At 39.3% G+C, this 57,671-nt stretch carries 49 protein-coding genes (2 of these 49 only partly in view); 23 read left to right on the top strand and 26 right to left on the bottom strand.

Annotated elements, in window-relative coordinates; all coding sequences use genetic code 11:
- Positions 1-1,671, bottom strand: partial view of a hypothetical protein gene (locus ACST15_RS09155; RefSeq protein ID WP_459454347.1) — the 5' portion only. The gene continues 114 nt to the left of window position 1, outside the view; only the first 1,671 of its 1,785 coding nucleotides appear in the window; its start codon is at positions 1,669-1,671; its stop codon lies off the left edge, out of view.
- Positions 1,672-1,778: 107 nt separating this feature from the next.
- Between ACST15_RS09155 and ACST15_RS09150 the strand changes: the two genes are divergently transcribed.
- A complete protein-coding gene (locus tag ACST15_RS09150; RefSeq protein WP_459454346.1) occupies positions 1,779-3,533 on the top strand; it encodes a phospho-sugar mutase in 1,755 nt (584 codons plus the stop codon).
- Between the two features lie 237 nt (positions 3,534-3,770).
- On the opposite strand, the gene ACST15_RS09145 is transcribed toward ACST15_RS09150, so the two are convergent.
- The 4 genes from ACST15_RS09145 to ACST15_RS09130 all read right to left on the bottom strand — a co-directional run bounded on the left by ACST15_RS09145 (position 3,771) and on the right by ACST15_RS09130 (position 10,332).
- The gene (locus tag ACST15_RS09145; protein WP_459454345.1) at positions 3,771-5,363 is read right to left on the bottom strand and encodes a peptide chain release factor 3; all 1,593 of its coding nucleotides are present in this window, start codon (positions 5,361-5,363) and stop codon (positions 3,771-3,773) included.
- A gap of 86 nt (positions 5,364-5,449) precedes the next feature.
- A complete protein-coding gene (locus ACST15_RS09140) occupies positions 5,450-6,928 on the bottom strand; it encodes an APC family permease (protein ID WP_459454344.1) in 1,479 nt (492 codons plus the stop codon).
- A gap of 65 nt (positions 6,929-6,993) precedes the next feature.
- Positions 6,994-9,918, bottom strand: a complete 2,925-nt coding sequence (secDF, locus tag ACST15_RS09135; RefSeq protein WP_459454343.1) for a protein translocase subunit SecDF — start codon at positions 9,916-9,918, stop codon at positions 6,994-6,996.
- Positions 9,919-9,978: 60 nt separating this feature from the next.
- Positions 9,979-10,332: a hypothetical protein gene (locus tag ACST15_RS09130; RefSeq protein ID WP_459454342.1), complete on the bottom strand. Its 354-nt coding sequence runs from the start codon at positions 10,330-10,332 to the stop codon at positions 9,979-9,981.
- 115 nt (positions 10,333-10,447) lie between these two features.
- On the opposite strand from ACST15_RS09130, the gene nadC reads away from it, so the two are divergent.
- Positions 10,448-11,287: a carboxylating nicotinate-nucleotide diphosphorylase gene (gene nadC, locus ACST15_RS09125; RefSeq protein WP_459454358.1), complete on the top strand. Its 840-nt coding sequence runs from the start codon at positions 10,448-10,450 to the stop codon at positions 11,285-11,287.
- Positions 11,284-12,270, top strand: a complete 987-nt coding sequence (gene nadA, locus ACST15_RS09120; RefSeq protein WP_459454341.1) for a quinolinate synthase NadA — start codon at positions 11,284-11,286, stop codon at positions 12,268-12,270. The genes nadC and nadA overlap by 4 nt, the downstream gene beginning before the upstream one ends.
- A gap of 211 nt (positions 12,271-12,481) precedes the next feature.
- Here nadA and ACST15_RS09115 read toward each other — a convergent pair whose 3' ends face one another.
- The gene (locus ACST15_RS09115) at positions 12,482-12,955 is read right to left on the bottom strand and encodes a RidA family protein (RefSeq protein ID WP_459454340.1); all 474 of its coding nucleotides are present in this window, start codon (positions 12,953-12,955) and stop codon (positions 12,482-12,484) included.
- A complete protein-coding gene (locus tag ACST15_RS09110; protein ID WP_459454339.1) occupies positions 12,948-15,587 on the bottom strand; it encodes an MGH1-like glycoside hydrolase domain-containing protein in 2,640 nt (879 codons plus the stop codon). The genes ACST15_RS09115 and ACST15_RS09110 overlap by 8 nt, the downstream gene beginning before the upstream one ends.
- Positions 15,588-15,815: 228 nt before the next feature.
- Here ACST15_RS09110 and ACST15_RS09105 point away from each other — a divergent pair, with 228 nt between their 5' ends.
- From ACST15_RS09105 to ACST15_RS09085, 5 genes are all read left to right on the top strand, one after another.
- Positions 15,816-16,787, top strand: coding sequence for a GSCFA domain-containing protein (locus ACST15_RS09105; RefSeq protein ID WP_459454338.1), 972 nt, complete (start codon positions 15,816-15,818; stop codon positions 16,785-16,787).
- A 63-nt stretch (positions 16,788-16,850) separates the two neighbouring features.
- Positions 16,851-17,933, top strand: coding sequence for an Mrp/NBP35 family ATP-binding protein (locus tag ACST15_RS09100; RefSeq protein ID WP_459454337.1), 1,083 nt, complete (start codon positions 16,851-16,853; stop codon positions 17,931-17,933).
- 2 nt (positions 17,934-17,935) lie between these two features.
- Positions 17,936-18,190 carry a NifU family protein gene (locus ACST15_RS09095; protein WP_459454336.1) on the top strand — a complete coding sequence of 85 codons (255 nt, stop codon included), beginning with the start codon at positions 17,936-17,938 and terminating at the stop codon, positions 18,188-18,190.
- Between the two features lie 5 nt (positions 18,191-18,195).
- On the top strand, positions 18,196-19,914 hold the full coding sequence (locus ACST15_RS09090) for a D-alanine--D-alanine ligase family protein (protein WP_459454335.1): 1,719 nt from the start codon (positions 18,196-18,198) through the stop codon (positions 19,912-19,914).
- Positions 19,915-19,918: 4 nt separating this feature from the next.
- On the top strand, positions 19,919-20,437 hold the full coding sequence (locus tag ACST15_RS09085; RefSeq protein ID WP_459454334.1) for a YfiT family bacillithiol transferase: 519 nt from the start codon (positions 19,919-19,921) through the stop codon (positions 20,435-20,437).
- A gap of 12 nt (positions 20,438-20,449) precedes the next feature.
- Here the strand turns inward: ACST15_RS09085 and ACST15_RS09080 are convergent, their stop codons facing one another.
- From ACST15_RS09080 to ACST15_RS09060, 5 genes are all read right to left on the bottom strand, one after another.
- A complete protein-coding gene (locus tag ACST15_RS09080) occupies positions 20,450-21,391 on the bottom strand; it encodes an SPFH domain-containing protein (protein ID WP_459454333.1) in 942 nt (313 codons plus the stop codon).
- Between the two features lie 141 nt (positions 21,392-21,532).
- Positions 21,533-22,681, bottom strand: coding sequence for a serine hydrolase domain-containing protein (locus tag ACST15_RS09075; protein WP_459454332.1), 1,149 nt, complete (start codon positions 22,679-22,681; stop codon positions 21,533-21,535).
- Between the two features lie 52 nt (positions 22,682-22,733).
- Positions 22,734-22,865: a hypothetical protein gene (locus ACST15_RS09070; RefSeq protein ID WP_459454331.1), complete on the bottom strand. Its 132-nt coding sequence runs from the start codon at positions 22,863-22,865 to the stop codon at positions 22,734-22,736.
- A complete protein-coding gene (locus ACST15_RS09065; RefSeq protein WP_459454330.1) occupies positions 22,865-23,341 on the bottom strand; it encodes a SixA phosphatase family protein in 477 nt (158 codons plus the stop codon). Before ACST15_RS09065 ends, ACST15_RS09070 begins: the two co-directional genes overlap by 1 nt.
- Positions 23,338-23,961 carry a gamma carbonic anhydrase family protein gene (locus ACST15_RS09060; RefSeq protein WP_459454329.1) on the bottom strand — a complete coding sequence of 208 codons (624 nt, stop codon included), beginning with the start codon at positions 23,959-23,961 and terminating at the stop codon, positions 23,338-23,340. Before ACST15_RS09060 ends, ACST15_RS09065 begins: the two co-directional genes overlap by 4 nt.
- A 108-nt stretch (positions 23,962-24,069) precedes the next feature.
- Between ACST15_RS09060 and ACST15_RS09055 the strand changes: the two genes are divergently transcribed.
- Both ACST15_RS09055 and udk read left to right on the top strand, forming a co-directional pair.
- On the top strand, positions 24,070-24,606 hold the full coding sequence (locus ACST15_RS09055; RefSeq protein ID WP_459454328.1) for a class I SAM-dependent methyltransferase: 537 nt from the start codon (positions 24,070-24,072) through the stop codon (positions 24,604-24,606).
- A gap of 66 nt (positions 24,607-24,672) precedes the next feature.
- A complete protein-coding gene (gene udk / locus ACST15_RS09050; RefSeq protein WP_459454327.1) occupies positions 24,673-25,302 on the top strand; it encodes a uridine kinase in 630 nt (209 codons plus the stop codon).
- Here the strand turns inward: udk and nadB are convergent.
- Positions 25,288-26,871, bottom strand: a complete 1,584-nt coding sequence (gene nadB / locus ACST15_RS09045; RefSeq protein ID WP_459454326.1) for an L-aspartate oxidase — start codon at positions 26,869-26,871, stop codon at positions 25,288-25,290. The genes udk and nadB overlap by 15 nt on opposite strands.
- A 111-nt stretch (positions 26,872-26,982) precedes the next feature.
- On the opposite strand from nadB, the gene ACST15_RS09040 reads away from it, so the two are divergent.
- Positions 26,983-27,924 carry a hypothetical protein gene (locus tag ACST15_RS09040; protein WP_459454325.1) on the top strand — a complete coding sequence of 314 codons (942 nt, stop codon included), beginning with the start codon at positions 26,983-26,985 and terminating at the stop codon, positions 27,922-27,924.
- 173 nt (positions 27,925-28,097) lie between these two features.
- On the opposite strand, the gene ACST15_RS09035 is transcribed toward ACST15_RS09040, so the two are convergent.
- Positions 28,098-32,561, bottom strand: a complete 4,464-nt coding sequence (locus ACST15_RS09035) for a translocation/assembly module TamB domain-containing protein (protein WP_459454324.1) — start codon at positions 32,559-32,561, stop codon at positions 28,098-28,100.
- A 69-nt stretch (positions 32,562-32,630) separates the two neighbouring features.
- Between ACST15_RS09035 and tsaD the strand changes: the two genes are divergently transcribed.
- A complete protein-coding gene (gene tsaD, locus ACST15_RS09030; protein WP_459454323.1) occupies positions 32,631-33,629 on the top strand; it encodes a tRNA (adenosine(37)-N6)-threonylcarbamoyltransferase complex transferase subunit TsaD in 999 nt (332 codons plus the stop codon).
- Positions 33,630-33,693: 64 nt separating this feature from the next.
- Here the strand turns inward: tsaD and ACST15_RS09025 are convergent, their stop codons facing one another.
- From ACST15_RS09025 to ACST15_RS09000, 6 genes are read right to left on the bottom strand one after another with little or no spacing between them, the layout of a single operon-like run.
- Complete coding sequence (locus ACST15_RS09025; RefSeq protein ID WP_459454322.1) at positions 33,694-34,341, bottom strand: hypothetical protein; 648 nt, start codon at positions 34,339-34,341, stop codon at positions 33,694-33,696.
- A gap of 7 nt (positions 34,342-34,348) precedes the next feature.
- Positions 34,349-35,629 (bottom strand): adenylosuccinate synthase, encoded by a 1,281-nt coding sequence (locus ACST15_RS09020; RefSeq protein ID WP_459454321.1) that lies wholly within the window; start codon positions 35,627-35,629, stop codon positions 34,349-34,351.
- 21 nt (positions 35,630-35,650) lie between these two features.
- A complete protein-coding gene (locus tag ACST15_RS09015) occupies positions 35,651-36,136 on the bottom strand; it encodes a Fur family transcriptional regulator (protein ID WP_109322291.1) in 486 nt (161 codons plus the stop codon).
- Between the two features lie 49 nt (positions 36,137-36,185).
- Positions 36,186-38,435 (bottom strand): RelA/SpoT family protein, encoded by a 2,250-nt coding sequence (locus ACST15_RS09010; protein WP_459454320.1) that lies wholly within the window; start codon positions 38,433-38,435, stop codon positions 36,186-36,188.
- Positions 38,436-38,438: 3 nt separating this feature from the next.
- Positions 38,439-38,918: a 2-C-methyl-D-erythritol 2,4-cyclodiphosphate synthase gene (gene ispF / locus ACST15_RS09005; RefSeq protein ID WP_459454319.1), complete on the bottom strand. Its 480-nt coding sequence runs from the start codon at positions 38,916-38,918 to the stop codon at positions 38,439-38,441.
- Positions 38,918-40,162 (bottom strand): M16 family metallopeptidase, encoded by a 1,245-nt coding sequence (locus tag ACST15_RS09000; RefSeq protein WP_459454318.1) that lies wholly within the window; start codon positions 40,160-40,162, stop codon positions 38,918-38,920. The genes ispF and ACST15_RS09000 overlap by 1 nt, the downstream gene beginning before the upstream one ends.
- 93 nt (positions 40,163-40,255) lie before the next feature.
- On the opposite strand from ACST15_RS09000, the gene ACST15_RS08995 reads away from it, so the two are divergent.
- Both ACST15_RS08995 and ACST15_RS08990 read left to right on the top strand, forming a co-directional pair.
- On the top strand, positions 40,256-41,368 hold the full coding sequence (locus ACST15_RS08995) for a tetratricopeptide repeat protein (protein WP_459454317.1): 1,113 nt from the start codon (positions 40,256-40,258) through the stop codon (positions 41,366-41,368).
- A 2-nt stretch (positions 41,369-41,370) separates the two neighbouring features.
- Positions 41,371-42,072 carry a class I SAM-dependent methyltransferase gene (locus ACST15_RS08990; protein WP_459454316.1) on the top strand — a complete coding sequence of 234 codons (702 nt, stop codon included), beginning with the start codon at positions 41,371-41,373 and terminating at the stop codon, positions 42,070-42,072.
- A 198-nt stretch (positions 42,073-42,270) separates the two neighbouring features.
- Here the strand turns inward: ACST15_RS08990 and ACST15_RS08985 are convergent, their stop codons facing one another.
- A complete protein-coding gene (locus ACST15_RS08985; RefSeq protein ID WP_459454315.1) occupies positions 42,271-43,200 on the bottom strand; it encodes an NAD-dependent epimerase/dehydratase family protein in 930 nt (309 codons plus the stop codon).
- Positions 43,201-43,309: 109 nt separating this feature from the next.
- Between ACST15_RS08985 and ACST15_RS08980 the strand changes: the two genes are divergently transcribed.
- The 8 genes from ACST15_RS08980 (at position 43,310) to ACST15_RS08945 (ending at position 53,156) form a co-directional block, all read left to right on the top strand.
- Entirely contained in the window at positions 43,310-44,413 is a 1,104-nt protein-coding gene (locus ACST15_RS08980) for a glycosyltransferase family 4 protein (RefSeq protein WP_459454314.1), read from the top strand.
- Between the two features lie 61 nt (positions 44,414-44,474).
- Positions 44,475-45,971, top strand: coding sequence for a lipopolysaccharide biosynthesis protein (locus tag ACST15_RS08975; RefSeq protein WP_459454313.1), 1,497 nt, complete (start codon positions 44,475-44,477; stop codon positions 45,969-45,971).
- Complete coding sequence (locus tag ACST15_RS08970; RefSeq protein WP_459454312.1) at positions 45,968-47,191, top strand: glycosyltransferase family 4 protein; 1,224 nt, start codon at positions 45,968-45,970, stop codon at positions 47,189-47,191. The genes ACST15_RS08975 and ACST15_RS08970 overlap by 4 nt, the downstream gene beginning before the upstream one ends.
- Before the next feature lie 31 nt (positions 47,192-47,222).
- Positions 47,223-48,326, top strand: coding sequence for a non-hydrolyzing UDP-N-acetylglucosamine 2-epimerase (gene wecB, locus ACST15_RS08965; protein ID WP_459454311.1), 1,104 nt, complete (start codon positions 47,223-47,225; stop codon positions 48,324-48,326).
- The gene (locus ACST15_RS08960; protein ID WP_459454310.1) at positions 48,323-49,594 is read left to right on the top strand and encodes a glycosyltransferase; all 1,272 of its coding nucleotides are present in this window, start codon (positions 48,323-48,325) and stop codon (positions 49,592-49,594) included. Before wecB ends, ACST15_RS08960 begins: the two co-directional genes overlap by 4 nt.
- Position 49,595: 1 nt before the next feature.
- Positions 49,596-50,360, top strand: coding sequence for a glycosyltransferase family 2 protein (locus ACST15_RS08955; RefSeq protein WP_459454309.1), 765 nt, complete (start codon positions 49,596-49,598; stop codon positions 50,358-50,360).
- A 22-nt stretch (positions 50,361-50,382) separates the two neighbouring features.
- A complete protein-coding gene (locus ACST15_RS08950; RefSeq protein WP_459454308.1) occupies positions 50,383-51,147 on the top strand; it encodes a hypothetical protein in 765 nt (254 codons plus the stop codon).
- Positions 51,147-53,156 carry a TonB-dependent receptor gene (locus ACST15_RS08945; protein WP_459454307.1) on the top strand — a complete coding sequence of 670 codons (2,010 nt, stop codon included), beginning with the start codon at positions 51,147-51,149 and terminating at the stop codon, positions 53,154-53,156. The genes ACST15_RS08950 and ACST15_RS08945 overlap by 1 nt, the downstream gene beginning before the upstream one ends.
- Here ACST15_RS08945 and ACST15_RS08940 read toward each other — a convergent pair whose 3' ends face one another.
- Together ACST15_RS08940 and ACST15_RS08935 are read right to left on the bottom strand one after the other, a co-directional pair.
- A complete protein-coding gene (locus ACST15_RS08940; RefSeq protein WP_459454306.1) occupies positions 53,157-53,903 on the bottom strand; it encodes a LytR/AlgR family response regulator transcription factor in 747 nt (248 codons plus the stop codon). It lies immediately after the preceding gene.
- Positions 53,904-53,907: 4 nt separating this feature from the next.
- Entirely contained in the window at positions 53,908-54,969 is a 1,062-nt protein-coding gene (locus tag ACST15_RS08935; RefSeq protein ID WP_459454305.1) for a sensor histidine kinase, read from the bottom strand.
- Positions 54,970-55,201: 232 nt separating this feature from the next.
- On the opposite strand from ACST15_RS08935, the gene ACST15_RS08930 reads away from it, so the two are divergent.
- Complete coding sequence (locus ACST15_RS08930) at positions 55,202-55,876, top strand: hypothetical protein (protein ID WP_459454304.1); 675 nt, start codon at positions 55,202-55,204, stop codon at positions 55,874-55,876.
- A 65-nt stretch (positions 55,877-55,941) separates the two neighbouring features.
- Here the strand turns inward: ACST15_RS08930 and ACST15_RS08925 are convergent, their stop codons facing one another.
- The 3 genes in view from ACST15_RS08925 to nuoH are tightly spaced (at most 8 nt apart) and all read right to left on the bottom strand, a layout consistent with a single transcriptional unit that may run on beyond the window.
- Complete coding sequence (locus ACST15_RS08925) at positions 55,942-56,457, bottom strand: NADH-quinone oxidoreductase subunit J family protein (protein WP_459454303.1); 516 nt, start codon at positions 56,455-56,457, stop codon at positions 55,942-55,944.
- 8 nt (positions 56,458-56,465) lie between these two features.
- Positions 56,466-56,984, bottom strand: coding sequence for a NuoI/complex I 23 kDa subunit family protein (locus tag ACST15_RS08920; RefSeq protein ID WP_459454302.1), 519 nt, complete (start codon positions 56,982-56,984; stop codon positions 56,466-56,468).
- 4 nt (positions 56,985-56,988) lie between these two features.
- Positions 56,989-57,671, bottom strand: partial view of an NADH-quinone oxidoreductase subunit NuoH gene (nuoH, locus tag ACST15_RS08915; RefSeq protein WP_459454301.1) — the 3' portion only. Its footprint extends 442 nt past the window's final position; 683 of the gene's 1,125 nt are visible here — the last part of the coding sequence; the start codon falls outside the window, past its right edge; the stop codon is at positions 56,989-56,991.

Raw genomic sequence — 57,671 nt, 5'->3', positions numbered from 1 at the left:
AAATCCAGCTGCTTTTCTGACATAAATAGCATCATGATTCTTAATTTGTCGGGCACGATCTAATTCCATAAAATACAAACTGAATACCCAATGTTCTTTTTGTGCATTTTCAAAAACAACATACATGCCATCTGAGCCATGGGACATTTTTACTCGCGTCTTTTCGCCGAAATAACGTAATCCATTCTTTTCTAATGTAAACTGCAATAAATCACTCCCTTTAGGTGCCTTTGTTAGGCTAGGTATGTCGGCTTGAAAGTCCTTTTCCAACTTAGCTTCTCGTGTATCCAAAGCAAAAAATCCTTTTTTGAAAGTCAAAGAAACTACATCATTGGCATATTGTACAGATGCCGGTAATTCTGCTGTAAAGTCGACAATTGGACCTCCTAACTGAGCAAGTTCTTGTAGATTTGGCGCTCCCAAATCAGCCTTTCTGCCTAAAGAATCTTTGAAATAATAATGCTCTCGATGCTGAATACTATGCTTAATGATGGCCGCTGATTCGGCACTGGTAAAATTCACCACGGCTAATAAATTATTCCAATAAGACATGCCAAAATACAACATGGAAAAGGTGACAAAAGCCCCAGCTTTCCAAGATTTAATGTTGGGAAATACATGCCAAATCATCAAGCATAAACTCATTAAAAACAAGGTACTATTGATTGCATATCTACTCTCAAACACAAATTCAATGGGTAAATTAGCTCGGCCAATGGAGTAAATAAAGGCCGTAGCCAGGATAAACAATTGAATGGACAGGATAAAATCCAATGAAGATTTTTGACGAATTAATTGATAGATATGTCGGAATACAAACAAAACCCATGCTCCAAAAACAAGCATACCCACGACTAAACTTAACTGAACTCGAAGCTCTGATGAAGTTGAAAAAAACACCCCGATAAAAGAGCCTAAATACACAAAGAATGTTTGCGTGATGGCTCCAAACAAATGTAAATTATCCGTCAAATGTCCCCGTTGATATGGATGCTGATATCCCCACATGTACAAACTAAAAAAGGCTATTCCGCCTATTATCCAAAATAACCAATAGGAAGGAGAATAATTTTTTAATATGGGAAATGCGGCTACAAACAATAAAAAACCATTTCCACTGGTAAATACAGCGATGAAAGCTAAAATAATGGCCAAAGTAAATTGTGTTTTTGGTTTACCTTTTCCATCTAACACAAAAAATACTGCTAGAATGAAAAACACAATACTATTGTGTTGCAAGGCGCAAACTGGCCAAAAAACATTGTGAAAATAGGCAGCATTATACCAAATAAAGGCTAAGGGAAGAATCCACCAATGAGGTAATTGATAGCGCTGTAGATAGGCATTTAGAATAACATGTACACCCAATGTAGCCCCTGCTCCAATAATATTTAAGGTCATGTAATCAATTTTACCCGTAATGGAATATTGAATTAAACTAACGATAGATAAGTAACCTTCACGGTGTTCATTGCACTGTGAGGCCAACAAGGCTATTTTATCAATGAAACTATCTTGACCATGAAAAAAGCGAATGATAAAGCCATTGATGGCACTCCAATCATCGGCAAAGGGAGCATTTATGCCATATTTCTGAAGAAAGAAATAAAAGAAAATGGCAGGAGCCAGAGAAAGAAAAAAATAAAAATACCGCTGGCTAAACAAGTTCATCAAACCAATTATTATTCTTGCGAAAATTTTCTAATTTAGAGGCAATGTGTTCGTATACCCACAAAAGTAAGCAAATAATTTGACAGCCCTCTTTGAAAATTAACCCTATGGCATTACACCTTGACAATACTACTCAGCAAAATGTAAATCAATGGCTTTCTGGAGCCTATGATGCGGAAACAAAATCTCAAATTCAACAATTAATAGACCAAGAAGATCAAATCACCTTAACCGATTCCTTTTACAAATCGTTGGAGTTTGGTACGGGGGGTATGAGAGGTGAAATGGGCGTTGGATGCAACCGTATGAATCGTTATACGGTAGGTGCAGCTACACAAGGCTTCGCTAATTATTTATTAACGGTTTTGGGTAATCAAAAAATTAAAGTGGCCATAGCCCACGATTCAAGAAATAATTCCCCAGAATTTTGTCGGATTGCGGCTGATATTTTTACGGCCAACGGCATAGAAGTATATTTATTTCCTGCGCTTCGTCCTACACCTCAATTATCTTTTGCGGTGCGTCATCTGGGCTGTCATGCTGGATTGGTAATTACGGCATCGCACAACCCGAAAGAATACAATGGATATAAAGCCTATTGGTCGGACGGTTCTCAAGTAGTAGCCCCACATGATAAAAATATCGTGGCGGAGGTGAATGCCATCCTTTCGGTAGATGATATTAAGTTCCAAGGTAATGATGCATTATTACACTTGTTAGATGATCAAATCGATCAAGAATATTTAAAAACCATTCAAACAAACTGCCGTCAGCCAGAAGTAATTCAGCGTCAAAAAGACTTAAAAATCGTTTTCTCACCGATACATGGTACGGGCATTACCCTGGTGCCAAAAGCATTAGCTCTTTTGGGCTTTACTTCAGTTCATGTGGTGAAAGAACAGGCTGAACCCAATGGGAATTTTCCCACGGTAATTTATCCAAATCCAGAAGAAAAAGAAGCCATGACATTGGCATTAGATCAAGCAAAAGCCTTGGATGCGGATTTAGTTATTGCCACAGACCCAGATGCGGATCGCGTGGGTGCCGCAGTCAAAAGCCCAAGTGGAGAATGGCAATTGTTGAATGGTAATCAAATGGCCAGTTTGATATTGTATTACTTATTGAAAGTAGACAAAAAACTAGGCAGATTAACGGGCAAGGAGTTTGTGGCTAAAACGATTGTTACCACGGATTTAATTGATAAGATGTGCGCTCAACAAGGGGTACCTTGCTACAATACTTTAACTGGTTTCAAATACATTGCCCAGGTAATTCGGGAATTAGAGGGCAAGGAGAAGTTTATAGGAGGAGGGGAAGAGTCTTATGGCTATTTAATTGGTGATGCTGTCCGTGATAAAGACGCGGTGGCCTCTTGTGCCATGATTGCCGAATTAACTGCTTATGCGAAGGATCAGGGGAAATCCCTCTTCGATTTTCTAGCAGAAATGTACATGGAGAATAATTTCTATTATGAGGGATTAATTTCCTTGACCAAAAAAGGAAAAGCAGGGGCGGAGGAAATCAAACAAATGATGATTAACCTACGGTCTAATGTTCCTGCAAGTGTGGCAGGCAGTAAACCGGTAAAGGTGTTGGATTACGAAGGCTTACAAGCAACCGATTTAACCACCGGTCAGGTTAGTCCCATCGTGGAAGGAAGAGGTATAGAGGCTTCTAATGTGATTCAATTAATCTTAGCTGATGGCTCAAAAGTTTCCGCAAGACCTTCAGGAACGGAACCCAAAATCAAGTTTTATGTCTCAGTAAATGCTCCTTTAGCCTCGGCTGCTGATTTTGATGCCACGTTTCATTCCTTACAAGCAAAAGTAAAGACCATTCAAGAAGATTTAGGCCTCAAATAGGATACTTTGCCAATGAGTCGATTGCGATGTTATCCAAACAATAAAACCTAGGCAAAATTCCTAGGTTTTATTGTTTTAAGGCATTTTCAACGCTCTTTTTCCTAACGCTGTCAAGGTTTAAAACCTTGCCAGCGTTGAGCGTTGTAACGTTTTTCAAACTAATTATATTGTCCAATAAATTGATAATGAATGAACAGTCGATTTGACTAAAGAATTTGATCTTTGGCTTTTAATAGTTTACGCTAACTTAAACTCCGAGGTAAAATGGAATTCAATTTCTGGATTATTGGTTTGGTTCATTCGTAAAATCCAATCGGACTCTGCCAAAAACACATAATTACCATCTTTATCCTGGGCGATATTCTGACCTTTTAAACGAACGAATTCTTGCAACTTCTTCGGATCTTCGGAAGTAATCCAACAAGCTTTACTTACTTGCATGCCATCAAATCGGCATTTAGCTCCATACTCATGCTCTAAGCGGTATTGAATTACTTCGTATTGCAAATCCCCTACTGTACCAACAATTTTACGGTTACCTAATTGGGGTTGCAGAAATAATTGAGCAACTCCTTCATCAGTCAATTGATCAATACCTTTTTCCAATTGCTTGGCCTTCATTGGATCTAAATTGATTAGTTCCTTAAAAATCTCAGGCGAGAAATTAGGTATCCCTTGGTAGTTCAATACTTCCCCCTCTGTCAAAGTATCTCCAATTTTAAAGTTACCTGTATCATATAAACCAATCACGTCACCGGGGAAGCCTTCTTCAATCACCTCTTTCTCTTGAGCCATAAAATTATATGGGTTCGCGAAGCGCACATTTTTCTTTAAACGGATATGTTGGTAAAAGGTATTACGCTGAAAAACTCCCGAACATATACGCAAAAAGGCAATTCTATCTCGATGTTTTGGATCTAAATTGGCATGTATTTTGAACACAAATCCTGTGAATTTCTTTTCTGATGGATCCACCACACGCACATCTGTTCCACGCGCTTGGGTAGGAGGAGCTATTTTGGTAAATGTGTCTAACAATTCTTGTATACCAAAATTATTAACAGCTGAACCAAAAAACACAGGTGCAATATCCCCTGATAAATATTCAGCCCGATCAAAAGGCTCATAAACGCCTTCAATCAACTCCACATCCTCCCGCAATTGAGCCGCATCTTTGTCCCCTACCCTTGCTTCCAATTCTGGGGTATGTATGTCGACAGCCACCACATTTTTTTCAATCTTGGTTTTATTAGCTGAGAACAAGTTTAATGAACGATCCAATAAATGATATACCCCTTTGAAATTAGAACCCATATTGATTGGCCAAGTTAAGGGGCGCACTCGAATGGATAATTTTTGTTCCAATTCATCCAACAAATCAAAGGGATTTTGACCTTCACGGTCCATCTTATTGATAAAAATAATCACGGGTGTTTTTCTCATCCGACAAACCTCCATCAATCGTTCGGTTTGTTCCTCTACCCCTTTCACGCAGTCGATCACCAATATTACTGAGTCTACCGCCGTGAGGGTCCGATAAGTATCTTCTGCAAAATCCTTGTGACCAGGAGTATCCAAAATATTAATTTTCACACCTTGGTAATCGAATGTCATAACGGATGTTGCTACCGAAATACCTCTTTGGCGTTCAATTTCCATGAAGTCAGAAGTAGCCCCTTTCTTGATTTTATTCGACTTTACTGCGCCGGCTGTTTGAATAGCCCCTCCAAAAAGAAGTAATTTCTCCGTTAAAGTTGTCTTTCCTGCATCGGGGTGGGAGATAATTCCAAAGGTTCTTCTTTTGGCAATTTCGGCTGCGAGCTTACTCATTCAATGAATATTTTAATTAGTTTGCAAAAATACAGCAAAAAAAAATGGCACCCAATTTGGGTGCCAAATATTACTTTCTTGTTGACTTAGTTGTTTTGGTTCAAGTTGCTATGCTTTTTACTATAAAGGAAGTAAACAAGAACACCTAAACTACCCCAAATCAAGAAGGATATTTTTGTCTCTGTACGTAATCCCCACATCAAATAAAGATTACATAAGATACCTGCAGTAGCTACGAATGGTAACCAAGGAGCACGGAATGGGCGCTCGATATTTGGTTCACGAACACGAAGTAACCAAACTGCACCACAAATCATGGCAAAGGCTAATAAGGTACCCGAACTACACATTTCAGATACTTTGTCGATTGGAGTTAATGCAGAAACAACGGAAACAATACCTCCTACGAAAATGGTACTTTTCCATGGTGTTTTGAATTTCGGGTGAATCGCGCCAAACAAACCTTTGGGTAATAATCCGTCTTTGGCCATACCCAAAAAGATACGGGTTTGAGATAACATCATTACTAACATGACGGAAGTTAAACCTGCTGTTGCAGCAATAGTCACAATGTACATGGCAATAGGTAAACCAGCCCCTTCAAAAGCTGAAGCAACTGGTGCTTTCAAATCCAAAGTATCGTATTTAACCATACCAGTTAAAACCAAGGAAACTAAAATGTACAACAAGGTACAAATCAATAAAGAGGCAATAATGGCGAATGGAATATCTTTCGTTGGATTAATCGCTTCACCTGCTTGAGTAGAAACGGCATCAAAACCTATGTAGGCAAAGAAGATGATACTAGCCGCTGTCACTACACCATTAAATCCATAGTGCTGTGCCCCCGATTCATCAATCACCGCTTCCGGTATAAAAGGATGCCAATTTGCGGTGTCTACATAAAAAGCACCGACTACAATAACAAAAATTACCGCAGCCACCTTCAAAATAACAATTAAGTTGTTGGTACTAGCTGCTTCTTTAATTCCTTTAACCAAAACCCAAGTTACTCCCCAAACAATCAAGAAGGCAGGTAAATTGAAAGCAAAGGCAAAATCGGGTACCGTTTCACCTGCTGCTCGTAGCTTTTCAGCTTTTTCAGCTGCTGTAACAGGATCATTCGTGAGATAAATCGGTAAGTTAATGTTGAAGAGATGTAATAGTTTTTCAAAATACCCAGACCAAGCCACGGCTACCGTGGTAGCTCCCATCATGTATTCCAAAATTAGGTTCCAACCAATGAACCAGGCAAAAAACTCACCTACTGTACCATATGAATAGGCATAAGCTGAGCCTTCCACAGGCAAAATCGAGGCAAATTCAGCATAACATAATGCTGCAAACGTACACGCTACACCCGCCATCACAAAAGATAAGGCCAAAGCAGGACCCGCCCAATCATGTGCAGCAATTCCTGTCAAGGTAAAAATACCCCCGCCAATCACCGCACCGATACCCAAGGAGGTCAAAGCCCATTTTCCAAGAACACGTTTTAATTGATTGTTTTTAACGTCAGCTGCATAGGCTTCCAACGGTTTTTTTCTCCAAATACTGTTGCTCATAGCATCAAATTTTTAAATGGAAATCATTAAAAAGCCGGTGCAAATATTGCACCGGCCTAATGAATTTATTTCTTTTCTTTTTTCGACGTACCAAAGTCGATTACAATAGGTGCAGCTACAAATATAGAAGAATATGCACCAAATACAACACCAATAAACATGGCGAAAGAGAAACCTCTTAATACATCTCCACCGAATAATAATAAGACAGTTACCACTAAAAACACGGTTGTTGCTGTCATCACCGTACGAGACATGGTATGGTTAATAGACTCGTTGATGGTTTTAATCATCAATGGCTTATTTCCCATGTCAGGATCTACACCAATTTCCTCACGAATACGGTCAAAAACAACCACTGTATCATTGATGGAATAACCAATTACTGTCAAGATCGCTGCAATGAAAACCTGGTCAACTTCCAATTCAAATCCGAATAAACGAACGATTCCTACCATACCTAGTACCACCAATGTATCGTGCAATAGAGCGATGATACCTCCTAATGAATACTGCCATTTACGGAAACGAATTAAGATATAAATAAAGATGGCAATCAAGGCATAGAATATCGACACAAAAGATTGGGTCAAAATATCATCCGCTACTGTAGCACCAACTTTGGATTCAGATAAAATCTTAGGATTGCTTGCAGAAAATTCTGATAAACCTTTCTCTAAAGCTGTTCTAACTGTTTGGTTAGCTTGAATCGATTCATCTTCTACCAAATAAGAAGTTGTTACCTTTAATTTAGTTTGACCATTATAGGTCTTTACCTCAGAACCAACACCATTGAAATCATCTTTCAAAGCTTCCTTCACTAATCCTGCTTCTACTGGCTTAGAGAACTCCACCACATATGAACGACCTCCTTTGAAGTCAACACCTAAGTTAAATCCACCTTGCATGAATAAAACAATACCACCTAATAAAATTAATCCCCAAGAGAACCAATATGAATATTTACGCTTTCCAATGAAATCGAAATTCATGCCTTTGAATAAGTCTCTAGAAATAAAGGTTTCAAAAGTCATTTCTTTCTCTTTTCCAGCTTTAATGGCACGTTTAGCCATCCAATCAATGAAGATATGTGATAGGTATACCGCAGTAAATACAGAGGTAATTAAACCAATACAAAGGGTCACACCAAATCCTTTTACTGAACCTGATCCAAAAATAATCAAGATTACACCGACCAAAACTGTGGTGATATTACCATCCAAAATAGCACTTAGTGCCTTCTCATAACCTAAGTTAATGGCTTCCAATAAGCCTTTCCCTTTATGTAATTCTTCTCGAATACGTTCATTAATCAATACGTTGGCATCCACCGCCATACCCAGCGTCAATACAACACCTGCAATACCCGGTAGAGTCAAAGAAGCTTGGATCTGTACCAATACTCCAGCAATGAAGAATAAGTTAAAGAATAAGGATAAGTTAGCCATCCAACCTGGAGTACCGTAGTAACCAACCATGAAGATGATAACCAATAACAAACCTAATACCATGGATAAATATCCTTGGTTAATAGCTTCATTTCCTAGGGATGGACCAATGAAAGCATCTTCTACAATTCGCGTAGGAGCTGGTAACTTACCCGCTTTCAATACATTGGCTAAGTCTTTTGCTTCTTCTACGGTAAAGTTTCCAGAGATGGAAGAACGACCACCAGGAATCTCACCATTGATAACTGGAGCAGAGTATACATAACCATCTAAAACAATCGCAATACGACGACCTACATTAGCACCAGTCAAGTTTTTCCAGATACGAGCACCTGTTCCATTCATGGACATGGTTACTTCTGCACGACCAGTCTGATCGAAATCTTGTGCGGCATCTGTAATCACATCACCTTCTAAAGGAGCAGATTGTCCTTCTCCTTTTTTCAAGGCTTCAAGACTCAAAATCTCATCTCCGTTGGTAGCTGGTGTTCCTTTAGCTGACCAAGCAAACGTTAAATTAGCAGGGAAAAAGCCTTTCACTTCTGGGCGACGGAATAAAGCATTAACGCGGGCCGTATCTTTACGATACACTCCGATACCATTTCCCATCTGTACAAATAACTTAGTCAATGCATTGCCAGCCGCTGTATCAGCCTTAGCTTTTCCAGAATCAGTTTTAGAAGCCGAAGTCAATTGAGAAGCTAAAGCATTAGCTGAAGTATCTTTAGACGCTGCAGCAGGTGCTGTAGCAGCCACTGGTGCTTTTGTCTCTTGTTCTAATAATGCACCTAAAGCATTTAATCCAGCGCCATATTCATTCAATTCATAACACTCAATAAATTCTAATTTGGCAGCCCCAGATAACAATTTACGAGCACGCTCAGGATTGTCTACACCCGGCAGCTCCACCTGGATACGGTTAGAACCTGGTAAACGCTGAATGTTCGGGTTGGCTACTCCAAATTTGTCGATACGCGCTTGAATAATTTTGTAAACGCGGTCTACAGCACCATCAATTTCCGCATTAATAACTTTCTTAACTTGAGAATCTGAAGAAGTAGAACTGATTTTACCACGGTTCACTGAATTAGCAAACACCGAAGCTAAACTTTGGTTGGGAGCTATTTTAGCAAAAGCTGCGTAGAATAACTCATTGAATGGCAAAGTAGAATTGATTTGCTGTTTTCTAGCCTCTTCTAATGCTTTCTCAAAAGTTGGATCATTACTTTTACCAGAAAGTGCACGTAAAATTTCATCTGGTGAAACCTCTAATACGGCATGTAAACCTCCTTCTAAGTCAAGACCTTTTTGTAGGGCATATTGAGTTACTTCCTGGAAAGTATATCCCAAATAAACAGGTTGTTTCCAAAGGGAATCGATAAAGCGTAAACGCTTCGCAGGATCATACTTACCGTCTTTGCTTGTAGCATAAGTAACGGCTTGATCACGTAATTGATTCGCTTTCCAAGTAAAGGAAAGGAAAAAGATACAAAGGGCTGAAATAATCGTAGACAGCCATATAATGGCACTTTTGTAACGCATAATAGTAAATTAAAATTGAAATAAAATAAGTGTAAAATTGTCCAACAAATTAGACAATTCTCAAGGGGCCAGAGTGGCTATAAATTGGGTAAATAGAATACTCAGTATCTGAGCACGCGGCAATGCAATAGGTAATTTAAATGCATGCAACGTTTCTTGGAAACTAGGAATCGACAATTGCTGAAAAGCCCAATCCGTTGGAAAATCCAACTGAAGATTGCTACTCACCTGATATACAGGCTGTTCAGCCTTTACAATCGTTTCTGGATTAGTTTCTTTCTTACTAGATGGTATTTTTTTCTCTGTTTGTACTGCCTTTTTCTCTGCAGAAAACAGGGAAATAGGATTTGCTACCAGCCAGAATAGGACTGGTAGAAATAAAAACAATTGAAAAAAGTTAGCCTTCTTTTGCATGATGGGGAGCAAAAATAGGATATTTTTTTTACAATTCCATTTCCCACTCAAGTAAGATTAAAATTTGTAAATTTGCGAAACAAAAACCGTGAGCATGTTGGCATACCTGGATCCTATTCACATCAAGTCCTTTATTCAATCAGCCTTAAAGGAGGATGTTGGACCAGGAGATTACACTTCCTTGGCCACCGTGGACCATGATGCTCATGGAAAAGCTCAGTTATTAGTAAAGGACGTGGGTATTTTGGCTGGTGTTGAAATGGCCCTTCATATATTCCAAGAGGTAGATGCTGACTTACAAGTGCAGACCTTTATGATGGATGGAGCAAGTATTCAACCTGGGCAAATCGTTTTAGAGGTCCAAGGTAAGGCTCAATCCATTTTAAAAGCAGAGCGGCTAGTGTTAAACTGCATGCAGCGAATGTCAGGAATTGCTACCTACACCAAACGGATGGTAAACCTGCTGGAAGGAACCCGTAGTCAATTATTAGACACTAGAAAAACAACACCCAACTTCAGGATTGCAGAAAAATGGGCCTGTAAAATTGGAGGAGCAGTGAATCATCGTTTTGCTTTATATGACATGATTTTAATAAAAGATAATCATGTCGATTACGCAGGTGGTATCAAAGCTGCCCTTAAAAAAGCCTTTGCCTTTAATCAAACAAACCAATTGGGCTTAGCGATTGAAATTGAAGTCAGGAACGAGGCGGAATTAGATGAAGTCCTAGCTTTTGGGGGGGTGCAACGAATTATGTTGGATAATTTTAGTCCGGATCGACTTAGAGATGCCATTAGAAAAATCAATGGAAGATTTATTACCGAAGCATCCGGGGGAATTAATGAAAATACCTTAAGAGCCTATGGCGAAACGGGGGTAGATTATATATCCATGGGTGCATTAACCCATCAAATTAAGAGTTTAGATCTGAGCTTAAAAGCAAAAAAAGCATGAATTTAACGGAAGAAGCAGCAGAAGTAGGTTATATCAGTAGATCTGCACCCAAAGGGGCAGAATTAATTGAAGCCATAAAAAGATTAAAAGCCGAAAAAAATGCGGTGATTTTGGCGCACTATTATGTAGATGGTGAAATCCAAGAATTGGCTGATTTTGTGGGAGACAGTTTAGGACTTTCACAAGCGGCAGAAAGAACTACCGCCGACCTAATCGTTTTTTGTGGCGTTCATTTTATGGGTGAAACAGCCAAAATATTAAATCCGCAAAAAAAGGTTGTTGTTCCTGATTTCAATGCCGGTTGTTCTTTAGCTGACTCAGTTCCAGTAGAGGAATTTGCGGCTTTAAAAGCGAAACATCCTGAGGCAGTGGTGGTAAGTTACATCAATTGCTCAGCTGAAATTAAGGCCATGACGGATATCATTTGTACCTCTTCCAATGCGGTGCAGGTGGTGGAGTCCATACCTAAAGACAAGGAAATCATCTTTGCTCCAGACGCTAATTTAGGCAGGTATGTGGCTCATAAAACAGGACGTGATCTCATTTTATGGGAGGGTGCCTGCATGGTTCATATTGATATCTCACTTGATAAATTAAAGCAATTGCGCGTAGAATTCCCTGATGCATTGTTGATTGCCCATCCCGAATGTAAGGAAATGATATTACGGGAGGCAGATTATGTAGGAAGTACAACGGCATTGTTGAACTATGTGGAAAAATCAGAGCGACAAACCTTCATTGTAGCTACGGAAGCCGGCATTTTGCATAAAATGAAAATGGCTGTTCCTCAAAAACATTTGATCCCCGCCCCTGCCAATGAGCAAAACTCCTGTGCTTGCAGTGAATGTCCCTACATGAAGATGAATACTTTGGAGAAATTATATAACGCGCTATATTACGAGCTTCCAGAAATTCATTTGAGCGAAGAAATCAGAATCCCTGCTTACAAAGCCTTGAAAGCCATGCTGGAAATCTCCAAATAAGGATTAATAAATGAGCTTGGGGGCCACTTAGATTTGTCAACTTTCAAAAAGTTGACAAATCTGAATGACACAATTGAATGAAAAACCAATTCGCCGATCCAGATTGACAAATCTGAAAAACATACCTGATCATCAAACCAAGCGGAGGGAAGCTCAAAGCTAAGCTCGAAACCCCAGATAATCCGAGAAAAAACTGATAAAGAATATCAGCTTATTGATGTAATTCAAACAAGGCTTCAATCTCTACAGGAATATTGTCAGGTAAAGTCCCCATACCCACAGCACTGCGAACACCGATTCCCATTTCCTCCCCCCAAACCTGAGCAAATAACTCACTACAGCCATTGATGATATAAGGATGTCGCTCAAAATCAGAGGTGCAATTCACCATTCCCAATACTTTTACCACCCTTTTCACCCGGTCTAAACTACCCAGCTGTGCCTTTAATGTAGCCAGAATAGTCAATCCAACTTGTTGGGCTGCTTGCTTTCCTTCTTCCATCGTTAAGCTATCCCCAATACGGCCAATGATTAATTTTCCATTAGTTTGCACAGGTCCATGACCTGATACGTAATACAATTCCCCCATTTGAAGACCAGGCTTATAAACACCTAGTGGACTAGGTGCCGGTGGTAATGCCAAATTCAAGGCTGCAAAATTTTCTTCTGGTGTACGCTTATCCATATAATTGATGTATAATTTCTGAGATTAATCCTGTCCATCCTGTTTGATGACTGGCTCCTAAACCTTTACCCGTGTCTCCATCGAAATATTCAAAAAACAACATAGAATCCCTGAAATGCTCATCTTCTTGCATTTTTTCATAGGTTCCATACATGGGAATCTTTCCTTCTTTATTCGGGATAAACAAATCTAATAATCGCTTTGAAACTCCTTCGGCTGCATCTTTGATATTAACCATAACACCCGAATTAGTCGGAAATTCAACCTCATAATCCGTTCCATAATAATCAGAGAATTTCCTTAATGAATCTATAATTAAGAAATTCATTGGAAACCAAATAGGTCCTCGCCAATTGGAATTCCCTCCAAACATATCGCCCGTGGATTCCGCAGGATCATAATTGACCTGAATGGTACCTCCATCATAGATGAATTTATATGGATGCTGTTGATGGTATTTTGACAAAGTTCGTATACCAAAATCCGATAAAAATTCCGTTTCATCAAACATCCGCTTCATGATCATTTTCATCCGATGACCCCGCAAAATGGATAATAAGCGGCTTTCTCCCTTACCTGGCTCATACCAACGAGAGATCAAATTGGCCAAATCCGGTCGGTTATTCAAAACCCACTCTACCCTTCTTTTAAATTGAGGTAATTTTTCCAACATTTCTGAAGTCAATACCTCTACCGCAAACAATGGAATTAAGCCAACCATTGAACGTAATTTCAATAACATCAAGCTACCATCTTCCTTATGTAACATATCATAATAGAATTGGTCATCCTCATCCCACAAATTCAATTTATCTCCTCCAATGGCCTGCATCGCTCCTGCAATGTGCAAAAAGTGCTCAAAAAACTTGGAAGCCATATCCTGATACACAGGCTTCTCAATCGAAATCTCACAGGCAATTCGAAGCATGTTCAAACTGTACATGGCCATCCAACCCGTTCCATCCGCTTGTTCTAAATGCCCGCCCGTAGGCAAGGTGGCCGATCGATCAAATACACCGATATTGTCCATACCCAGAAAGCCTCCACCGAAAATATTATTTCCTCCCTCATCTTTCAGGTTGACCCACCAAGTAAAATTCAACAAGAGTTTATGGAAAATTCTTTCTAAGAAAGTAACATCTCCTACTCCCCCATTCATTTGCTTATCTATCTCATAGACCTTCCAAGTCGCCCACGCATGTACAGGCGGATTTACATCCGAGAAAGACCATTCATATGCGGGAATCTGCCCGTTAGGATGCATGTAATATTCACGAAGAATAACCGCTAATTGCCGCTTAGCAAAATCTGGATCCAACCTGGCCAATGGTAAGGTATGAAAAGCTAAATCCCATGCCGCAAACCAAGGATATTCCCATTTATCAGGCATGGATAAAATATTTGCCGCATACATATGACGCCAAGTATTATTTCTACCCACCTTTCTACTCGGATGCGGTGGCGGCATAGAAGGATCTCCTTTGATCCACTCAAAAACGTTATAATAATACCATTGCTTTGTCCAAAGCATACCCGCATAAGATTGACGCTGTATGTGGCGCAACTTCTCCTCTTTTACATTTCCATGCAAATCATCATAAAATTCATTGGCTTCCTTGATTCTTGCCGAATATACTTGATCAAAATCCTCAAAAGGATGTTGCATGGAGTGATTCGTCAACCGCAAACGAAATACCTTTTTACCCCCAGCCGGAATTTTAGCTGAAAAACGAACCGCCGCCTTACTTCCGATATTATTGGGATTAATGGTATTCTTGGCCTTGTTAACGATGTAGTCATTGATACCATCCTTAACAAAATGACTTAAATTAGGTGAATCATGTAGGCGACGAAAGTTGGTTTCGTTATCGCAAAATAAAAATTCATCTGCATTTTCAGCATAAAGCTTGAAACGCCCCACTACCCGGTGATCTACCTCAATAAAGGAATGACCCACCCCAGTAAGCAATGGTTTATATTTATAATTTTCATATCCCCAACACCAAGTATTTCGATACCAAATGGTGGGTAATACGGTGATTGGGGCCGCTACTTTGGCTCGATTCTCTACCGTTACTTGTATTAAAATATCCTGCTCATCGGCTTTGGCATATTCCATTTTGATGTCAAAATATTCATTTCGATCAAATATGCCAGTATCTAACAATTCATATTCAGGCTCTAAACGAGTCCTTTTTTTACTTTCATCAATCAGTTTTTGATAAGGAAAAGCTTGGTGCGGATATTTATAACTCATCCGCATATAAGAATGAGTCGGGGTAGAATCCTCATAATAATACAATTCCTTAACGTCCTCTCCGTGATTGGATTCCCCACCAGTTAATCCGAAAAACCGCTCTTTTAAGATATGATCCTTGTGATTCCAAAAAGAAAAAGCAAAACAGACATGCTGCTTATTATCTGAAATTCCGCCAATGCCTTCCTCGCCCCAACGGTAAGTTTTGGACCGAGCCATGTCGTGAGTGATCGAATCCCAAGCATTTCCATGAGCCGAATAATCCTCCCGTACCGTACCCCACTGCCTTTCTGTTAAATAAGGCCCCCACTTTTTCCAGCCTTTATTATCATTACGAGTTTTTAATCGTGCACGCTCCGCTCCAAGTTCCGACATAGCTTATAATTTGTATGAATAAATGCAAATCGCAAAGTTATTGATTTCAATCAGATTCGAAATAGAATCCAGGACGAATTCAAAACTACCGCTGAATAATACCATTCCATGTCATTTTGTGATATAATCCACTGGTTTGAGCTAATAACAATCCACTAAAATTGAATAAATTGCCCTTGAAATATCGCATATTTTGAAAATTCATGCGTTTAAACCAGTAAAAATAAAATGCAATTTTCCACTCCCATTCCAATACCCGAATCCACCCAGAAAATAATTCCCTCCTCCTCAGTAATTAGCCTAGGTTCCTGCTTTGCTGAAAATATGGGAAAAAGAATGGAAAATTTACCCATTAACATCCTGAACCAACCTTTTGGAACGCTTTTTCACCCCAATGCTATCCTGAAAGCACTTCAAACAGAAAAACTTTCTCCCATAGAATTAGTCAATCAACAAGGTATTTGGCTGCACCCAGATTACCACTCTAGTCTATGTGCCGCAGACCCATCTGACCTCATGGAGCTGATACAACAGCGTCAACAAATCGTCAAAAAAAGTTTGGCACAAAGCCAATTTTTGCTGATAACCTGGGGTACGGCTTATTATTATTGGGATAAAAAATTAAAAAGACCTATTGCGAACTGCCATAAACAAGCAGCTAATGCCTTTGAAAAACGATTATCTACTTTGGATGAAATCATTGTTCCTTATCAGGAATTCATTCAAAAAATAATCAAGAAAAATCCCGATTTACGCATTATTTTAACGGTTTCTCCAGTCAGACATACCAAAGACGGCATGCCAGAGAACGCGATTTCCAAGGCATTGCTTCGCTTGGCCGCAGAAACATTAAAAAACAATCACGAGCAAGTCGACTATTTTCCTGCCTTTGAAATCATGATAGATGAATTACGCGATTATCGGTTTTATGCTGCTGATATGATTCATCCTAATGAAACTGCTGAAGAATACATTTGGGAAAAATTCAGCACCTGTTATTGCAGCCCAGCATTACTCCAAATTGAAAAAAAATGGAAATCGGTATTTCAAACCTTAGGACATCAATTTCATCCAGCCAAAAAAGCCCTTTATTTGCAAAGCTTGGAACAATGTAAATCTGAGTTTTCCAAGAGTAATTTGGGCTATGATACCCATAAAATTTTGCAAGCCATACAAGCTCGAATTTTATCAATAAGTTAATTCCAAGAGGCAATTAAAGGTGAAAAAACCTTATATTTGAGGTTTGATAGAGACAAAGCATTCATGGGAGAATTAAGCGTAAGTAAAGAAATCATATTAGGTGCCTTAAGCACTGTTCAAGAACCTGATCTTAAAAAAGATTTGGTGACCTTGAACATGATAAAAGATGTGGAATTAGGTATTGGTGAAGTTCGTTTCACCGTGGTATTAACCACTCCTGCCTGCCCATTAAAAGAAAAAATTAGACAAGATTGCGAGGAGGCCATTCATCGTTTGGTGCATCCCGACTTAAAAATTATCATCAACATGACGGCGGAGGTTACCAGCCTAACTTCCTCTGATCCATTAATTCCTGGTGTCAAAAATGTGATTGCAGTAGCCTCCGGTAAAGGTGGTGTAGGTAAATCAACCGTAACGGCTAACCTAGCCATGGCTTTAAAACAAAGCGGGGCTAAGGTAGGTATTTTGGATGCTGATATCTCAGGACCATCCATCCCAGTGATGTTTGGGGCAGAGGAATTACAGCCCTTGGTACAGGAAGTCAACGGTAAAAACCGCATTCAGCCCATCATGCAATATGGCATTAAGATGATTTCAATGGGCTTTTTAGCTCCAAGTGAAAGTCCAGTGCCTTGGAGAGGTCCCATGATGACCCAAGCTTTACGTCAATTCTTCGGAGATACCAATTGGGATGAATTAGATTATTTGCTGATTGACCTGCCTCCTGGAACTTCAGATATTCATCTAACATTGGTTCAATTAATTAAATTGACTGGAGCTGTTATCGTGACTACTCCTCAAAAATTAGCTCTGTCTGATGCGACTAAAGGATTGCAATTTTTTAACCAGGCTGGAATCAATGTTCCAATTTTAGGTTTAGTAGAAAATATGGCCTACTTTACTCCAGCGGAATTACCAGACAATAAATATTATTTATTTGGTAAAGACGGCGGCAAAAACTTAGCAGAAAAATACAAAGTTCCTTTCTTGGGCGAAGTTCCCCTGATTCAAGCCATCCGCGAAGCCGGAGATGAGGGAAAACCTATCGCCGCTACGGAAGGAACAAGTGCCAGCGCTTTCGCTAGTATTGCTGCTAATTTAGCCCAACAAATTGCTATTAGAAACGCTTCTACTCCACGTCAATAATTATGGAAAACCACCCTCTATATTCGAAAGTACAAGCAGCCCTTGATTCCATACGCCCCTACCTCATTGCCGATGGTGGAAATGTGGAGATCGTTGAAATTACAGATGATAATCGCCTAAAGCTTAATTTATTAGGTGCTTGTAAGTCATGCAATATGTCTGCCATGACCTTTAAAGCAGGTGTTGAAGAAGCCATTCGTCGCGAAGTGCCCGAAATTATATCGGTAGAAGAGTTAAGTCAAACCCTACAATCTTAAGTTTCATGATGCGAATTGGAATATTTTTTGGGGGACCGGCTCGTGAACGTGAAATTAGTTTTGCTGGCGGTAAGACTGCCATGGCTCATATCAATAAAGCCCTATTTCAACCTGTCCCTGTATTTGTGGATAGCTTAGGTAATTTTATTTTGATCCACGAAGATTTGATACATTCAAGTTCTATTCGTGATTTTTTCCCTCCAAAAAGATTTCAAGACGACATATTCTCTGTTTACATCGAATCCATTAAGGATTTATCGACGGAAGATTACCAACAGATCATTGCTGAAATTGGGCAAGTAATTCAGCCACATGAATTTTCCCAATACTTTGATTTTGTTTTCTTGGCCATGCATGGACCCGCTGCAGAAGATGGTAGCATTCAAGGTTTATTAGAATGGTTTGGCATCCCCTATTCGGGACCAGGTTTACTTGGCTCCTCCATTGGTATCGATAAAGCCAAACAAAATGACTGGCTAAAAAAGAGTGTTGGTTTAGATAAAAAGTATTTTGTACTTCAACGAGAAGATTACGAAAAATACGGAAGAGAGACCCTTTTTGAACAAGTGAAAAAGGAAATCGGAATTCCATTTGTTGCCAAAGCGCCACATCAAGGCTCTTCCATTGGCTTGGCTTTTGTGAAAAAAGATTCCTTAGAAGACTTCGACAAGGCGATCAAAAAATGCTTATTTATTCAAGAAATTTACCGCGAGGACTGGTTGAATTATACGGAAGAAGATAAATTAGTTTTATTACAAAAAATGGTGAATTTGGACGAAGGAATTGGTTTCCCTGTCCGATTTAATCACCAAAACTACCAACACCCGGCCGACTTACTTTCCAGTTTACAAGAATATTTCAAATTAAGTGTCACCAAGGCTAGTATTCATTCCATCCATTCGGAAGATGCTATCTTGTTGGAATCTTTTGTCCAAGGCAACGAATTTAGTTGTGGCGTGATTCAAAGTCCCAAAGGACAAACGGTTGCCTTACCTCCTACCGAAATCGTTATCGATGAATCAGTCGAAGTTTTTGATTTCAATGCTAAATATAAATCTAAGGCTACTCGGAAACGCATACCCATGGATGCCAGTTTAGTGGATTTGCAACAAATCCAAAAAATGGTCTGTCAGGCATTTGATGATTTAGGCTTTGGTGTTTGTACTCGAATCGATGGATTTTTATCAGAGGGTGGCCAGGTGGTTTTACATGATCCCAATACCATCCCTGGTATGTCGCCTAGTTCCTTAATTTTTAAACAAATGGCAGAAATTGGATTGACCATTACGGATTCAATTACCTATTTCATCCGCCAGTCTTTAAGAGAAAGGATGCGTACAGGTAAAAACTACCATGCCATTCGTAAACAATTAGAAGCACTTGATTTGGCCATTAAGGAAGAATTAGCTGCCCAAAATCAGCAAGAGAAGATTGTCCTTGAAATTAGAGGCAATCATGCGCTTGAATTAGAAGAAAGTTTTGAAGCAGTAAAAAAACAAGCTCATGCTTTATCTGCTGCAGGAAAACAGTCCTTTATTGTTCAAACTCCCATGTTATTAGAGGAAGGTGAAATAATGGTTACTGTCAATACCGCTCAGTGGAACAAAGATTCCGCCGCTGAAATGCTTGAGGCTATCTCCAAAGGGGTGCATCCTTTGATAGCCCAAACACGTCAACTAGCCCAAGAAATTACGGGTTTTTACACCCAATCTAAAACAGTTTAACCATATGGAAATCAACTCATTGCAATACCCGATAGGTAGGTTTTCGGCTCCTGAAAACATTACGCCAGAAATTAGAACAGCATGGATTAAAACCTTAGTTGAATTTCCAGAAAAATTGCAACAAGCAGTAGCTGGAATGTCGCAAGAGACTTTAGCCAAGCATTATAGACCGGGTGGTTGGACGGCTCGTCAAGTAATTCACCATGTCAATGATAGCCATATGAATTCTTTTATTCGTTTTAAAATGGCTTTGACAGAGGAAAACCCCATCATTAAACCCTATTCGGAAGCTGATTGGGCTAATTTACCCGATGGCAACGAAGCACCCATAGAATGGTCAATAGAAGGGATAAAATATATTCACTTACGTTGGGTATTTTTATTAAATGCGATGCAGGAAAGTGATTGGAAAAAATCCTACGTGAACCCAGAAAGAGGAATTACCTATCCATTAGATCGCGCATTAGGAATTTATGCCTGGCATTGTGACCATCATTTGGCACACGTGTTATCGGTAAAATAAAGAAAGAGAGCCTTAGCTCTCTTTCTTTTTAGTCTGCTTAATGGTTTGAAGCTGGTTGACACTCATCATTTGCTGCATGGTTCTTTGCATATTATCAGCAGATCCATCTAAGAAAATAACGTTTCCGTTCGACTGCTCTCCAAATTGCTTAATGGCTTCCGTCCACATAGAGAATAAAATCACCGAGGTATCTAAGTTAGCTTGTTGCATTTCTCTAGCTGCATCCGACATCCCTTTGGCTACTTCTTGTCGGAATAAAGCCACACCCTGTCCGCGCAATTGAGCAGCCTCACGCTCGGCATTCGCCGAAATTTTGATCGCATTACCTTCCGCTTCAGCAGCTTTGGTTTTGGTGATTAATAAAGCTTGACCTTCATTTTCAGCAGCTGCTTTTAGGTTATTAGAAGCCACAACTTGACTCATGGATTTCAGAATCACTTCATCAAACGTGATGTCATTTAATTGTAAATCTTGTAGGTGATAACCCCATTCCTCCATCACTTGATCGATTTGATCTTTCACATAGGAAACAATTTCCTTGCGCAAACTCAAGATTTCGCTTTGGCGCTTGGTAGCCACAAAAGAACGAATTGAACCTTCCACTGTCCTAACCAATGTTTGCATCAAACTTTGAGCATCAATGAATTTATAGGCTACATTTTTGATGGTTTCTTCCTCTTGATTGATCACTGAATAAAGTAACATGGATTTAAAATACACATTGGCTTGGTCAATAGTAATCGCTTGAAACTCTAATTCAATGGAGCGATTTTGAATGGAAATAACCTTATATACACTTTCAATCAGAGGTATTTTAAAGTTCAAACCTGGGTGAAGAATACGTTGGTATTTACCAAACATAGAAATAACCGCAATATTTCCTTGCTGAACCGTAACCAAACTGAAGAAAATTAATAAAATGGCAATGATTCCAAAAACGAGTAAAGTAGTCATGTTTTTTAGGGGATTATGTAAATAAACAACTCAAACTAAGGATTTTCCAAAAGGATTAGATGAAATAAATGATGAGCGGTTTTGTAAGATAGGAAATGAGTAAATCCCTCCTAGCTCTAAAATAATATATCAAAATATCCGCTATTGAATAAATGCATCATATAAGGCATTGGCTGTTTTTTTCAAGATCAAATTGAAACCATCCACACTTTCGGGGTGGCAGCCATTGCTTATCACAACTAATCCAAATTTTTCTTTGGGCTGAAAAAACATCAAACTCTCTAATCCATAGGCAGAACCTGTATGACCAGTCATGGTCTTCCCTGCTATCAATCGGTCTGTTTTTAATAATGCTAATCCATAATGTTCTTCTTCTGAAAGGGGCGTTTGCATCACCTTGGAACTACGTTTCGAAATAATTCTCATCCCTTCAAATTTACCCCTTTGACTATGCATAATCATATATCGTGCTAAATCACTCGTGGATATTTTCATCCCTCCCGTTGGGGAAAAAATAGGTGTTGAGTATCCCATTTGATAATTAGCAATCTCCTGTGTTCTTGGGGCATAGGCTGCTGGTGATGCCTTAAACTTGGCTGAGTCAATAGAGTACTCATAAATTGTTGCGAATCGAGATTTATCCAATGAATCCACGCAATATCCACCATCAATCTTCAATGGCATAAGTATATGACGTTTTATGTACTGATCAAACCTTTCTCCAGAAACCTTTTCTATGATTGTTCCGGCCATATTAAAGTTTAGGTTACAATACATATAACCCTTACCTGGCTCCACCGGGTTGTAACATTGTGTCCAATTAGAATTCTTGGCTGGATTCAGGACATCCAAGCTAAAGTAACCCTGACTATCATTTAATGAGGACCGATGCGAAAGCAACATTCCCAGGGTAATCACTTGATTTGGAAATTGGGGATTACGAATTGGAAAACCGACTAGCTTACTGACATCATCTTCTAAAGATATTTTCTTAGCTTCTACCAATTGCATGATGGCTGTTGCTGAAAATGATTTGGAGATAGATGCAATCCTAAATAAGCAATCATCTGTCAAAGGAGTATTCTTGGATTGGTCTTTTAAACCAAATGAATGTGAATAGACCAATTTATTATTTTTCACCACGGCTACAGAGATTCCCATGACCGGACTTGATTTCATGATCGAATCAATGGCCAATTCTGCCTTTTGCGCTTGAGAAAAAGCAGATAATTGTACGGTAAAAAGAAAAATGCTGACTAATAACTTCATTTGAGGTAGGTATACAGGCATTTCGAAAATTCAAGCAAGCAAAATTTGCCAAATCCTAAATAGGACAATCAAATTAGCGGGCTTTTTCCACCTTTTTCTTATTCCAAGGAGCCGTGGTATTTTTGGCCATATCAATGGCAAGGGCTACCATCAGTAGTGTAAATAAGATGAGTACCCAACGGAATATTTTTTGATTTTTGCTCATTATACAACTTGTGGATTAAAATTAAATACTAAATCTCCCGCACCTTTACTTAATTCCGCAGCGGAGTCAGCATATTGAAACCGTAAATAGCAACATCCACCCGTTTCCATTTGAATTAATGTTCCTGAATAATAGGAAGCCACATAGGAAATGGATGGATTATGGGCTACCAAATAGATCACGGGTCTATTTTGCTTTTCAATTAAATTAACGTAATCTGGTCCGGATGCTTGATACCAACAAGCATCTAAATTAATAGGACCTACGATACCTAATTCACTTCTCAGTGCTGTGGCTGTTTCCACCGTTCTTTTGGCATCTGAACATAACCATAAACCCGTTGGCAGATGAACCGATTTAAGTTTTTGAGCCAACAAACTCACCTCTTCCATTCCCTGCAGTGATAATTGCCGCTCTTTATCGGGCTGATCGTAAGGCCCTGAGTGCGCATGTCGTATTAAAATTAGATCAATCATGATTCAAAATCGGCTTGAGTAATCAATGGGTATTCTCCTTTGGCATGTTTTTCTCCCATTTTAATGTAATGGGGCGGCCCAAATTTCAAACGCTCAATTTGCGATTCATTTAAGGTTTTGACCACCTTGGCAGGCGTTCCCAATACCAAGGAATAATCAGGTATTTCCATTCCTTCTGTCACTAAGGCATGTGCTCCAATTAAACAATACTTACCTATTTTAGCCCGATTCAGAACCGTGGCATGCATACCAATCAAACTGCCTTCGCCGACTTCCGCTCCATGTACAATGGCAGCATGTCCGATCGTAACAAATTTTCCAATGATGGTTTTATCCCCCTCATCAGCATGTAACACCGCGTTGTCCTGCACATTACATCCCTCGCCCAAATGAATTTCTTCCACATCTGCCCGAATGACCGCTCCATACCAAATAGAAACATTAGGAGAGATAAAAACTCGGCCCATGACAGAGGCGGTGGGTGCAATGAATATGGCCATAACTAGGTTAATAAAATTTTGCTTACTCCGAAAATTACTGATTAATTTCAGTCTTTCCATTTCCTTTTCATATTTCTTGTTTGAAATAAGCACTCCATAAACTTCAAATGGATGCTCCAAAATTTCTTAATTCACAGTGCTACCTCCCCAATTCTACATTCTACATTCTACATTCTACATTCTACATTTCCCCTTAACAATTAGCCATATTTTCCCTTTCTTTGAGCCATGAAACAATTAATGGATCATTTTACTTGGAATCCATCGAATACCCTACTATCCATAGGATGTGGCTCAGCCTGGTGGGAAGTGAATTTATTGATACACCGACCTTGTGGGAAAATCATTTTAGTAGATACTCAAGTAGATGTTTTGAATGAAGAGGCGGTAGAAGAAAGTATTCAGTATTTTAAGGAGAAAACAGCTTTACCTTTTTACCCTAAATTTGAGGTTCATAACCTGCCTTTAAACCAATTAGCTTTAGACCCTCAGAGTATCGATGGCATATTTATTTTCAATGCTTGGCATGAATTTGACCAAATAGAAGAGTTAATCCAAGCCATGAAACAGCTAATAAAACCCAGCGGCTGGATTATTTTGGAAGAGGAATTATCTATCCAAAAACGAGAAATACATGAGGGATGTGGGAAAAAGCTATATTTTCAGGAGGAAATTGATCAGCAAATGGCAAGTAAGCAATTTCAACTTCGACAAAAAGTGCCAAAAGAAAAACATAGTTTTTATTTAGAATACCGAAACCTTTGAAAACATGCTTTTTTTTGAGGGATAATAAAATGCTTTTCGCAAATTTGCATTCGAATTCAAACATCAATGACCCCAACTATCGAAAGACCATATATCATCGGAATTACCGGTGGAAGCGCCTCAGGTAAAACATTGTTTTTACAAAGATTAATGGCTCAATTTCCTTCCGAAGAAATCTGTTTATTATCTCAAGACAATTATTATCGTCCGAAGCATGAACAATCGAAGGACGAAAATGGGATTGAGAATTTTGATTTACCTGGCGCCATCGATGATGAGGCATTTGCGAAAGATGTAGAAAAATTACGTTCGGGTGAAATCGTAACCAGGGAAGAATACACCTTTAATAATTCAAGTAAAGTTCCAGATATCCTACATTTTTATCCACGCAAAATTTTGGTTGTTGAAGGTATTTTTGTTTTCCACTTTCCAGAGGTTGCCAAACTTTTGGATTTGAAAATATTCATAGATGCGCAAAACAAAATCAAATTGAAACGCCGCATTAAACGTGATAACGAAGAAAGAGGTTATGATTTACAGGATGTAATGTACCGCTGGAAATACCACGTTAAACCTACTTACGAAGAATACATTCGTCCTCACAAAAAAAGTTGCGACATCGTCATCCCCAATAATGTCCATTTCGAGAAAGGACTTGAGGTGATTGTTCATTACCTTAAATCACGCATTAAGTAAATCTAGGTTGTAATGTAACCCCTTGTTTTCTTTTTGAGCACGGGCATGCTTAATAATTAAATAAGCCACATTAATCATATTTCTAAGTTCACAAAGTGGAACCGTGATTTTGGATTGCTTATATAATTCCTCATGCTCCAAATAGATAAGTTCCAATCGATCATAAGCCCGCTTTAAACGGCGATCAGTACGAACAATACCTACATAATTACTCATGATAGACTCCAATTCGCGGGTCATTTCCGTTACTAGGACCATTTCCTCTGGATTCCGAGTTCCTTCATCATTCCATTGCGGGATGCCTTCAGGTATCATTTGTGTGCCAAATTCTGTGATGGATTTTTCAAAGGCACGATGAGCAAAAACAATCGCTTCCAAAAGTGAATTGGATGCTAGACGATTGGCCCCATGTAAGCCTGTATGTGAACATTCCCCCGCGGCGTATAGGTGCTCAATATTGGTTTGACTGTATTCATTAACGATGATGCCTCCACATAAATAATGCTGGCAAGGCACAACGGGGATCATTTCTTTTGACATATCAATGCCCAAATGATCCAAGCAATAATGATAAATCATCGGAAAATGAGCGATGATATCTTCTTTAGGAATATGTCGGGTATCCAAATACACATGCTCGGTACCATTTTTCTTCATCTCAGAGTCTATGGCACGAGCAACAACATCTCTGGGAGCCAAAGAAAGTCGAGCGTCATACTTTTCCATGAAAGTAGATCCATCTAAATTTTTCAAAATTCCACCGTGTCCGCGAACTGCTTCAGAAATCAAAAAATTAGGTTTCTTTCCAGGTTGGTAAAGGGCTGTAGGATGAAACTGGATGTATTGCATCCCTTTGACAAATCCTTTGGCACGGTAAGCCATCGCTATTCCATCTCCAGTGGCAATGGTAGGATTAGTGGTCGATTGATACACTTGACCTATACCACCCGTAGCTAATAGCGTAGTTTTTCCAATAAAAGTCTCTACCTTTTTGGTTTTTTTATTCAATACATATACGCCAAAACATTTTTTGTGAGGCGTATCTTTGGTCACTTTTTCACCCAAATGATGTTGGGTTATCAAGTCAACCGCAAAGTAATGAGTGAAGAAATCAACCGATGAAAAAGACTTCACCTTTTCTAATAAAGCCCTTTCAATCTCATTCCCTGTAGAATCTTTATAATGCAAGATACGTTTATCGGAATGCCCTCCTTCTTTGACTAGGTCAAAACTTCCATCAGATTTACGATCAAAATCTGTCCCATAAGAAATTAACTCTTTCAACCTCTCGGGAGCTTCTTTCACTACCAATTCTACCACGGCTGGATCACTTTCAAAATCTCCAGCTACCAAGGTATCTTGTATATGTTTTTCAAAAGAATCTTGATTATCCCAAACGGCCGCAATACCGCCCTGAGCATATTTGGTATTGGTTTCCTCAGCAACCGTTTTAGTTATTAGCGCAATCTTGATGGGGATTTGTTTATCCTGGAAGTATTGGGCTACCTTAACCGTATATGATAAGCCAGCGATTCCAGAACCCACCACAATAAAATCATACGTAGGCATATTCATGTCTTTCAGAGGCGCAAATTAACCAAAAGCCTATTTAAAACGAAATATTGAATATTAATGTTAAATTTGCATTGAATTAAACCCTTAAATAAACATTTGAAGCAAATGGAAACATCCAACAACACCTCAAAGATTGCCTTGATTGTATTGGCTGTATTAACAGCAGTATTAGGCGTCTTGTATTTTCGTTCCAACCAATTGACAAAAGAACAAGCTGTCAATATTGAAGAAAAAGCCACTGAATTAGCGAATACTCGCATGAAATTGGATTCCATTTCGACCCAACTAGATGCTAAGATTGAGGAAATCAAAGCATTAGGTGGCCAAGTTAGTGACTTAGAAGCATTGAAAGTTCAATTAGAGCAAGACAAAAGCTCTTTGAAAAAAGCCAACCACGCAACCATTGCCTCCTACGAGGCCAAAATCAAGGAATATGATCTAGTTTTGACCCAAAAAGATGCAGACATTGTTGAACTGAAAAAACAAAACGGCATCTTAACCGAGAATAACCAAGTCTTGACTACGCAAAATCAAACCTTGAATTCTGAAAATACTGGCTTAAAAACGGAGAACAAAACCTTAGCAGATACCCTATCGGAAGTAACTGCTAAAAACAAAGAATTGGCTAGAAAAGTAAGTATTGCTGCTGCTTTGAAAGCTCAAGGATTGCGCGTACTTTCTGTGAGTAACAAAGGGAAGGAAGCTGAAAAATCTCGTTTTAATGGTAAGAAAATTGAGAAGTTGAAAATTACCTTCAACTTAGCCAGCAACCCAATTACTAAATTAGAGAACAAAACCATTTTTGTTCGTGTCTTGGATGCTGATGGGGCCATTATTTCTGACGAAGCAGCCGGTTCTGGTAAGTTTACTCAAGACGGAAAAGAAATGGTTTATACGGCTAAGCAAGTAGTAACCTATACGAACAATAACCAAGCGGTAGATGTATTCTATTCTCGCGGTGGTGTAGCTTACAAACCTGGTAAATATACCATCGAATTATATTCGGAAGGTTTTGCCATTGGTACGGGTGGATTTGAAGTAAAATAAGAATTTCAGTGATTAGTTATTAAGAATTAAGAAAGGAACTGCGCGAGTGGTTCCTTTTTTAATGTAGAATGAAGAATGTAGAATGAGGAATTATGAGGCTCTCATTCTACATTCTTCATTCTTCATTCTACATTCTTCATTCTACATTCTACATTCTACATTCTACATTAATTTCACTTTCCAAACAACTTATTGAAACTACGATTATAGAGTAAACTAGCCCCAAGTGTTTGGTTGATTTGATAGGAGTTTAATGATCCCAATAGGGTAGTTTGAACGTTTCGATTATAGGTTTTTAAACGAAGTGAACCATCCCGTTTTACAAAATATTCCAAGGCCCAGTCGCCTAATAAAATCAAAGGACTCGTTTGATTTCGGGCATCAGTGAAACCTCCACTTCGAGTAATTCGTAAGCGATCATTCACATTGTATGAGGCCCTTAATTGTAAATTGGATAAAATATCTTGGTTCAAATTCCCTCCTCCTAAATATACATCGATGTTCAAATCTTTATTGATTTGTGAAGCCAGATTACTCAATTGATTCGATAACATCTCCGTAAAATTTCCTACCAAATTACCCAAAGCGATACCACTTCCTCCAAATGGAGAAACCAATTGCCCAAACAATAAGACATTGGAGACTTGTCGGGTTAGCTCTTGTTCATCCGTTTTTATTCGGTTCGTAAATGCCGTAACAGCTCCGTTCAAATGAACATCTTTGGGGTAATCACGAATACCTATATCAAAGGAAATATTGGGCGATAAAAGTCTATTTTGCAAGTTGATTGTCACATCCACGGGATAACGTCTTTTAAACTCAGGCAAGTTCGATTTATTCGTGGTGTCTAATAAGATAGGGAACAATGAAGCATATTGCGTATAAATTGCTTTAATATTCACATTTGCTTCCAAAGGATCTCCAGTCCAAGAAATCTTTGATCCTCGCTGGATAGCAAACCGCTTATTGATTAAATTTTGTAAGGTAAAAGTATAGTCTCCCTGATCAATGGCATAATCTCCCACCATCCTAAACTGACCTTTTTTATCTAAGGTCATATTGATATTTCCCGTACCATAAATCCGCATCAAATCTCCCTTCTTTTTATCAATTTGAACTTCGCCATAGGCTTCTGGGGTAAAGGCCAAATCCAAGTCCAAACTAATGCCACCCTCTTTTAATTTAGATGTTATTTGCTGCGTGTTGGCATTCAAATCAACTTGCAAAGACTTACTAAAAAACTCATAGTCTTCATCATTTTCGGTACTACTTTCTCTATCCAAAGGTATGTATAAACGAGTTCCTCTTTCGCTTTTTAAGTCGGCAGTAATCAACAAATCATGCAAGGCTCCTCGAATGGATATCGGGCCAGAGGTATACCCCGTTCCATAATAAAATGAGGTAGGGTCACGCTGTGTATTCAATAATTTAAAGCGATTCAAATTGGCTTCAATGTTCATTTCAAAAGGACTTCCTACTGGAAAAACAAAGTTTGCATTTAACTTAGCTGTATTACCTTCTGGGTCTGAAATCTTCCAATTTCGGCCTATGATTTGACGGGTCTTAAACTCAACCGTATCTGAAAAAGCCATGCTAGTTTTCAAGTAATCAAAAAATAATTTGGCTTTTTGAAGCACGATCTTTCCTTGGATATCTGGGTCTTCGATGGTGCCTCTAACCTTTAATTTACCTGAGGCGTCCCCAGCCAAACCAGAAAATACCCCTTGGGTAAAGGGTTCCAGAATACTCAAATTTGTCTTATTTAACTCGGCAGAAATATCTAGTTTGTTCCTAGTTTCAAAAGGCTTATAAGTACCATTAACCTCCACAACTGACTCCCCCAATCGATTTAAATGATAGTTTAAATCCATGGTTTTCAAGTCGGCATTATAGCTTCCTACACCTTGCAAATTTCCAATGTAAAACTTATTCAAATGCAAAGAATCTACCAACAACCAGGTATCTAAACGCGTGTGTTGGTACCAATCTTGGATATTAATTTCGGCATTCAATTCACCTTGTACTTTCAGTGAAAATAGGGGTGCCAATGTCCCCAGTTGAAACTTATTGGCTCGAAGCCTTAATGTTTCTGTGGAGTCCATGGACAAGCTTCCTTGCAAGGCAATTGATTGCTTTTGATTCGAAATCAAAAAGTGTTCAGCATGCAATTCCTTACCTTGTATGGATATTTTATTTTCTGGATCTACAGCCCAATCCTGCCCTAAAATCCTAAGATACGTATCTTTAAAACGGAGCGATAAACCATCCTTTTCAAAGCGCCAAACACCACCTAAATGTGCTAAATTCTCGTCACCTTGTTGCTTAAAATCCAATTCGAAATTGATTCGATCTTGATCCCAAAGACCATCCAATTTTAAGTTTTCCGTAGGGGTTAGGAAGTTCAGATGCTGCCTTCTCGACTGGAATACCAAGCTACTAGAAACCTCTGGGCCTCCTAAGAACTTCGAACTTTGGAAGGAAAAAATGGATTGATAAAACTTATATCCACCCAATACCAAGGTGTCAGGATAAGATTCTAAACTCAAGGAAACAGATCGTCCTTTATTGACGCTTCCTGAGAAAACTGTATTTTTAGCTAGGTCTATGGTAGGAAACCATCGGGTCAAAATGGGTTTAGCATCATGGCAAATTACCGTAAAGTCGGACACATATTTCCGATTCGTTTCATGGGATTTGGCGGCATAATAAGCAGCTCTTTCCGCCTCGTTTTTAGTGAAATACAAGGTGTATTCCTCCCACAACTGGCTCAAATCTTTTTGCAATTGAGAAGGAACAAAATCCCCCTCAGCCTCCACTGAAATCAGGTCTGAATTCAAACGATAATGTCTTTTAGGCCCTTTCAAATCAGAACTAAAAGTCAGTAGGTGAATGGGTAAATCCAACTTCTTAGGTGTTCCTAAAATCGCTTCGGAGAATGTGGCCCTACCTTCCAAATCATCCAAATCATTCATGGCAATATTTACCTGAAAATCACTCACCAACTGCATGGGAGTATCCGTAATTCGCAACCTTCCTAAATCCACATGGTCAATACGACCTTCCAAATTATAGACTGGTTTTTCCTGACGCAAATTAATTTCACCTGTCATTTGGGCCAATAAATTACTGTCCTTAACAGATACCAATCCCTTAAATAATTGCCTTTGTAAATTCCCTTTTAAACTTACTCTTCGGTAAGCATAGCGTTTAATATTGATTTCCGAAACTTGCCCATCAAAATCAACTTTAGCCGAATTACTAGAAAATCCAGAACCTTTTACCTGCGCTTCTAAATCAATCGTTCCCAAATATTCTTCCAAACTGAACAATTTACCCAGTTTAAATTTCTTCAATTTTAACTTCCCTTGGTACTTAGAAAAAGCCATGGAATCACTTAAATTCATCATGACATCTCCTTCCATATAGCCTAAACCTGTATTTAATTTACCCGAGGTGGAGAAATCCTTATTTGTTCCTGAAAACTTCCCTCCAAAGGAAACAGGCCCCAAAATATTCATTTTTTCCACGGCAGATTTGGACAAAAAGACTTGTAGGTCTTGCGGGTGAAAAAGGGAATTCACCATGTCAAAATTCATCACCGTTTTATCAATTTCTGGCAATCCCTGGAAACTAAAATCGCCCCGGAGTACACTTTTACTACCGAAGGCCATTTCAAAATTCTTCAAATTTAAACGGGCAACAGGGCCATCTAAATTGCCTTTCAATTTATACATGCCTTTGTATTGGTACATATCAGAGACAAATCGACCTAAGTCTTCGCCGCGAATTTGACTATTATCAAAATAGGCTTTCATTCTGACTTTCTTGTTCCATGACTTAAAGTCCTGGGTACTTGAATAGTCAAAAACAATCTGATTTTTTATTTGAGAATCATTGAAAAATAAATTCAATTGATCAAAGCGCATTTGCTTATCAGCATACATGAATTTGGTATCCAATGACTTAATATTCAGACCACTAATAGGATCCAAAGCCTTCAGACCTATGGTTTGTAAACCTAGGGTATCTCCTTGTACAAAAAAGTCCTTTACCTTGGCATTGATGTGGGTAAAAATGAGGTGATTTAGATCAAAATGTCGGGAAGTAGCTTCACTTTTAATTTGTTGATCATCCAACATAAATGAGCCATCCACCACTTCGGCATCTAAAATTTCAAATTTAGAGCTGGGGCCAGCTACGCTAGGACCTGGATTTAACCAATGGTCAATCCGTACAATAAATTCATCCAAATTCATTTTTCCGGATTTTTTTTCGAAAATCAGGTGTACTTTGGGTTGATACAAACGGGCATAATCCAAATGTGGATTACTTCCTTGGAAGAGTATATCAGAAAGATTAAAATTGATATCCAATCGCTCAATATGGATCATTTCTTTGCCCCAAGGGTCTTTGACACGCAAACCCCAAAAACTTATTTCATCAAAAAACTTGAGTTGAATGGCTCGAACTGTGAGTGGATAGCCGATTGCCTTCTCTATTTTGGGAGCAAAATATTGGGCTAATAGCGTTTGATTCGCAGGGACACGCAGTAATAAGACTAGCAAAAAAAACAACAAAAAAATCCCCACCAAACCGTAAAGAATGGATTTAGCGAAGATTTTGGTTGCTTTAATCATATTTTCTTTTTCAGAAAAACCACCGATTACGGCATATTTTGCCTTATTTTTGCAGAGTTTTAAATCCCTATGAAACTACTGGCCATTGAATCTTCCTGCGACGAAACATCCGCTGCCATTATGGTAAACGGAGAACTTCGTTCGAACATTGTATCCACTCAACTAATCCATACCCAATGGGGAGGAGTAGTTCCGGAATTAGCCAGCAGAGCTCATCAAAAATCCATCATACCTGTTGTACAGGAGGCTCTGCAAAAAGCAAATATAAACAAAAATGAACTGAATGCCATTGCCTTTACGCGTGGCCCTGGTTTATTGGGCGCCCTCTTAATTGGTACCTCATTTGCTAAAGCCCTAGCACTAAGTTTACAAATTCCATTGATCGAAGTGAACCACATGGAAGCCCATGTGTTGGCCCACTTTATTGAAGAGCCTAAACCCCAATTTCCCTTCCTTTGCTTAACCGTGAGCGGTGGTCATACGCAGCTGGTTTGGGTTAAAAGTGCTTTGGACATGGAAGTCATTGGTGAGACCCAGGATGATGCCGTGGGGGAAGCTTTTGATAAAACAGCTAAGCTCCTAGGTCTACCCTATCCAGGTGGCCCCATGATTGATAAATTAGCTAGGGAAGGAGACCCCAATAGATTCTCATTTCCTTTAGGGGAAATGCCGGGACTAGATTTTTCTTTTTCAGGTATTAAAACGGCTATTCTCTATTTTTTACAAAAAGAACAAAAGAATAATCCACAGTTCATTGAAGAAAATAAGGCGGACATTTGTGCTTCGGTTCAAAAAACATTGATCGACATGTTACTGCGCAAGGTCAAAAAAGCCATGAAGGAAAAAAACTGTCAGCAAATTGCCATTGCTGGTGGAGTAGCTGCAAATTCCGGACTTAGGAATGGTATTCAAGCATTAGGGACTCAACAGCATTGGGATGTCTTTATTCCAGCATTTTCCTATTGCACTGATAACGCTGGTATGATTGCCATGGCGGGTCATTTTAAGGCAGAAGCAGGTATTTTCTGTGGTCAAGATGTAAGTCCGCTGCCAAGAATGGCGATGTAAAGTAAACGGTTAATGGATCTATTGGACTAAATATTCAATCTGGCTAGAAATGCCAATATGTAAGCTAACCATTGACAATTTCTTTCATAGCATTCCAAAATGCTAATTTCAACGGTTTTTCGGAGTCTTTTAAGCTGGAAATTAGTCGAGGGAAATGATACACCTTTTTGTTCACCCGACTGATGATTTTTCCTTCTGATAATTGTTCCTTCCAAGCGGGGATTTGATCACCTAAAAACACGTACCATTGAGCGTGGGTACCATCCACGAATTCGTCCAATGTGAAGGTTTCCATGGGTTCTAGTATTTGCCAATCATTCGCTTGAAGGGAAACCGGAGCAGCTGATAAAACTAATTGCAAACGCTCTTTTTCTGTGGCATTGATTTTCCCTACTACGACCAAACGGCAATTGACAGTCGGCAAAGTTGTTGAAACCTCATGAGGGGCTGTCGGCTCAGTAACGATTTTTTCTACAAAGCTTGCTTGAAGACCTGGACCAGATGGAATACTGGCTTTATCTTGAGTGGAATTAGTCTCCTTTTCAACCTGAGGAGCAAGGGTGGCAACCGGGAGCTCTACTTCTTGACTTGCTAAAGGCTCAGGCTCAGATAAAACAGAAGCTTCGGATGGAATGCTAGGCCGATCTGCTGGAATCCAGTAAATCTCATCGAACTTATACAATTCTGCCAAATCAATTCGATCCGAAGCCATGTTCTTTTTATGCCAATGATCCTCTTAAAACACAAGCCTCACGATCTGGGCCTGTAGAAATGAAGTTGATCGGTAAGTTCAAGTGTTTCTCTAAGAAAGCAATGTAATTTGTCAATTCAGCAGGTAATTCATTAAAATCACGCATTCCTTCTAAACTGCAATGCCACCCTGGAAGAGTTTCATAAATAGGTTTTACCTTGATATCGGTTATCTCAAATGGAATTTGATCTGTCACGGTGCCATCTGGCATTTCATAGGCAGTACAAACCAAAATTTCTTCAAAAATATTTAGGACGTCCGCCTTCATCATGATCAATTGCGTAACGCCATTAATCATCATGGCGTATTTTAATGCTGGTAAATCTATCCAACCGCATCGACGAGGACGACCGGTCGTAGAACCAAATTCACGACCTTCTTGACGCATCGCTTCTCCCACTTCATCTTCTAATTCGGTTGGGAATGGACCTGATCCCACACGTGTAGCATAGGCCTTAAAAATACCAAACACTTCTCCGATGTTTTTAGGAGCTACCCCTAAACCGGTACAAGCTCCCGCCGTAATGGTATTGGATGAAGTAACAAATGGGTAAGACCCAAAGTCAACGTCCAATAATGAACCTTGAGCTCCTTCCGCTAAAATGGTCTTGCCTAAATTAATGGCGTTGTTAACCGAATATTCGGAATCAACTAAAGCAAATTGCTTCATGAAATCCACGGCCTCAAAAAATGCCGCCTCAGCTTCCGCCAAATCATATTCAAATTTATACACATCCAAAATCGCTTTATGGCGATCCACTAGGGCCTTGTATTTCTCAGAGAAATTAGGCGAAATCATATCACCTACACGCAATCCCTGACGAGAAATTTTGTCTGTATAAGTAGGTCCAATTCCTTTTAGGGTAGAACCAATTTTTTCTTTTCCTTTGGCTAGTTCATAAGCAGCATCCAACAAACGGTGCGTAGGCAAAATGATGGACGCTTTCTTGGAGATTTCCAGGTTTTTCTTCAAATCAAGGTTAAAATGCGCTAATCCTTCGATTTCCTTCTTAAAAATGATGGGATCTAAAACCACGCCATTTCCGATAATATTCTGTACTTCCTGACGGAAAATACCCGATGGAATCTGATGCAACACATGCTTAAAACCATCAAACTCCAAGGTATGGCCCGCATTGGGTCCTCCTTGAAATCTCGCCACAACCTGGTAACGAGGTGCTAAAACATCTACAATTTTCCCTTTCCCTTCATCACCCCACTGTAAGCCTAATAATACATCAACTGCCATAAAAACTATTTTTAAAATCTTCTATTCTTGAGACCTCGCTTGGAAATTAGCGCGGTGTTCACAATTCTTGTTGGTACATGATCCGTAGAATATCAAGGAATGGTGCATTACATTAAAGTGCAACATCTCTCCCACTAAACTCTGGATGGTTTGAACTCGAGGATCACAAAACTCCGTCACCTTATGACAATCTGTACATATTAAATGATCATGCTGCCTGCGTCCATAAGACTTCTCAAACTGAGCTTGATTACGTCCAAATTGGTGCTTTACCACCAAATCACATTCTACCAAGACGTCCAAGGTATTATACACCGTGGCCCGAGAAACTTGGTATTTCTTATTTTTCATGGAGATATATAACTCCTCCACATCGAAATGGTCGTCGCGTAAATAAATCTCCTCCAGGATGGCAAATCGCTCGGGTGTCTTGCGCAGACCCTTGTTTTCCAAGTAGGCTGTGAAAATTTTCTTAACCGAATCGAACTTATCTATTTCTGTGGACATTTAGCGAAAAAAACGACGTAAAATAAGCTATAAAAACTGAAAAAAGCTATTATTCTTCCCTAGCTACCTCAATTACTCCTGCCACTCGTTCTAATTCTCCTACGAGGGCAACTAAGTGGTCAGTATCTTGAATCATTAAGGAAATTCGCCCCTCAAAAAGCCCATCTTTGACTCCAATATTGAGGGCTGTAATATTCACTTTTAGTTCATCGGATATCACCCGAGTCACATCATTCACCAATCCCACCCGATCAATTCCACGAATCACCAAGTCCACCACAAATGACATGGCTATTTGACTGGCCCACTGCGCTTTAATCACTCGATCACCATGTCTTGATAGCAATTCGGGAGAATTAGGGCAATTGGTACGGTGAATTTTAATCCCCTCATTGATGGTCACAAAACCGAATACATCATCTCCGGAGATAGGATTACAGCATTTGGCTAAGGTATAATCCACCTTATCCATATCTTCACCAATCAACAAAATATCAGCATCTTTACGATCATGCTGCACGCGTTTCATCTCCTTGGTGAAGCTCTTATTATCAACAATGGGCACCTGGATAGCCTTCTCTGCTTGCTTCCGCTCGTGCATTTCCTTGTCGGACTTCCAATGTTTTAATTGCTCAATAGCGATGTAGCCTTTCCCAAATCGATAAAAAAGGTCATTGGCATCTTTGGCATTGTAATATGCTCGTAGCTGATTGGTGATTTCCAAAGTCAAACTAGGATATCCCAAAATCTTCAATCGATGCTCAATTAAATCACGCCCTTTAATAACGTGCGATTTATTCTCCTCCTTGATGAAATCCTTAATCCGGGCTTTTGCCTTCGTGGTAGTCACGATGCGCAACCAATCTTCAGAAGGTTTTTGCTTGGAAGAAGTTAATATTTCAATTTGGTCTCCATTGCTCAGTTTATGCGACAAGGGCACCAATTTTCCTCCTACTTTAGCCCCAATACATTTGGCCCCCACCTCCGAGTGAATTTCAAAAGCAAAATCCAAGGCAGTAGAACCCACTTGCAAAACCACTAATTTCCCTTTCGGTGTAAACACAAAAACTTCCTCATGATACAAGGAGTTTTTGATGTCATCTACTAGTTCCACGGCCGACTGGCTCTTGTCATTAGTTTCTAAAGCCTCTCGAACTTGACTTAACCAGGATTCAAAAGCTTGACTGGTGCGCGTATCTGTTCCTTTGTATTTAAAGTGTGCAGCAACCCCCTTCTCGGCTATCTCATCCATCCTTTTGGTACGAATCTGTACTTCCACCCAACGGCCCTCCTTATCGTTGCCATAAGGCAAACTCATCACCGTGGTATGTAAGGACTCATATCCATTGGATTTTGGGGTTGACACCCAGTCCTTCAATCGACTAGGATTGGGACGATAATGATCCGTTACAATGGAATAGACTTCCCAGCAGTCTGCTTTTTCTCTCTCCAAGGGTACGTCAATCACCACCCTTACAGCAAATAAATCATAGATTTTATCAAAAGGAGTATTACTGCTTTTGATCTTATTGTAAATCGAATAAATGGATTTAGGCCTTCCTTTGATGGTGTAATTCAAATGCAATTCATCCAGTGATTTTTTAATAGGACGGATGAAATGATCGACAAAACTTTCCCGGTTCCGTTTGTTTTCTGTCAATTTATTGGCAATCTCCTTAAACGCTTCGGGTTCGGTATATTTCAAACCTAAATCCTCCAATTCTGTCTTAATAGCATTTAAACCTAAACGGTGGGCCAAAGGAGCATATAAATAAATGGTTTCAGAAGCTATCTTTAATTGCTTCTCCTTGGCCATGCTGGAAAGAGTCCGCATGTTGTGTAAACGATCCGCCAACTTAATCAAGATCACTCGAATATCGTCAGATAAGGTCAATAACATCTTGCGGAAATTTTCCGCTTGTTGGGAAGTCCCATACTCAAAAGTCCCTGAGATCTTGGTCAAGCCATCAATGATGGAGGCGATTTTCGGCCCAAAATCCTTCTCAATATCGGCCAAGGTTGTATCGGTATCTTCAACTACGTCATGCAACAAAGCAGAGATGATGGATGTGGTTCCCAATCCAATCTCTTCCACACAAATTTGAGCTACAGCCAAAGGGTGATAAATATAAGGTTCTCCGGATTTTCTCCGCATTTCCTTATGTGCCTCCGCCGAAATTAAGAAGGCCTTTTTTATTTGTTTGGCATCATCATCCTTTAAAAAAGGCTTGGCTGTTCGCAGCAATTTGCGATACCTTTTTAAAATCTCTAATCTTTCTTTTTCTAAATTGATAGGCATAGCTTACTCAGCAGTAATTAGAGCCACTGCCATGGCCGATATTCCCTCTCCTCTTCCAACAAAACCCATTCCTTCAGAGGTGGTTGCTTTCAAGGTTATCTGGTCCAATTCCACTGCCATTACTTGAGCTAAATTAGCTTGCATAGCAGGTATATGTGGATTTAACTTTGGCTGATCTAAAATGATAGTCACATCTACATTGCCTACTTGCCATCCTTTTTCACGAATCATTTCAAGCACACGGGTTAACAAGGCTATGGAGGAAACCCCTTTCCATTGCGGATCTTTATCTGAAAAATGGAAACCGATATTTCGTAGATTAGCTGCCCCTAAAAGAGCATCACAAATCACATGACAAACTAAGTCGGCGTCTGAATGACCCAAGGGCCCTTTCGTAGATTCAATTTCAATACCTCCTAAAATACAAGGTCTACCTTCGACCCAGCGGTGTACATCATAACCTTGTCCTACACGTATCTTCATTATGAATTCTTTTCTTTCTTATACCATAAGGTATTCGATTTCCCGTCAATAAACAAGCGTTTTGCCCAAGATTGCACTTCAGCTAAAGAAACGGCTTGAATTTTTTCAGCTTCCGTATTTACCCAATTGGGATCTCCGGCATTGGCAGCCATGGCTAAATTCATGGCTCGGTTTAAAACCTCCACCTCCATAAACACTAAACTCGCCTCCGCTTGATTTTTCACTTTTTGCAAAGCTTGCTCCACTATTCCGGACTGAACAAATCCTTGAATTACCTTTTCCAAGGCTTGATCAGCTTCTTCAATAGCTACTCCATCACTTACCTGACCCTGAATAATCATGATTCCGGGATCAATAGACCCCATTTGGTAAGCATTAATTGAATCAAAAATGCGATTATTTTGAACCAAATGCTCATACAAATAGGATGACTCCCCTCTACCCATCAAATCTGCCAACATATCTATGGCATGAAAACCTGGCTGATAACGCCCTACCATGGGATAAGCCTTGTAGATTCGATCAGAAGGAACTTGGGCTGTAATTTCCATGTGGCGATTTTCTAATTGAGGATCCTCTTGAACCAGTTGGCGTAAAGGCTTCACTCCACCCGGAATAGGACCAAACCACTTTTCTGCTAAATTTTTAACCTCTTCCAACTGAACTTTCCCTGCCACCACTAATACTGCATTAGCTGGTACATAATGTTTATAAAAGAAGGCCTTAACATCTTCTAAACTAGCCTCTTCAATATGCTGAATATCTGCCCCAATGGTGGCCCAGCGATAGGGGTGCTTTTGGTAAATTAATGGCCTAAACTTTAACCATAAATCACCATAAGGTTGATTCAAATAGCGTTGTTTAAACTCTTCAATCACAACTTTTCTTTGAACCTCTAAAGAATTAGGGTTAAAGGCCAGCTGCTTCATACGATCAGACTCCAACCAAAAGGCTGTTTCCAGGTTTTGATAAGGCAAACTGATGTAATAGTTGGTCAAATCTGGCGTAGTAAAAGCATTATTCTCGCCTCCAACTCGCTGCAAAGGACTATCGTAATTTGGTATATTTTCCGAACCTCCAAACATCAAATGCTCAAACAAATGAGCAAAACCTGTCCGGCTGGGATCTTCATCTCGGGAGCCCACATCGTAAATCACATCCATCACAGCTAGGGTTGTGCTGGGGTCTTCATGTACGATAACTCGTAAGCCATTGTCTAAGGTAAATTCTTGAAATGAAATCATTCGGGAAGTTTAATTATAAAATAGAAACAAAAGTAAAAAATTAGGCCCAAAAACCACAGTACTTACGTATTTTTGCAATTCAACCGTGTATTTATGTGGCGAATATTTTTGGTCCTTTTTTGGCTTATATCTTGGAATATTTCTGGACAAATTTTATCCGATAATCAAGCAAAAGAATGGATTTCAAATGGATTGAACCACATGTATAACCATGAGTTCAAAGAATCCACGGACGACTTCAATGCCCTAAAATCTAAATACCCCAAGCACCCAAGTAGTTATTTATTATTGGCCATGCAATGGGAAAAACAATATTTCCCCTTAAAAGATCATCCAAATCAGAGCAAAGCCTATTTGGCTTATTTGGAAAGAAGTTTTGAATTAGCGGAAGCTGCCTTTGAAAAAAATGAAAATGATTTAGAAGCCGTCTTTTTTTGCATTTCTTCTACGGGTTTTTTGGCGGCCTATGAAGCAGATAACCAGAACTTCATGAAGGCCGTTTCTTACACGCGGAAATCATATTCCTTCCTAAAGATTGCCCTAAAAAATACAGATAAGCAACCTGAATTTTTATATTCTGCAGGTATATACAATTATTACCGCATCGTTTACCCAGAATTGCATCCTGTTATTAAACCATTAATGGTCTTTTTTGAGGAAGGGAATAAACGGGTTGGCTTAAATTTCTTAGAACAAAGTACCCGCAAAACCATCTTTGTGAAGAATGAAGGACGCTTTTATTTAGGTTATGTTTACAATAAATACGAGGGTACGCCGGCCAAAGCTCTTCCACTTAACCAAGCCCTTTTAGAAGAATTTCCAAGCAATCATCTTTTCATCCTTCAAAGAGCAGAACTATTGGCCTTGACTCATAATTTTGAGGAAGGAGAAATTTACCTTGATAAATTAGAGAAATTAAAAATCCCTTATTTTACCGGTGCAGCATGGGTATTTAGAGGTGTCGCAGATGAATTTGGCAAACGAAAAATGGCTCAAGCTGAAGCAAATTACCTCAAGGCATTACAATATCCCTTTGAGGAAAGATTCACCAAAGATATCCGAGGTTTGGCCTATTTAGGATTATGCCGTATCGCTCATAAGTCGGGCCAAAAGGCTAAAGCAAAAAAATACTTACACCTCTCGAAGGAGTATATTGAATATAAAAACTCGCAGGATGAGTACCATCGCTTATCCAAACTATTGTAATTATGGAAAGTAGAGAAGCTGGAGTTGAACGTTTATATCCCAAAATTTGGGGAAGGATGTCAGCCCGATATTATTACCTGATTCAACTTAGGAAGCAGTTAGAAAGGGTCATCGAACTATTCGTGAAAAATGCCCCTCATCAGCTTTTGGCCGACTACGGTTGTGGTAACAAACCTTATGAGCCACTTTTTGGACCTTTTGTAGAGCAATACATCGGTTTAGATTTAGCCATCAATACCAAGGCTGATGTGGTGGTAGACCCCAAAGGTATCATCGACATGCCGGATGAAAGTGTAGGCTTTGTCTTATCCACCCAAGTTTTGGAGCATGTGGAAGATCCCAAGTCCTATTTAATGGAGGCTTGTCGCATTTTACAAAAGGATGGCAAATTAATACTTTCTACTCATGGCTATTGGATGTTTCATCCAGATCCTACGGACTTTTGGCGCTGGACTTCCACAGGTTTGCAGAAGATTGTAAAAGAGGCTGGCTTTGAAATCGTATATTTTGAAGGAATCTTATCCCGCTCATCCATGGGACTTCAATTATTCCAGGATGGACTTTTATTTAAATTCCCCAAAGCCATTCGTCCACTTTGGTCCATGCTCTTACAACCTTTCATTATCTTTTTTGACAAAATTGCAGGTAATAAATCCAGAAGAGAAGATGCCTGTACCTTTATATTAGTAGCAAAGAAATTATAATCTCATTTTTAGGTATTTGTTGGAATCACCAATTGAAAGATAGAAATATAGTGATTTGGGATTAGGGGTTAGTGATTAAGGTTTAGGGTTCAGGGTTTAGTGATTGGGTTTAGGGTTTAGTGATTGGGTTCAGGGTTTAGTGATTTGGGGGGGCTAAAAAAACGTCGGGCAGCCCAGCGAAAGGGAATGAATGAAAGCTTATAAATTACTTTTTTCCCATTTCCAAGTTCTCTCCAAAGCCTCATCAAAAGGAGTTCTTTCAAAAGAAATGAGGGATTCCAATTTCTGTATATCTAGATAAACATGGGGAACATCAGTAGGTTTAGCCTCTTTAAAAGCAACCTGAAAGCTTGGGATTAAGCTTTTGATTTTTTCTAAAATACTTAATAAGGATATGGCTGAACCATAGCCAATATTGATGGTGTCATTTTTATGACCCGCCTGCCATAATTGAAATATGGCTTTGGCTATATCCTCAGCAAAAATATAATCTTTGGTCTGGCTACCATCTCCCCAAACCGTGAAGGTCTCCCCACGCAATGCTTTTCTTAAGGCAATATTGATAACGCCTTGTTGATCCGAATGATGAAAATATCCAAATGGGTTAGACAAGCGTAGTATGAGGTAATCAATTTGATGGATTTTGGAATAAAGCTGAATAAAATGCTCAACAGCCAATTTAATGATGCCGTAAGAAGAAATAGGCCGACAAGCATGATTTTCATGAAGAGCTTCCAATCCTGCATTCCCGTAAACAGCCCCACCAGAAGATAAATAAAGTAAAAAGCGACAATCAAACTGCTTCATCACTTCTAACAATTGTATGGTCGGTTTGAGATTAGCCTCTAAATCTTCCGATACATTTTGGGTTGATGTGGCTGGTACGATGGTACTAGCAAAATGAAATACCTGCGTAAATTTTTCTTTTTGAAATAGGCTTTCCAACAACCCTCTATCGCCATAATCTCCTTTCACCCAAGTTATCTCCGGAAATCGCTCCAAATCAGGATGGTGGTGCCGAGACAATACGGTCAAGGAAACTTCATTCTTGGGTGCTTGTTTCTCTAAAAATTGAATCCAATTCAATCCTAAAAAACCAGCTCCACCAATGAGTAATATTTTTTCCATACCTTTCAAATGCCTTGCAAAAATAGAGCTAAGATTTGATTAACCTAGTCGGGATGGCTTTAAAATAATTTCGTATTTTCGTTAATTCATTCACCTCGAACCCCATTCGATGAAGCTATTAATTGCTCGATCAAATTACTTTTCTTATTCCGAAACATTCATTGATGAGCAAATCAAACAGCTTCAACCACACTCGGTTCTTTATGAAGGTTGGCAACCCTCTAGACTTTATAAAGGTGGCTCTATTTATCCTTTTCCTCTGAATCAACTACTAGTACGGGGTAGTTTACGTCGACTTTTTCCTGATTTATACCAAAAAATCTACACCTATTTTTTACGTAAATACCTGCGAAATAATCAAATAGACGCTCTTTTGGCTAATTATGGTCCTCTTGGGACACATATTTCCGAGGCTTGTGAGGCGGAAAAAATACCATTCGGAATCGTCTTTTTAGGCTTTGATGCCAATGAGACCAAAACCTTGGAAAATTATGGACCCCAATATGCCAAGGTCTTACCCAAGGCCAAGGCCGTCATTGTTGTGGCTTCTGCCATGAAACCTACCTTAGAGAAAATCTGTGGTCCATTGCCCAATTTACATGTGATACCATGCGGCGTAGACCTCAATCAGTTTTATCCAGACAAACAAAAGAAACAAAATACGTCATTTCAACTTATTTCAGTGGCACGTTTTGCCGCCAAAAAAGGCTCTTTACTCAGCATTAAATCCTTTGAAATACTACTAAAGCAATTTCCTGATGCTCAATTCAACATGGTGGGTGATGGACCCTTGTGGCAGGAAGCTAAGGACTATGTAAAAGCGCATCAATTAGAAAATAACATCCACTTTTTAGGGGCTAAGTCGCCAGAAGAATATTTACCTCTATTACAAGCGGCAGATGCCTTTATTCAACATTCGGTGGTGACTCCATCGGGTGACTCAGAAGGGACTCCCGTAGCCATTTTAGAAGCCTCCGCCACAGGTTTGGCCATTGTTTCCACTCGACATGCCGGTATTCCGGAAGCAGTAATAGAGGAAGAAACAGGCATTTTAGTAGATGAGCATGATGTAAGTTCCATGGGAAATGCCTTGATTCGATTGGCTTCTCAAGGAGATTTATGCCAACAAATGGGCATGGCTGCCAGAAAACATATGTTGGAACATTATGAAGTAGGCAAATTAAGCCAAAAGATTAAACAGTTATTGTCTTAACAATTGAATTCATTCAATGAAGGCAAATGTGTAAATTTGTTGATTATTCAAAAAAAATCGCATGGGGATCGTCATCCGACAAAGTTTAAAAGGCTCTATTGTTACCTATTTGGGTACGGCCATCGGGACGTTCAATGTCATTTTCTTGTATAATAAGTTTCTAAGCCAAGCTGAAGTGGGCTTAATTGCAGGGGCTTTGGTCAGTATTCCTCTGATATTCTCTTCCTTTACACACTTTGGCATACCTCATATAGCCGTTCGGTTTTTTCCACATTTTGATAATCCGGAAAATAAGCATGGAGGCTTTTTTACTTTTCTCTTACTTTCTCCTCTCCTAGGCCTTGGCTTATTTAGTCTGGGCTATGTGGCCTTGAGGGGCCTATTCAACCAGTTTTACGCTGAAAACTCGCCCCTTTTGCCTACCTATTTTTATTACATCATCCCATTAACGGCAAGTTTTCTCTACATGAGTGTATTGGAATCCTATGCTAGGGTACATTTAAGGATAGTCGTTCCGGCCATCATTCGAGAGTTATATTTAAGAATCGCCAATGCCTTATTAATCGTCGCCTATGGATGGGGCATATTAAATTTCCATCAATTGGTTCAAGGAATCACGGTTTCGTATATTCTAGCCGTTGTGGCACTTTTACTCTACATCAAACAATTAAAAAGATTTTATACCAAAATGGACTTTTCATTTTTGAGAAAGCCCATTTTTAAAGAAATGGTAGGATACGGTGCCTGGGTTATTTTAGCGGGGGCCAGTTTCACACTGATTCAACATGTAGAAAAAATCATGTTGCCAGCTTACGCAGGGGGATTAGGCACAACGGCTATTTTTGATATTAACTCCCGCATGGCCTTAATGATTGCCATACCTAGAAATGTGATTGCCGCGATTTCTACGCCCCTCTTAGCCCAAGCTTGGAAACGAAATGACAACAGCCAAATAGAAGAGATCTATAAAAAATCATCCCTAAACTTATTATTGGTCGGTTGTTTTTTATTTCTATTAGTCTGGCTAAACTTGGATCAAATCTATCAAATCATCCCTAGAAGTGAAGTTTACGAAACAGGGAGATGGGTAGTCTTGATGGTGGGGATTAGTAAAATCATCGATATGGGGACAGGCTTAAATTCAGAAATTTTAATTAATTCTAAATTTTACCGCTACGACCTACTTTTTTACATTATTTTGGCGAGCATTGTGGTGGTGGGGAACCTTATTTTTATTCCACTTTACTCATTTAATGGAGCGGCTTTAGCGAGTCTTTTGGCTCTCTTCATTTATAATTCCATCAAATTTATATTCATTTGGTACAAAATGGGACTGCAACCCTTTGAAATTCGCACCTTGGGTATCTTATTAGTCAGTGGAGTCATTTACCTATTAGTAAGTCAATTGCCTACCATTGAGGGAGAAAAATGGATATGCTGGTTTTTAAATATTAGTCTAAAGACTTTCAGTGTTAGTGCTTTGTTTCTATTGGCTGCTTGGAAATTGAATTTAAGTCCAGACATGAAGCAGTTGATTAAAAATTATTTGAAAAAATGAAATTAATGTCCCTGGCCGGTGGCCTGCCTCATTATTACAACTTAGTGCTGAATAAATTACAGCATGAATTTGGTGTGGAAGTGGTGGTGGTTGTACCTTCTGGCGAGGGTGCTACCTTGGGGGCAGGGGTATTTGAAAGTAAAAGTGGAATAGAATTCAAGGTGATTTATGCGGAGGAATACACTACCTATTATGGCAAAAAATTCTTTAAAGGTTTAAAGGAACTCATACTTCAAGAAAAACCAGATGTATTAATGGTGAATTGGCCTTACCAATTGGCCTATGTATTTTATCCTTCATGGTATCGATTTTTAAGAAAACATAAAATCGCACTTATTTCAAAAGAAATCCCATTTCAGGTGCCTACTTATCAAGAGGCCATTTCTTTTTATGTAAGCGGCGGCGGTATCACTGAAAACAATCAGCAGCATCAAAAAAGCCAGTCTTTACTAGCCTATCTTAAATATTGGATGGTGAGAGAGAGTAGAAAGCGCTTTGTTAACCTAGTGGATGCCCACGTAAATTACTTGGATGAAGCTAAAAACATCCATGCAAGCTATGGAGTATCCCCTGAAAAAGTATTTGTGACGGCTAATTCCCCTGATACAGATTTTATAGCTCAGCAATACGCAGCCATCGAAAAAGCAGGATTACCCACATCGCATTCTTTTCGATTATTGCATGTAGGGCGATTGGTGAAATGGAAACAGGTTGATTTACTTATTCATGCGGCTGTTCAGCTTAAAAAAACATTTCCAGAAACGGAATTACATATTGTAGGAGATGGCCCCGAAATGGCTTCGCTAAAACAGCTGGTAGAAAGCTTAGGAGCCAATGCCTATATTCACTTTTGGGGAGGTATTTATGACATGCAAGAATTGGGCAAAATCACCTTGGCAGCGGGTATTTACGTGCTAGCTGGAATGGGTGGTTTATCCATCAACGAAGCCATGTGTTTCGGAAAGCCCGTGGTATGCTCCATTGCCGACGGAACCGAGAAAAGATTAGTCAAGGAAGGCATCAATGGTCGATATTTTAAATCAGGAGATTTATCAAGTTTAGTGGAAGTAATCTCTGACTTATTCCAACATCCTGATAAAATTAAGTCCATGGGAATTGCTTCCAAGAATATCATTGAGGAAGAAATCAATATTCATAGCGTTTTGAGTAATTATATGGAAGCCTTTAAATTTGCCATAGAACGTCAAAATAAGCGGTAATTTTTTAATAAATCATTCGACAAAAATTCACATGAAAGTATTACAAATTGTAGGTGCCAGGCCCAATTTCATGAAAGTAGCACCACTACACCGTGCCATACAGGCTATGGAGGGCTGGGAATCTAAAATTGTACATACTGGACAGCATTTTGATGCCAAAATGAGTGATGTTTTTTTCACTCAATTAGAACTACCTAAACCTGATTTCTTTTTAGGAATAGGCGGTGGAACACATTCAGAGGTTACGGCTAAAATCATGCTGGCCTTTGAACCCATAGTTCAAGCAGAAAAGCCCGATTTAATCATTGTGGTGGGAGATGTTACCTCTACCTTGGCATGTACCTTAGTGGCTATTAAAATGGATATTCCTTTAGCGCACGTAGAGGCTGGCTTACGGAGTGGAGATCGAAAAATGCCTGAAGAAATTAATCGAATTTTAACAGATTCGGTGGCTAACTACTTATTTGTTACGGAAGAAAGTGGCATGCAACACCTTAAAAAAGAAGGAGTTGACCCAGAAAGAGTCTTTTTTGTGGGAAATGTCATGATAGATTCTTTGGAGCGGTATCGGGAAAAAGCAAAACAAAGTAGTATCATGGCCGATTTGCAGGTGCAAGCTAAAAACTACATTGTAGTAACCATGCATCGTCCAGCCAATGTAGATACAGAACAAGGGCTGCTTGCCATCTTGGAATTATTGGAATTAAGTACCGCTCAAACGAAAGTAGTATTCCCTATTCACCCGAGAACTAGGGCGCATATCGATAAATTTAAATTATCGGACCGCTTAAATAAGATCCCTAATTTGATTCTAACAGAACCTTTGGGATATCTAGAATTCATTCAGTTGATGTCCAATGCCACCGCTATCCTAACCGATTCAGGCGGAATACAAGAAGAAACCACCTATTTAGGAATTCCTTGCCTGACTTTCCGAGATAGTACAGAACGCCCCATTACTGTCACTTTGGGGACAAACCAATTATTGGCTGATTTAGACCCTCAAAAGACTTACGCGGCATTATTGGATATTTTACAAGGTAAAGTCAAAAAAGGGGAAGTTCCTCCGCTTTGGGATGGGCATACGGCAGAAAGAATTGCGGCGATTATTCATCAATTGTTCCCTCATTCATGAACTCACCTCGACCTCTAAAAATCGTCTTACTCTCTTACCATAATCACAATGGCGGAGCGGCGATTGCCTGTGGTCGATTACATGATGCATTAGAAAAAGCTGGCCATCAAGTGACTACTTTAGTCCAAGAAAAAACCGGAAATGACCCTAGTATTTCGCTAGCAAGTTCTTTTTGGAAAAAATGGATGGCATTTACCCGATTCGTTGCTGAGCGACTTTACTTCGCGCGATTTGAGCGAGATAAATCCATCCGTTTTCTATTTAATCCTGGGATTTTTGGACAAGATATTTCCCAACATCCAGCTTTATTGGAGGCAGATATCATCCATTTGCATTGGGTAAATTTCGGTTTTTTATCTATTGCCACCATTGAAAAAATTTTACAAATAAATAAACCTGTTTATTGGACCTTGCATGATATGTGGACTTTCACTGGTGGATGTCACCACAGTGGAAATTGTCAGGGATATGAAAGTGCATGTGGCAACTGTAAGTTTTTAGACCAGCCCGCATCCAATGATCTATCTCATCAATTATGGTCTAAAAAAGTAAAGCAATTCCAGTACCCAAACCTGCACATCATCACCTGCTCAGACTGGTTAGGTCGTCGAGCCAAGTCCAGCAGTATTTTAAAGGGTATTAAGATAAAAACCATCGCCAATGCCATCGACTTACAAATATTCAAGCCTGGTGATCAAAAAAAAGCCAAAAGTGAGCTGGGACTACAGCCTGATAAGCACTATTTGCTCTTTGTAGCCATGCGCGTTTCGGCGCCTGAAAAAGGCTTTTCATTGTTGAAAACGGCTCTCCAGCAATGGGTGAATCTTCATCCTGATAAGGCTCAAAATACCGAATTACTGGTGGTGGGTGAAATTTCAGATTCACAAATTATGCAATCGCTGGCCTTACCATTGCATACCTTAGGCAAAATTCAAGATGTTTCTACCATGATTCTTGCCTATCAATCAGCCGAGATGTTTATTACTCCTTCTTTGGAAGAGAATCTTCCCAATACCATCATGGAAGCCATGGCCTGCGGCACCCCTTGTTTGGGCTTTAGAGTAGGCGGTATACCTGAGATGATTGATCATCAAACAAATGGTTATGTGGCCGAGAGAATTCAAGCCGAGGACCTTTGTGAAGGAATAGATTTCATCGTTTCTCGTTCCAAAGAATTGGGCAATGAAGCACGCAAAAAAGTAGAAACTCATTACGAGGCCTCCATCATAGCACAAAAGCACCTTCAGTTTTACCAAACATCCCTATAGTATGTCCAAACTACTTAGTATCATCACGGTCACCTACCAAGCTGAAGCCTTTATAGAAAATACCCTTCGAAGTATTTTCTCTCAGCGAGAGGATGACTTTGAACTGATTATCATGGATGGAGGTTCTCGAGATCGTACCTTGGAATTGGTACAAGCCTATAAAAATCAAATCGCACACCTTGTTTCTGAGCCAGACAAAGGTATTTACGATGCCATGAATAAAGGGATGGCACTAGCCACAGGAAAATATGTATATTTTTTAAACGCAGGAGATACTTTTGCCGGGCCAGATACCCTACGTCAGATTATACGCGATTTACAAAATAACCCCGATATCCTATATGGAGATGCCATTTTTGTTAATCCTGCCGGCAAGGCCATCGGATTACGTTCAGAAGTGAGCCCCCATGAATTACCCGAAAATCTCAGCTGGAAAGACTTTAAAAAAGGCATGGTGGTTTGTCATCAATCCTTTATCGCCAAAAGAGAATTAGCTCCCATGTTTTCTATGGATTATCGAATGAGTTCTGACATCGATTGGGAAATTAATTGCTTGAAATTAGCCCATAGCATCAAGAAGACCGATTATCCGATTTGTCGATATTTAATGGGAGGAGCTTCTGTAAAAAACCTCAAAACGAGTTGGAAAGAACGCTTTCAAATACTTAAAAAGCATTATGGATGGTGGACTACCTGCTATTATCACCTGATTATTGCCATTAGAGGATTAGTTTTTACCTGGCAAAAAAAGGGTAAATACTGGTAATCTTTTATAATTTTACGGAAATATGAAAAGACTAGGCTACTTGATATTATTTTTAATACTTTTTACCTGCCAAAATAGCTGGGCGCAAAAGTTTAAATTAGAAACAAGTGTGGGAAGTAGCCGTATTTTATGGTATGAAGATCAACAAACCGTTGATTTTGCGACTCAAATCACCTTTCAAAAACCCAACTCCAAAAAACTATTTTTCGTCCGTCTTAAAACATATGGGAACACACATCATTCTCCCGTGGACCTAAAAACCTATACTTTCATTGAACCTCAAAATGCGCCTACTAATTTAAATAATTTAGAATCCGCCTTTCGTGGAGGTGAAGCAGAAATAGGTATCAAATGGCAACATAAAGCTAAAAAAGAAGAACCGTTTTTTTTTCCTATGGTAAGCATTTACAGTAAATCATTGGCAAGAAGAATCTCTACTCCAACTTATAAATACATTGAAGAAGAGAAATACAGTTTACATGGTATTACAGCTGGCTTTGGATTAAAAATTCCAGGAAAAAATGATTTTGCCATCTCTGGCCAGGTATTTGAGCCCATCATTAGAGAAGTTACTTTATTTGGCCGATACGTAGGTGTACCCTTTCAAACATTGAGTACGGCAAATGACTTATCTTTTAAAGGAAAAATAGAATATAAACGCCAACAAATCGGGGCAACGTTCATGTACGAATTGCTTAACTTGGGTTCATCCTCGAATCCAAATTCTAAATCCATTCCAGCTTCGAGTGTACATTTTCTTTCAGGCTACCTTACCTATTATTTTTAATGAAATTCAACCATACTTTAATTATCCGGATTTGTACTTTTCTACTGATCCCCAGTTTAACTTGGGCTCAAAATAAAGGTGAATTCTCCAACAAAACATTAGCCACGGTAGAGGTACAAGCCTTTGAGAAAAAACGTAATCCACTTCGTTCTCCTGATGCCATCGTATTGCTAGATTCAAGCAAAATAAACGTAGGCAATGCCCTAAGTTTCTTACCCGCTTTAAATTCGCAAGCAGGTATCCGAATGGAAGAACGCTCGCCTGGAAGTTATCGTTTAGCTATTCGTGGAAGCTCACTTCGTGCTCCTTTTGGTGTACGAAATGTCAAATTATATTGGAATCAAATGTCTTTTACAGATGCTGGAAACAACTCCTACTTTGCATTACTTGATCCTGAGCAATTCCAACAAGTAGTCGTATCAAAAGGCCCAAGTGGGGGTCTTTATGGAGCGGGAACAGGAGGCGTATTATTGATGTCTAGTCAGGCTTACCAAGCTCCCTCTGTACAGCACCAGCAACTTTTTCATTCCCTGGGTGGCTATAAACAATCTTGGGATATCCGCTTAGGCAAGGCCACTAGTTCACACCGTTTTTACACTTCATTCTGGCAACAAAAAGGCTACCGAGATCAGTCTGCCCTGAAAAAACAATGGTTCTCCTATGAATGGAATAAAAGTTTTGGAACCACTGGTGCCATCAATTTAATTGCCTATTATGGAGATTTAGCCTACCAAACTCCCGGTGGATTAACCTTAAAGCAGTATCAAGAAAACCCCATCCAAGCTAGACCTGCCGCCGGAATTAACCGAGGTGCGGTAGAGCAAATGGCTACCTTTAAATTGAAAAGTTATTTTGTTGGGGCTCATGTTTCCAATGCTTGGAATGCCAATTGGGCCTGGGATGCCATACATGCTGTTCAAGTAAATAGTATCGAAAACCCGACCATCCGAAACTATGAGTTCCGAGAGGAACCCAACCTGAATAACCGTGGAGTAATACATTATAAACAAGCCGCAGGGAAAGGTCAATTTACCTGGGATCTGGGCTATGAATTTCAAGTGGGACAATTTGATAGCCGTACCTATGGAAATCGCAAAGGGGTAAAAGATACCTTACAATTTGAACAAAATACACGTGTCCAACAGGGTGGCATTTTCACTCAATTGGAATACGATGGCATTAAAAATTGGGCTTTTACCTTGGCCGGTAGTTACAATAAACTTTGGACTGAATTCCAATCCAGTGAAGGTATTTTTTCTCCACGTTTAGCCATAGTCAGAAGACTAAGCACTCATCAGAATTTAGTAGCCAAGGTAGCCCATGGTTTTTCACCCCCCAGCATAGCTGAAATTAGACCTTCTACCAATGTTATCAACCGCTCATTGAGAGCTGAAAAAGGCTGGAATTATGAACTTAGTTACCGAGGCTGGAGTCCTGCTGCTCGCTTAACCTGGGACTTAAGTCTTTATCAATTCAATTTGGACGAAACCATTGTATTGCGTAGAGCGGCAGACGGAGCTGACTTTTATGATAATGTGGGTAAAACAACCCAGCAAGGTATGGAACTTAGTTTACAGTGGGCGCCTACTTCCTTCTTACAGGTACTTTCTGCCACCACTTGGCAAAACTTCAGATTCACAGATTACAGTAATGCAGGTAAAACCTACAACGGTAATTTTTTAACAGGAACGAGTCCTTTCCAACAATCTTTACTTTTTGTTTGGAATATTTTACCGGGTTTAAGCTGGAACCAGCAGTTCTTAATGAGCGATTATATTTATTTGAATGACGCCAATACGGACATTCTCCCCTCGAGTAGAGTGTGGAACAGCAAAATTTCCTACCGCAAAAATATGGCCAAATATACTTGGGAATTGTGGCTTGCCGCCGATAATATTGGAAACGAGAAATACAGCGCTGGTCCAGATCTCAATGCCGTAGGTGCTAGGTACTACAATGCTTCTCCAGGAAGAAACTTCTCAGGAGGACTGAAAATAGGCTTCTTTTAATTAAGAAGGCCTTGTAAAATTCAGTTTTTCCATCAATTCACTGGCATGTGAATCACTTACAGGTATTTCAAATGTACCTATTTTGATGCGCTGCTGTTTGATGGATTCAATTTTTCGCATGTTGACAATAAACGATTTGTGCACACGCATGAATGAGTGATTGATCACTTTTGCTTCAATAGACTTCATGGTCAGCTTGGTCAACACTGGCCTCCTTTCACCCTCTAAATAAATTTTGACATAGTCTTTCAAACCTTCAATGTGGGTGATTTGTGGAATGGAAATACGAACCAAAGCATACTCCACATTGACAAAAAAGAAATCTTCTTGTGGGGCTGCTTCTACTGAACTAGCTCTGCTACCTGCATCCACCTTACTTTTCTTATTTTGGAATAAACCTAAAGCCTTGTGTGCAGCCAAACTAAATCGTTCGATACTTACTGGTTTCATTAGGTAATCGACGACATCTAATTCATAACTTTCCACGGCATAATGATCATAAGCGGTAACCAATATAGTCAATGGTTTGTCCTTCAAGGTTTGTAAAAACTGAGTTCCCAACATACCTGGCATTTGGATATCTAAAAAGATTAAATCAACAGACTGAGTTTGTAAGACTTCCATCGCTTCAAAAGCATTCTTACAAGAAGCCACCAATTGCAAAAAGGGTAATTGTCGTACGTTTTCCTCCAACAACTTTCTGCCCATGTTTTCATCATCGACAACAATACAATTTAACTTTTCCATATACCTATAATTTATGCAGTTTTAATCGTAGTCCTACTTTAAAGTCTTTTTCCAAATCTTCTATATTCAATACATGTCGATTTTTATAGAGTAATTCCAATCGACGAATAACATTTTTTAAACCTATTCCAGAGCTTTCATCCTTGACACTAGGATCATGATCTCCTTTTTTATTTTCCACGGTAAAATTCAATATACCATCCTCTATCCCAAAACTAATTTTAATGACGGGATCCACCACGAAGCCTACTCCATGTTTAAAAGCATTTTCAACAAATGGAATCAGTAACATGGGTTCAATAATGCAGTTTTTTATTGTACCTGTAATTTGAAAATCTATCCGTACATCATCATCAAAACGCATTTTTTGTAAATCAATGTAATTCTTCAAATACTCTAATTCCTTAGTCAAAGGTATCATGGACTGATCCGAATCATACAGCATATAGCGCATTAAATTGGATAAACGAATAGTAACATCTTCCGCTTGTTTATCGGCCTTGGTACGAATTAAATACACAATACTATTCAATACGTTGAAGATAAAATGCGGAGAAATCTGGGAGCGAAGGAAGGATAACTCCGACTTCATTTGCTCATTTTTCGATTCTTCATTTCTAGCTTCTATGGTGATAAATTCCAATAATAAACCATAAGTTGACGCGATTCCCGTTATCATAATTAAGGGGAAAAAGCCTTTGATGGTCGGCCACTCCATTGTTCTTTCGTCAAATGGAAGGATATAAGCCATGACAAAATACTGAATAAACCAAAAGCTTATTACGAGCAAAATAACGGAAACAATGTAGGACAATACCCCTCCTTGCCTAAACACAATGGGGATTAAAATGAGGGTAATGGTGTAAAACATGGGGACTACCGTGCAAATCTCCAACCAAATATGCTCAGTGAACTCAGGGTTTTGATGAGGATGTGGGTGGTCGTTCGAGTGCGACTGGTGCACAGGACTTAATAGAGGTAGCCCAATCCACAAACCCCATAAAATGAGGTTGAAGAGTATTTTAAAAGTTCGTTGAGATTTAGGTTGTAATAAAGCCTTCCACATAAGCCTGTTTTATTGCCCACAAAGCTAGCTATTCTATACCAATTTAGAAATCCACTCTTCAATCAAGGGAAATCAATCGACAAAACAAACAATTTTGACTTCTATTGAAATTATGCAGGCTTATCGACAAAATATGGGTATATATCCTCCTTTCATCTAGGCTAATCGAAAATTAAATTTTACTTCGAAAATGCTTTCTACATTCGTTCCATCATTTCAAACCACCCCCTATATGAAACTTTATTCAATCCGCCCTTTAGTATTCTGCTTATCCGTGTTCATGTCACAAGTTGCATTGGCGCAAACTACCTTATCTGCTCAAGATAAAAAAGATGCCAAGACAGATTCCGAAACCAAAACCTTGTTTAAAGGAGGTACTTCTCCTAAAATCAAAAGTATTGGTTTATCCTTTTCTCCATTGGTCCAGTTTGGACAATTGGGCCCACAACAAGGTGGTGCACTAGCCTTGCATGTAAATAATAAATGGGAAATTGGTGCTAGCTTTTTAGGCAGCATGCGCCACCGAAATGAGTTTTACTCCAATGATCTGAGACAAAATTTCTCTGCTTTTTCCTTGGCATATACACCCAATGCCAACAAATTAGTTCACCTAAGTTTTCCATTGTTGATAGGAGTTATTCGTTATCAAGATGCTAGTATGATGACAGGCATGCCGGGTCCAGGCGGGCGATTTGACAATTTTTATTGGAGAAATGCTCGTAATGCCTTTGGCCTTCAGCCAGGTATTAATGCCGAATTAAATGTTCATAAATACATTCGTTTATTTGCTGGAGCTAATTATCGCTTAGCTATTGGAAATGACGAGATACCTGAGCTATCTGGATTTTCAGGTCAGGTAGGACTTAAAGTTGGTTTTTTCAACCACAAAATTAGCCCAAAGAAATAATCTACTCTCTGAATAAAAAAAGGCGAACCAAATGGTTCGCCTTTGTATTTTATAAAAACTGTACCTTAGAAATTCCTTTCTCCAGCCTCTCTTTTACCTAATAAAACAGCACCTACCATAGCCACAAAGAATAGAATAGATACTAATTCAAAGGGTAGTAAAAACTCGCCATAAAGTACTTGACCCAGATTCTCCACCATACCTGTTTGAGAATTAAACTTCTCCAAAACCGGGCCAGGAATATTATTTTTACGAATGATCGCTATTAGAATCACCAATAAAGTACCTGCCACTACGGAACCCGCTAATTTGGTTAACGAACTTTTAGACTCAGGAATATTCTTCTTTAAATCAAACATCATGATAACAAATAAGAATAATACCATGATGGCTCCTGCATAAACAATAATATTAACAGCCATCAAAAATTGAGCATTTAACAACACGTAATGTGCAGAAATACAGAAGAAGGTAAATACCAAATACAATACACTGTGGATGGGATTCTTCGACAAAATCACCATCAACGCGCTCAATAAGGTCAAGGCCGATAAAAAGTACCAAATATTAGAAATCTCCATACATCTATTTATTTCCAACCATCGCGCAAATAGCGATGATCCATTTTTTCAACTAATTTATCTTTACCCCAAATCACTTCATCGCGCTGGTGGAATACTGGTACCATGGTATCATGGCGTAAGAAAATAGCTTCCTTAGGACAAGCCTCCTCGCATAAACCGCAAAAAATACAACGAAGCATATTGATTTCATATACTTTGGCATATTTCTCTTCACGGTACAATGACTCCTCACCTGCTTTTCTTTCCTCGGCAACCATAGAAATTGCTTCGGCTGGACATGCCACAGCACAAAGGCCACAAGCCGTACAACGCTCTGCACCAGCTTCGTCACGCTTCAAAATATGTTGCCCACGATACACAGGACCCAAATAGCGCTTTTGCTCAGGATAACGTATGGTAACGGGCTTCGAAAAGAAGTGTTTTAAGGTAGTGGCCATACCACCTACTATGGCAGGTAAGTACATACGCTCAGCTAGGGTCATCTCCCCTTGCTCCAAGACCTTGGTTTTATTGCTTAATTTCATATACCTAAGCTATTTTTTTCTTAACTAATAATTGATCATACACGAACAATGCCGCGATTAATAGCACTAAACCTGCGATGGAAACCATGAATGGTTTTCCCACTAAAATTCCAAATCCAGTAACGACCACGTTGTACATCGCTAATGGAATTAAGCCAGTCCAACCTAAATTCATTAATTGGTCATAACGGAATCTTGGGATGGTCCAACGTACCCACATGAAAACAAATACGAAGCCTAAGGACTTTCCAATCAAAGCACCAACACCAACAAAACTAGCTACATTGCTTCCAAATTGCTGCGTCACAAAATCAATCCCTGGGTAATCATAACCACCAAAATATAAAGTAGCCATTACTGCACCCGAGATAAACATATTGATATATTCAGCAAACAAATAGAATCCCAATTTCATAGAAGAATACTCGGTATGGTATCCACCAATTAATTCCGTTTCACATTCTGGTAAATCAAAGGGGGTACGATTACATTCGGCAAAAGCACAAATGATAAAAATGATGAAACCCAAAGGTTGATAAAAAATGTTCCAATGGCCATTTTGCTGTACTTCAACAATCTCTTTCGTAGATAATGAACCGGTAATCATCAAAATAGTAATGATGGCCATACCCATAGCTAACTCATAAGATATGTTCTGAGAGGCGGCACGAATGGCCCCTAGCAAGG

The organism is Aquirufa sp. Wall-65K1 (assembly GCF_054558475.1).
The sequence above is the reverse complement of the archived record's forward strand: the minus strand, read 5'-3'. Positions and strand labels throughout refer to the sequence as shown.

Bases quoted from the DNA above. Each gene is read 5' to 3' on its own strand.
- ACST15_RS09080 (WP_459454333.1), bottom strand. From the start codon at position 21,391: ATGACTACTTTACTCGTTTTTGGAATCATTGCCATTTTATTAATTTTC.
- ACST15_RS08980 (WP_459454314.1), top strand. From the start codon at position 43,310: ATGAAGCTATTAATTGCTCGATCAAATTACTTTTCTTATTCCGAAACA.
- ACST15_RS09070 (WP_459454331.1), bottom strand. From the start codon at position 22,865: ATGAGCAAAAATCAAAAAATATTCCGTTGGGTACTCATCTTATTTACA.
- ACST15_RS08985 (WP_459454315.1), bottom strand. From the start codon at position 43,200: ATGGAAAAAATATTACTCATTGGTGGAGCTGGTTTTTTAGGATTGAAT.
- ACST15_RS08930 (WP_459454304.1), top strand. From the start codon at position 55,202: ATGAAACTTTATTCAATCCGCCCTTTAGTATTCTGCTTATCCGTGTTC.
- ACST15_RS09090 (WP_459454335.1), top strand. From the start codon at position 18,196: ATGATGCGAATTGGAATATTTTTTGGGGGACCGGCTCGTGAACGTGAA.
- ACST15_RS08975 (WP_459454313.1), top strand. From the start codon at position 44,475: ATGGGGATCGTCATCCGACAAAGTTTAAAAGGCTCTATTGTTACCTAT.
- ACST15_RS09105 (WP_459454338.1), top strand. From the start codon at position 15,816: ATGCAATTTTCCACTCCCATTCCAATACCCGAATCCACCCAGAAAATA.
- ACST15_RS08970 (WP_459454312.1), top strand. From the start codon at position 45,968: ATGAAATTAATGTCCCTGGCCGGTGGCCTGCCTCATTATTACAACTTA.
- ACST15_RS08995 (WP_459454317.1), top strand. From the start codon at position 40,256: ATGTGGCGAATATTTTTGGTCCTTTTTTGGCTTATATCTTGGAATATT.
- ACST15_RS09065 (WP_459454330.1), bottom strand. From the start codon at position 23,341: ATGATTGATCTAATTTTAATACGACATGCGCACTCAGGGCCTTACGAT.
- ACST15_RS09010 (WP_459454320.1), bottom strand. From the start codon at position 38,435: ATGCCTATCAATTTAGAAAAAGAAAGATTAGAGATTTTAAAAAGGTAT.
- ACST15_RS09110 (WP_459454339.1), bottom strand. From the start codon at position 15,587: ATGTCGGAACTTGGAGCGGAGCGTGCACGATTAAAAACTCGTAATGAT.
- ACST15_RS08955 (WP_459454309.1), top strand. From the start codon at position 49,596: ATGTCCAAACTACTTAGTATCATCACGGTCACCTACCAAGCTGAAGCC.
- ACST15_RS08950 (WP_459454308.1), top strand. From the start codon at position 50,383: ATGAAAAGACTAGGCTACTTGATATTATTTTTAATACTTTTTACCTGC.
- udk (WP_459454327.1), top strand. From the start codon at position 24,673: ATGACCCCAACTATCGAAAGACCATATATCATCGGAATTACCGGTGGA.
- ACST15_RS09145 (WP_459454345.1), bottom strand. From the start codon at position 5,363: ATGAGTAAGCTCGCAGCCGAAATTGCCAAAAGAAGAACCTTTGGAATT.
- tsaD (WP_459454323.1), top strand. From the start codon at position 32,631: ATGAAACTACTGGCCATTGAATCTTCCTGCGACGAAACATCCGCTGCC.
- ACST15_RS09015 (WP_109322291.1), bottom strand. From the start codon at position 36,136: ATGTCCACAGAAATAGATAAGTTCGATTCGGTTAAGAAAATTTTCACA.
- ACST15_RS09055 (WP_459454328.1), top strand. From the start codon at position 24,070: ATGAAACAATTAATGGATCATTTTACTTGGAATCCATCGAATACCCTA.
- ACST15_RS09040 (WP_459454325.1), top strand. From the start codon at position 26,983: ATGGAAACATCCAACAACACCTCAAAGATTGCCTTGATTGTATTGGCT.
- wecB (WP_459454311.1), top strand. From the start codon at position 47,223: ATGAAAGTATTACAAATTGTAGGTGCCAGGCCCAATTTCATGAAAGTA.
- ACST15_RS08960 (WP_459454310.1), top strand. From the start codon at position 48,323: ATGAACTCACCTCGACCTCTAAAAATCGTCTTACTCTCTTACCATAAT.
- ACST15_RS09020 (WP_459454321.1), bottom strand. From the start codon at position 35,629: ATGGCAGTTGATGTATTATTAGGCTTACAGTGGGGTGATGAAGGGAAA.
- secDF (WP_459454343.1), bottom strand. From the start codon at position 9,918: ATGCGTTACAAAAGTGCCATTATATGGCTGTCTACGATTATTTCAGCC.
- ACST15_RS09100 (WP_459454337.1), top strand. From the start codon at position 16,851: ATGGGAGAATTAAGCGTAAGTAAAGAAATCATATTAGGTGCCTTAAGC.
- nadB (WP_459454326.1), bottom strand. From the start codon at position 26,871: ATGCCTACGTATGATTTTATTGTGGTGGGTTCTGGAATCGCTGGCTTA.
- ACST15_RS09095 (WP_459454336.1), top strand. From the start codon at position 17,936: ATGGAAAACCACCCTCTATATTCGAAAGTACAAGCAGCCCTTGATTCC.
- ACST15_RS08940 (WP_459454306.1), bottom strand. From the start codon at position 53,903: ATGGAAAAGTTAAATTGTATTGTTGTCGATGATGAAAACATGGGCAGA.
- ACST15_RS09150 (WP_459454346.1), top strand. From the start codon at position 1,779: ATGGCATTACACCTTGACAATACTACTCAGCAAAATGTAAATCAATGG.
- ACST15_RS08925 (WP_459454303.1), bottom strand. From the start codon at position 56,457: ATGGAGATTTCTAATATTTGGTACTTTTTATCGGCCTTGACCTTATTG.
- ACST15_RS09000 (WP_459454318.1), bottom strand. From the start codon at position 40,162: ATGATTTCATTTCAAGAATTTACCTTAGACAATGGCTTACGAGTTATC.
- ACST15_RS09035 (WP_459454324.1), bottom strand. From the start codon at position 32,561: ATGATTAAAGCAACCAAAATCTTCGCTAAATCCATTCTTTACGGTTTG.
- ACST15_RS09075 (WP_459454332.1), bottom strand. From the start codon at position 22,681: ATGCCTGTATACCTACCTCAAATGAAGTTATTAGTCAGCATTTTTCTT.
- ACST15_RS09130 (WP_459454342.1), bottom strand. From the start codon at position 10,332: ATGCAAAAGAAGGCTAACTTTTTTCAATTGTTTTTATTTCTACCAGTC.
- ACST15_RS09115 (WP_459454340.1), bottom strand. From the start codon at position 12,955: ATGGATAAGCGTACACCAGAAGAAAATTTTGCAGCCTTGAATTTGGCA.
- ACST15_RS08990 (WP_459454316.1), top strand. From the start codon at position 41,371: ATGGAAAGTAGAGAAGCTGGAGTTGAACGTTTATATCCCAAAATTTGG.
- ACST15_RS09025 (WP_459454322.1), bottom strand. From the start codon at position 34,341: ATGGCTTCGGATCGAATTGATTTGGCAGAATTGTATAAGTTCGATGAG.
- ACST15_RS09085 (WP_459454334.1), top strand. From the start codon at position 19,919: ATGGAAATCAACTCATTGCAATACCCGATAGGTAGGTTTTCGGCTCCT.
- ACST15_RS08935 (WP_459454305.1), bottom strand. From the start codon at position 54,969: ATGTGGAAGGCTTTATTACAACCTAAATCTCAACGAACTTTTAAAATA.
- ACST15_RS08945 (WP_459454307.1), top strand. From the start codon at position 51,147: ATGAAATTCAACCATACTTTAATTATCCGGATTTGTACTTTTCTACTG.
- ACST15_RS08920 (WP_459454302.1), bottom strand. From the start codon at position 56,984: ATGAAATTAAGCAATAAAACCAAGGTCTTGGAGCAAGGGGAGATGACC.
- ispF (WP_459454319.1), bottom strand. From the start codon at position 38,918: ATGAAGATACGTGTAGGACAAGGTTATGATGTACACCGCTGGGTCGAA.
- nadA (WP_459454341.1), top strand. From the start codon at position 11,284: ATGAATTTAACGGAAGAAGCAGCAGAAGTAGGTTATATCAGTAGATCT.
- ACST15_RS09140 (WP_459454344.1), bottom strand. From the start codon at position 6,928: ATGAGCAACAGTATTTGGAGAAAAAAACCGTTGGAAGCCTATGCAGCT.